Source organism: Herbaspirillum sp. SJZ099, assembly GCF_007828355.1.
In the GTDB taxonomy this organism is placed as follows: Bacteria; Pseudomonadota; Gammaproteobacteria; order Burkholderiales; family Burkholderiaceae_D; genus Herbaspirillum.
On sequence record NZ_VIUO01000010.1, the window covers coordinates 57672 to 115342 of the forward strand.

46 protein-coding genes and 1 pseudogene (2 of these 47 cut by a window edge) are annotated in these 57671 nt (G+C 62.8%); 23 read left to right on the plus strand and 24 right to left on the minus strand.

Features of this window, described 5'->3' with window-relative positions:
* From FB597_RS17765 to FB597_RS17780, 4 genes are all read left to right on the plus strand, one after another.
* Positions 1 to 380 carry the end of a branched-chain amino acid ABC transporter permease gene (locus FB597_RS17765; protein WP_144770264.1) on the plus strand. The gene continues 916 nt to the left of window position 1, outside the view, so only the last 380 of its 1296 coding nucleotides appear in the window; the start codon falls outside the window, past its left edge; its stop codon occupies positions 378 to 380.
* Complete coding sequence (locus tag FB597_RS17770; RefSeq protein ID WP_144770265.1) at positions 377 to 1135, plus strand: ABC transporter ATP-binding protein; 759 nt, start codon at positions 377 to 379, stop codon at positions 1133 to 1135. The genes FB597_RS17765 and FB597_RS17770 overlap by 4 nt, the downstream gene beginning before the upstream one ends.
* The gene (locus FB597_RS17775) at positions 1128 to 1838 is read left to right on the plus strand and encodes an ABC transporter ATP-binding protein (RefSeq protein ID WP_144770266.1); all 711 of its coding nucleotides are present in this window, start codon (positions 1128 to 1130) and stop codon (positions 1836 to 1838) included. The genes FB597_RS17770 and FB597_RS17775 overlap by 8 nt, the downstream gene beginning before the upstream one ends.
* A 104-nt stretch (positions 1839 to 1942) precedes the next feature.
* The gene (locus FB597_RS17780) at positions 1943 to 2242 is read left to right on the plus strand and encodes a hypothetical protein (protein ID WP_144770267.1); all 300 of its coding nucleotides are present in this window, start codon (positions 1943 to 1945) and stop codon (positions 2240 to 2242) included.
* A gap of 8 nt (positions 2243 to 2250) precedes the next feature.
* Here the strand turns inward: FB597_RS17780 and FB597_RS17785 are convergent, their stop codons facing one another.
* Entirely contained in the window at positions 2251 to 3066 is an 816-nt protein-coding gene (locus FB597_RS17785; protein ID WP_144770268.1) for a helix-turn-helix transcriptional regulator, read from the minus strand.
* A 280-nt stretch (positions 3067 to 3346) separates the two neighbouring features.
* On the opposite strand from FB597_RS17785, the gene FB597_RS17790 reads away from it, so the two are divergent.
* Positions 3347 to 5038: a 2-isopropylmalate synthase gene (locus FB597_RS17790; protein ID WP_141915125.1), complete on the plus strand. Its 1692-nt coding sequence runs from the start codon at positions 3347 to 3349 to the stop codon at positions 5036 to 5038.
* Between the two features lie 59 nt (positions 5039 to 5097).
* On the opposite strand, the gene FB597_RS17795 is transcribed toward FB597_RS17790, so the two are convergent.
* Positions 5098 to 6402 carry an MFS transporter gene (locus FB597_RS17795; protein WP_141915123.1) on the minus strand — a complete coding sequence of 435 codons (1305 nt, stop codon included), beginning with the start codon at positions 6400 to 6402 and terminating at the stop codon, positions 5098 to 5100.
* A gap of 590 nt (positions 6403 to 6992) precedes the next feature.
* Here FB597_RS17795 and FB597_RS17800 point away from each other — a divergent pair.
* Positions 6993 to 8309, plus strand: a complete 1317-nt coding sequence (locus tag FB597_RS17800) for a CitMHS family transporter (RefSeq protein ID WP_144770269.1) — start codon at positions 6993 to 6995, stop codon at positions 8307 to 8309.
* 137 nt (positions 8310 to 8446) lie between these two features.
* Here FB597_RS17800 and FB597_RS17805 read toward each other — a convergent pair whose 3' ends face one another.
* The gene (locus FB597_RS17805) at positions 8447 to 9205 is read right to left on the minus strand and encodes an SDR family oxidoreductase (protein ID WP_141915117.1); all 759 of its coding nucleotides are present in this window, start codon (positions 9203 to 9205) and stop codon (positions 8447 to 8449) included.
* Between the two features lie 59 nt (positions 9206 to 9264).
* On the minus strand, positions 9265 to 10698 hold the full coding sequence (locus FB597_RS17810; RefSeq protein WP_141915114.1) for an aldehyde dehydrogenase family protein: 1434 nt from the start codon (positions 10696 to 10698) through the stop codon (positions 9265 to 9267).
* Positions 10699 to 11046: 348 nt separating this feature from the next.
* Between FB597_RS17810 and FB597_RS17815 the strand changes: the two genes are divergently transcribed.
* Together FB597_RS17815 and FB597_RS17820 are read left to right on the plus strand one after the other, a co-directional pair.
* Entirely contained in the window at positions 11047 to 11886 is an 840-nt protein-coding gene (locus FB597_RS17815) for a FadR/GntR family transcriptional regulator (protein ID WP_141915111.1), read from the plus strand.
* Positions 11887 to 11984: 98 nt separating this feature from the next.
* A complete protein-coding gene (locus tag FB597_RS17820; RefSeq protein ID WP_050466812.1) occupies positions 11985 to 12926 on the plus strand; it encodes a LysR substrate-binding domain-containing protein in 942 nt (313 codons plus the stop codon).
* On the opposite strand, the gene FB597_RS20335 is transcribed toward FB597_RS17820, so the two are convergent.
* Positions 12913 to 13077 (minus strand): hypothetical protein, encoded by a 165-nt coding sequence (locus tag FB597_RS20335; RefSeq protein ID WP_183405868.1) that lies wholly within the window; start codon positions 13075 to 13077, stop codon positions 12913 to 12915. The genes FB597_RS17820 and FB597_RS20335 overlap by 14 nt on opposite strands.
* Positions 13078 to 13300: 223 nt before the next feature.
* Between FB597_RS20335 and FB597_RS17825 the strand changes: the two genes are divergently transcribed.
* Complete coding sequence (locus FB597_RS17825) at positions 13301 to 13627, plus strand: KGG domain-containing protein (RefSeq protein WP_141915108.1); 327 nt, start codon at positions 13301 to 13303, stop codon at positions 13625 to 13627.
* Between the two features lie 84 nt (positions 13628 to 13711).
* Here the strand turns inward: FB597_RS17825 and FB597_RS17830 are convergent, their stop codons facing one another.
* The 4 genes from FB597_RS17830 to FB597_RS17845 all read right to left on the minus strand — a co-directional run bounded on the left by FB597_RS17830 (position 13712) and on the right by FB597_RS17845 (position 17318).
* Entirely contained in the window at positions 13712 to 14467 is a 756-nt protein-coding gene (locus tag FB597_RS17830; RefSeq protein WP_141915105.1) for a YoaK family protein, read from the minus strand.
* Positions 14468 to 14510: 43 nt separating this feature from the next.
* A complete protein-coding gene (locus FB597_RS17835) occupies positions 14511 to 14810 on the minus strand; it encodes a hypothetical protein (protein WP_141915103.1) in 300 nt (99 codons plus the stop codon).
* 467 nt (positions 14811 to 15277) lie between these two features.
* Positions 15278 to 15661, minus strand: a complete 384-nt coding sequence (locus FB597_RS17840) for a TetR/AcrR family transcriptional regulator (RefSeq protein ID WP_183405869.1) — start codon at positions 15659 to 15661, stop codon at positions 15278 to 15280.
* A 193-nt stretch (positions 15662 to 15854) separates the two neighbouring features.
* Entirely contained in the window at positions 15855 to 17318 is a 1464-nt protein-coding gene (locus tag FB597_RS17845; protein WP_141915099.1) for an efflux transporter outer membrane subunit, read from the minus strand.
* A 91-nt stretch (positions 17319 to 17409) separates the two neighbouring features.
* On the opposite strand from FB597_RS17845, the gene FB597_RS17850 reads away from it, so the two are divergent.
* The 4 genes from FB597_RS17850 (at position 17410) to FB597_RS17865 (ending at position 23127) form a co-directional block, all read left to right on the plus strand.
* Entirely contained in the window at positions 17410 to 18027 is a 618-nt protein-coding gene (locus tag FB597_RS17850) for a TetR/AcrR family transcriptional regulator (protein WP_141915097.1), read from the plus strand.
* 87 nt (positions 18028 to 18114) lie between these two features.
* Complete coding sequence (locus tag FB597_RS17855) at positions 18115 to 19215, plus strand: efflux RND transporter periplasmic adaptor subunit (protein WP_141915095.1); 1101 nt, start codon at positions 18115 to 18117, stop codon at positions 19213 to 19215.
* Positions 19212 to 22280, plus strand: coding sequence for an efflux RND transporter permease subunit (locus FB597_RS17860; RefSeq protein WP_144770270.1), 3069 nt, complete (start codon positions 19212 to 19214; stop codon positions 22278 to 22280). The genes FB597_RS17855 and FB597_RS17860 overlap by 4 nt, the downstream gene beginning before the upstream one ends.
* Positions 22281 to 22320: 40 nt before the next feature.
* A complete protein-coding gene (locus tag FB597_RS17865) occupies positions 22321 to 23127 on the plus strand; it encodes an oxidoreductase (protein ID WP_141915090.1) in 807 nt (268 codons plus the stop codon).
* A 166-nt stretch (positions 23128 to 23293) separates the two neighbouring features.
* Here FB597_RS17865 and FB597_RS17870 read toward each other — a convergent pair whose 3' ends face one another.
* On the minus strand, positions 23294 to 24091 hold the full coding sequence (locus FB597_RS17870) for a transporter substrate-binding domain-containing protein (protein ID WP_141915088.1): 798 nt from the start codon (positions 24089 to 24091) through the stop codon (positions 23294 to 23296).
* A gap of 312 nt (positions 24092 to 24403) precedes the next feature.
* Here FB597_RS17870 and FB597_RS17875 point away from each other — a divergent pair, with 312 nt between their 5' ends.
* The 3 genes from FB597_RS17875 to FB597_RS17885 all read left to right on the plus strand — a co-directional run bounded on the left by FB597_RS17875 (position 24404) and on the right by FB597_RS17885 (position 26860).
* Entirely contained in the window at positions 24404 to 25336 is a 933-nt protein-coding gene (locus tag FB597_RS17875; protein ID WP_144770271.1) for an HDOD domain-containing protein, read from the plus strand.
* A gap of 475 nt (positions 25337 to 25811) precedes the next feature.
* Positions 25812 to 26549 carry a transporter gene (locus FB597_RS17880; RefSeq protein ID WP_141915084.1) on the plus strand — a complete coding sequence of 246 codons (738 nt, stop codon included), beginning with the start codon at positions 25812 to 25814 and terminating at the stop codon, positions 26547 to 26549.
* Positions 26550 to 26653: 104 nt separating this feature from the next.
* Positions 26654 to 26860 (plus strand): hypothetical protein, encoded by a 207-nt coding sequence (locus FB597_RS17885; RefSeq protein WP_141915082.1) that lies wholly within the window; start codon positions 26654 to 26656, stop codon positions 26858 to 26860.
* A 90-nt stretch (positions 26861 to 26950) separates the two neighbouring features.
* On the opposite strand, the gene FB597_RS17890 is transcribed toward FB597_RS17885, so the two are convergent.
* From FB597_RS17890 to FB597_RS17920, 7 genes are all read right to left on the minus strand, one after another.
* Positions 26951 to 28858 (minus strand): peptide transporter, encoded by a 1908-nt coding sequence (locus FB597_RS17890; protein ID WP_141915080.1) that lies wholly within the window; start codon positions 28856 to 28858, stop codon positions 26951 to 26953.
* Between the two features lie 101 nt (positions 28859 to 28959).
* The gene (locus FB597_RS17895; RefSeq protein WP_141915078.1) at positions 28960 to 30501 is read right to left on the minus strand and encodes an argininosuccinate lyase; all 1542 of its coding nucleotides are present in this window, start codon (positions 30499 to 30501) and stop codon (positions 28960 to 28962) included.
* Positions 30488 to 34531 (minus strand): filamentous hemagglutinin N-terminal domain-containing protein, encoded by a 4044-nt coding sequence (locus tag FB597_RS17900; RefSeq protein WP_141915075.1) that lies wholly within the window; start codon positions 34529 to 34531, stop codon positions 30488 to 30490. The genes FB597_RS17895 and FB597_RS17900 overlap by 14 nt, the downstream gene beginning before the upstream one ends.
* Positions 34532 to 34540: 9 nt before the next feature.
* Positions 34541 to 37588 carry a ShlB/FhaC/HecB family hemolysin secretion/activation protein gene (locus FB597_RS17905; RefSeq protein WP_144770272.1) on the minus strand — a complete coding sequence of 1016 codons (3048 nt, stop codon included), beginning with the start codon at positions 37586 to 37588 and terminating at the stop codon, positions 34541 to 34543.
* A gap of 137 nt (positions 37589 to 37725) precedes the next feature.
* Entirely contained in the window at positions 37726 to 38805 is a 1080-nt protein-coding gene (locus tag FB597_RS17910; RefSeq protein WP_255517209.1) for a hypothetical protein, read from the minus strand.
* A gap of 536 nt (positions 38806 to 39341) precedes the next feature.
* The gene (locus tag FB597_RS17915; RefSeq protein ID WP_144770273.1) at positions 39342 to 41570 is read right to left on the minus strand and encodes an NADP-dependent isocitrate dehydrogenase; all 2229 of its coding nucleotides are present in this window, start codon (positions 41568 to 41570) and stop codon (positions 39342 to 39344) included.
* 377 nt (positions 41571 to 41947) lie between these two features.
* On the minus strand, positions 41948 to 43243 hold the full coding sequence (locus FB597_RS17920) for an MFS transporter (protein WP_141915067.1): 1296 nt from the start codon (positions 43241 to 43243) through the stop codon (positions 41948 to 41950).
* Positions 43244 to 43820: 577 nt separating this feature from the next.
* Here FB597_RS17920 and FB597_RS17925 point away from each other — a divergent pair.
* Positions 43821 to 44816, plus strand: a complete 996-nt coding sequence (locus FB597_RS17925; RefSeq protein ID WP_144770274.1) for a 2-hydroxyacid dehydrogenase — start codon at positions 43821 to 43823, stop codon at positions 44814 to 44816.
* Between the two features lie 93 nt (positions 44817 to 44909).
* On the opposite strand, the pseudogene FB597_RS17930 reads toward FB597_RS17925, so the two are convergent.
* From FB597_RS17930 to FB597_RS17960, 7 genes and pseudogenes are all read right to left on the minus strand, one after another.
* A pseudogene (locus FB597_RS17930) lies at positions 44910 to 45107 on the minus strand (efflux RND transporter permease subunit); the annotation flags it as partial.
* A gap of 303 nt (positions 45108 to 45410) precedes the next feature.
* The gene (locus FB597_RS17935; protein ID WP_144770275.1) at positions 45411 to 45794 is read right to left on the minus strand and encodes a hypothetical protein; all 384 of its coding nucleotides are present in this window, start codon (positions 45792 to 45794) and stop codon (positions 45411 to 45413) included.
* 120 nt (positions 45795 to 45914) lie between these two features.
* Positions 45915 to 48503, minus strand: coding sequence for an autotransporter outer membrane beta-barrel domain-containing protein (locus FB597_RS17940; protein WP_144770276.1), 2589 nt, complete (start codon positions 48501 to 48503; stop codon positions 45915 to 45917).
* Between the two features lie 176 nt (positions 48504 to 48679).
* Positions 48680 to 50188: a PepSY domain-containing protein gene (locus FB597_RS17945; protein ID WP_144770277.1), complete on the minus strand. Its 1509-nt coding sequence runs from the start codon at positions 50186 to 50188 to the stop codon at positions 48680 to 48682.
* A gap of 5 nt (positions 50189 to 50193) precedes the next feature.
* Entirely contained in the window at positions 50194 to 52362 is a 2169-nt protein-coding gene (locus FB597_RS17950) for a TonB-dependent siderophore receptor (RefSeq protein ID WP_144770278.1), read from the minus strand.
* Between the two features lie 157 nt (positions 52363 to 52519).
* Entirely contained in the window at positions 52520 to 52888 is a 369-nt protein-coding gene (locus FB597_RS17955) for a DUF2946 family protein (RefSeq protein WP_222428658.1), read from the minus strand.
* Positions 52889 to 53118: 230 nt separating this feature from the next.
* A complete protein-coding gene (locus FB597_RS17960; protein WP_221292449.1) occupies positions 53119 to 53541 on the minus strand; it encodes a helix-turn-helix domain-containing protein in 423 nt (140 codons plus the stop codon).
* A gap of 89 nt (positions 53542 to 53630) precedes the next feature.
* Between FB597_RS17960 and FB597_RS17965 the strand changes: the two genes are divergently transcribed.
* From FB597_RS17965 to FB597_RS17990, 6 genes are all read left to right on the plus strand, one after another.
* On the plus strand, positions 53631 to 54494 hold the full coding sequence (locus FB597_RS17965; protein ID WP_144770280.1) for an SDR family oxidoreductase: 864 nt from the start codon (positions 53631 to 53633) through the stop codon (positions 54492 to 54494).
* Positions 54495 to 54680: 186 nt separating this feature from the next.
* Entirely contained in the window at positions 54681 to 55082 is a 402-nt protein-coding gene (locus FB597_RS17970) for a cbb3-type cytochrome c oxidase subunit I (RefSeq protein ID WP_144770281.1), read from the plus strand.
* Between the two features lie 529 nt (positions 55083 to 55611).
* Positions 55612 to 56118: an RNA polymerase factor sigma-70 gene (locus tag FB597_RS17975; RefSeq protein WP_144770282.1), complete on the plus strand. Its 507-nt coding sequence runs from the start codon at positions 55612 to 55614 to the stop codon at positions 56116 to 56118.
* Positions 56119 to 56291: 173 nt separating this feature from the next.
* Positions 56292 to 56507 (plus strand): MbtH family protein, encoded by a 216-nt coding sequence (locus FB597_RS17980; RefSeq protein ID WP_141915043.1) that lies wholly within the window; start codon positions 56292 to 56294, stop codon positions 56505 to 56507.
* Positions 56504 to 57262, plus strand: a complete 759-nt coding sequence (locus FB597_RS17985; RefSeq protein ID WP_144770283.1) for a thioesterase II family protein — start codon at positions 56504 to 56506, stop codon at positions 57260 to 57262. Before FB597_RS17980 ends, FB597_RS17985 begins: the two co-directional genes overlap by 4 nt.
* Positions 57237 to 57671, plus strand: partial view of a 4'-phosphopantetheinyl transferase superfamily protein gene (locus FB597_RS17990; protein ID WP_186442816.1) — the 5' portion only. Its footprint extends 249 nt past the window's final position; the window shows 435 of its 684 coding nt (coding positions 1–435); its start codon is at positions 57237 to 57239; its stop codon lies beyond the right edge, outside the window. The genes FB597_RS17985 and FB597_RS17990 overlap by 26 nt, the downstream gene beginning before the upstream one ends.

Here is a 57671-nt window from a genome sequence, read left to right on the forward strand (position 1 = left end):
CCAAGCTGGTGGACAACTTCGTTCGCGTCATGCGGGCAAGGGCGCTGGATGCTGCCTTGGCGCGCTTGCTGGCGGCGCTGGCATTGTCCGGTTTGCTGGCGCTGGCGGGCATCGTCCTCGCTACCGAAATGCTTTACCAACTGAGCCTGGGCAGCCTGGCCAACATCGGCAGCGACAGTGGCAGCGGCGTGGCGCCGGTGGTGTTGTTCGGATTGCGTATCGATGTGCATGCGGTCTCGGCCTGGCTGCTGGCCGTCGTGCTGGTTGGCGTCGGCATCGGTGCGATTGCCGGCCTGCGCCGGCCGTGGTCGGCAAGCTGGAGCGCCGCGTGGAAGAAGGTGGAATTGTCCGAACAGGCGCAACGGCGGGAGGCGGCATGAGCAGCGTCCATGCGCTTGAGCTGCGCGGCGTGCGCAAGGCCTTTGACGGCACCGAAGTCATCGGCGGCGTCGACCTGCAACTGCGCGCCGGCGAACGCTGCGCGCTGATCGGCCCCAACGGCGCCGGCAAGTCCAGCCTGTTCAACCTGGTTTCGGGGCGTTACCGCGCCGATGGCGGCAGCGTCCTGCTGCATGGCTCCGACATCACGCGCCTGGCGCCGCAACAGGTCAACCGCATGGGGCTGGCGCGCAGTTTCCAGATATCGAGCCTGTTCCCGCGCCTGTCGGCCTTTGAGAACGTGCGCTGCGCCGTCTTGTGGAAACTCGGCTACCGCTACGCCTTCTGGCGCCGCATCGGCCGCCTGCGCGATGCTGCCGAGCGCGCAGGCGCGGTGCTGGAGCAGGTCGGCCTGCAGGCGCGCGCGCATGTGCCCGCCGGCGAACTCAGCTATGCCGACCAGCGCGCGCTCGAAGTGGCGGTCACCATCGCCGCCGATGCCTCGGTGATCCTGCTGGATGAACCGACCGCCGGCATGAACCGCGCCGAGGCCGAAGCGATGGTGGCGTTGATTCGCGCAGTCACCGTTGGCAAGACCTTGCTGATGGTGGAGCACGACATGGAAGTGGTGTTCAACCTGGCCGACCGCATCGCGGTCATGGACAACGGCCGCGTGATCGCCTGCGACGACGCCAGCAGCATCCGCGCCAATCCCGAGGTGCAACGCCTTTACCTGAACCGGAGCCGCCATGTCTAGCCCGTTGCTGGAAGTGCAGGATTTGCACGCCTGGTACGGCCAGAGCCATGTGCTGCAAGGCGTCAGCCTGGAGGTCGGCGCAGGCGAGATCGTCAGCGTGCTGGGGCGCAACGGCGCGGGCCGCTCGACCTTGCTCAAGGCCCTGGTCGGTCTGGTGCGCAGCGAAGGCATGGTGCGCTTTGGCGGCGCGGATATCGCCGGTTTGCCGACGTATGGCATCGCCCACCGGGGCATCGCCTACGTGCCGGAAAGCCGCGACGTCTTTCCCACCTTGACGGTGGAGCAGAACCTGCGGCTGGGCCAAAAGAGCGGCAAGCAGCCCGCCGATGGCTGGCGCTTCGATGACATGTACGCCATGTTCCCGTCGCTGCACAAGCGGCGCAAGGTGGCAGCCGGAGCCTTATCAGGCGGCGAGCAGCAGATGCTGTCGCTGGCGCGCGCGCTGATGGGCAATCCCCGGCTGATCCTGATCGACGAGCCGACCGAAGGCCTGGCGCCACAGATGGAGGAGCAGGTGGCCGGCTACCTGCGGCAGTTGCGCGAGCGCGGCGTGGCGGTGCTGCTGATCGAGCAGCGGCAAACCATCGCGCTGGATATTTCCCAGCGGCTCTACGTGATGGGGCGCGGCGCAGTGGTGTTCCATGGCACGCCGTCGCAATTGCTGGACGACGCCCGGGTGCAGCGCGACTGGCTGTCGCTCTGACATTGCGCAAATAATCGGTTTTCTCATCGGTTTTCTCGGATGCCGCCGATGGCGGGCCGGCCGGGACGTACCCACAATCGGCATTTTTTGCCGGAGCGCCATCCATGCTCAACTGGTTGCTGTTTCTTGCCGTCGGGGTTCTCGCCGTCTATGCCGCCGACCGTGCCTGGCTGCGGCATGTGGAGCGCAGCGGACAGCGGTTGCACGACCCTGAAGGCTATCTCGAACTTACCGCGCGCATGACCGAGCTATGCCACGGCGACCGCGCCCATGTCGATCGGTTGATCGGTGAGCAGAAGCGCCGGCATCCGCAAGCCACCCATGCCGACGCCGTGCGGCTGGCCATGCGCCAATTGCTGGCGCCGCAGGAAATCGATGAAAAAAAGTCCTTGAAAGGCCGTTGAACGGATTCCTACCTGTTCGCGGCAAATGCGGAAGGCGGTTGCCCGAATTGCTTGCTGAATGCCGTGGTGTAGGCGCTGTGGCTATCGTAGCCACTTGCCAGCGCCACTTGGGTGATCGGCATTCCTTGCATGAGTAGGGTAAGCGACGACATCAGCCGCAGCTGCTGGCGCCATTTGCCGAAGCTCATGCCGGTCGACTGCAGAAAGCGCCGGTGGAAGGTTTTTTCGCCCAACGCCAGCCTGGCCGCCCATTCGGCGGCGGTGGCGGTATCTCCAGGGCTGTCCAGCAGCGCCTGGCATACGCGGCGTATCGGACCGTCGGTGTCGCCAGCACTGCCGCCCGGCCACGGCAGATGGAACGGAAGAACGGGCTGGGCGTGCAGTTCCTCGGCCAACAGGGCGCCCAGCAAACGCATGCGTTCGGGGGAGGCGGCCGGGGCATCGGCCCGGGTCAGCGCCATGATCAGCTCGCGCAGCAGTCCGGATACATGCACGACGCAATCGGTCGCCGGCAGGCGGGCACAGACATCCTCGCGCGCGAACAGGCCATGCGCCTGCAGCGCCACCGGCACCACCAGCCGGTGCGCCACGCCCGGCCGCAGCCAGACCGCTGCCGTGGGCGGCACCAGCCACTGGCCGCTTGCTGCCTCCACCCGCAACAGGCCGCGATCCGCATAGATCAGATGGCCGTGCGGATGCTCGTGCATGGGCACGACATGGCCGGCCGGGTAGCGCACGGCGACACCGAATATCGGCAAGCCGCGGGCTTCCCGGGCGCTCAGGTCGAGCGCATGGCTGCCGTCTTCGGGGGAGAAAAAGCCCATGCCAGTGCAGTTTGTCCAAATCAATAAAGAATTTGTCTATTTTTATGTAGATGGACGACGCACGCAAGCCTAATAATATTCCCCGTCACTCAATCTTCCGGGTTCATTCCACGCATGTCCGCATTCACTCTTTCGCAACGGCTACTACCGCTGGCTCCCGGTCGGGGTCCGCGCGCGTCCGTTGGCGCCATGACCCACCCTGATTTCCCCTGACCCCGACCGTCGTCAGCTTGTTGCAGGCTAGGGGAATCGGGTGTCAACGATCCCCCTGGAGTTTTTCATGCTGACCGATCCTTCCCAGAAATACCGTCCCGTCTCCCCGGTCGATCTCGCCGACCGCCAATGGCCCTCACGCGTCCTGACGCAAGCCCCGGTCTGGTTGTCCACCGACTTGCGCGACGGCAACCAGGCGCTGTTCGAGCCGATGAACCGCGAGCGCAAGCTGCGCTTGTTCCATGAACTGGTGCGCATCGGTTTCAAGGAAATCGAAGTCGGTTTTCCCGCCGCCTCGCGCACCGATTTCGAGATCGTGCGCCACCTCATCGACGCCGGTCAGATCCCCGAAGATGTCACGCCCATGGTCATGACGCAATTGCGCGATGACCTGATTACCGAAACCGTGCGCAGCGTGGCCGGCGCGCGGCGCGTGATCGTGCATTTTTATAACGCCATCGCGCCGGCCTGGCGCGAGATCGTCTTCGGCATGAGCGTGCCGCAGATCATCGAGATGGTTGAACGCCATATCGCGCTCTTTAAACGGCTGACGGCGGCGCACCCGGAAACCGAGTGGATCTTGCAATACTCGCCCGAGACTTTCTGCATGGCCGAGCTGGAGGTCTCGCTGGCGGTGTGCAATGCCGCCATTCGCGCCTGGGATGCCGGGCCGCGGCGGCCGATGATCATCAACCTGCCGACCACGGTCGAAGTCTCCACGCCCAACGTTTTCGCCGACCAGATCGAATGGATGGACCGGCGGCTGGAGCGGCGCGAGCACATCGTGCTGTCAGTGCATCCGCATAACGACCGGGGCACCGGCGTGGCCTGCGCCGAGCAAGCCATGCTGGCCGGCGCGCAGCGTGTCGAAGGCTGCCTGTTCGGCAATGGCGAGCGCAGCGGCAACGTCGATGTGGTGACGCTGGCGCTGAACCTGTACACCCAGGGCATCGCGCCGGGGCTGGATTTCTCCGACATCGCGGCGGTCGCGCGCGTGGCCGAGGAGTGTACCGCCTTGCCCATTCATCCGCGCCACCCGTATGTGGGCGACCTCGTCTTCACGGCATTTTCCGGTTCGCACCAGGATGCCATCGCCAAGGGCTTCGCCGCGCAAAAGGCGAATACCCCTTGGCGCGTGCCTTACCTGCCGATCGACCCGAAAGACCTGGGCCGGACTTACGACAGCATCGTGCGCGTCAACAGCCAGTCGGGCAAGGGCGGCATTGCGTATCTGCTGCAACGCGACCACGGCATCGTCATGCCGCGCCGCATGCAGGTGGAGTTCAGCGCCATTGTCCAGGCGCTGGCCGACGCCAGCGAAACGGAACTGAGCAGCGAGCAAATCTGGGACGCGTTCGAGCGCACCTACCTGGCCCCGGTGCGGGAGCGGCCGGGCGTCATTTATCGCAGCCACCGCCTGTTCGAGCACGCCGACGGGCAAGGCATCGCGCTGGAACTGGCGCATGCGGATGGCAGCCTCAAGACCTGCCAGGGAACCGGCAACGGCCCGATCGCCGCGACGGTGGCGGCGCTGGGCCTGCCGCTGCGCATCGACAGTTATGAAGAGCGCAGCCTGGGCGCAGGCTCCGATGCCATGGCGCTGGCCATCGTAGAGGCGGCCATGCCCGGTGTGCCCGGTTCGCGCTTTGGCGTGGGCCGGCATGCGAACATCGTTACCGCGTCGATTCTGGCGGTATTGAGCGCAGCGGCCCGGTTCGCTGCGCAGGCGAGCGCAGATGAGCCAGCCATGGCGCAATGAAAAAACGGCGGCTCCCGAAAGAGCCGCCGTTTTCGCGTATGCCGCAACAGGGCAGCGTATTACTTGTTCACCAGCCTGGCCGGCAGGGCCAGGGTCAACAGGCCGCCGACCACCAGCGAGGCCGCCAGCACATACATGCCGGCATTGGTGCTCTGGGTGGTGTCCTTGAGCCAGCCCACCAGGAACGGGCTGACGAAACCGGCCAGGTTGCCCAGCGAGTTGATCAGCGCGATGCCGGCCGCCGCCGCGGTGCCCGACAGGAAGGCCGTCGGCAGGCTCCAGAACAGCGGCAGGGTGGTCAGGATGCCGACGCTGGCCAGCGTCAGCGAAGCCATCGCCATCGCGGTGTTGTGGTCGTACACGGTCGAGGCCAGCAGGCCCACGCAGCCCAGGAAGGCCGGGATCGCGACGTGCCAGCGGCGCTCGCGGCGGGCATCGGCGCTGCGGCCGATCAGCACCATGGCGACGGCGGCGAAGGCGTAGGGAATCGCCGTCAGCAAGCCGACATTGAGCGGATCGGTGACGCCGGTGGTCTTGATGATGGTCGGCAGCCAGAAGCTCACGCCATACAGGCCCATGACGAAGCAGAAGTAGATCAGCGCGCCCAGCCAGACACGGCCGTTGGCGAACATCTCCGACAGCGAGAGATGTTCTTTCTGGCTGTCTTCCTTGCGGATGTTGGTTTCCAGCAGGGTCTTTTCCTGCTCGTTGAGCCAATGCGCGTCGCGGATGCGGTCTTTCATGTAGACAATGACCAGCACGCCCAGGACCAGCGAAGGAATGGCTTCCAGGATGAACATCCATTGCCAGCCGGTATGGCCCCAGATGCCCGGCATGGAATGCATGATCCAGCCCGACAGCGGGCCGCCGATCACGCCCGACAAGGCGATGCCGGTCATGAACAGCGCGGTGATCTTGCCGCGCCGCTCGGCCGGATACCAGTAGGTCAGGTACAGGATCACGCCGGGGAAGAAGCCGGCTTCGGCCACGCCCAGCAGGAAGCGCATGATGTAGAACATGGTCGGCGTGGTGACATACGCCATCGCGCCCGAGATGATGCCCCAGGTGATCATGATGCGGGCGATCCACAGGCGGGCGCCCACCTTGTGCAGGATCATGTTGCTGGGGACTTCGAAGATGAAATAGCCGATGAAGAAGATGCCGGCGCCCAGGCCGTAGACGGTTTCGCTGAACTTGAGGTCGGACAGCATCTGCAGCTTGGCGAAGCCGACGTTGACGCGGTCCAGATAAGAGGCCACATAGCACAGGAACAGCAGCGGCAGCAGCCGCCAGGTGACTTTGGCATAGGTGGCATCTTCAAAGGTGCTGCCGGACGAGGCGCTCAGGCCTGCGTTGTAGGTCATGTCTCACTCCAAAAGGTGTGCGCGGAATATTTATAGTTGTCTGTCTGCGCCATCCAGCCACATCCGGCCATATGACTTGCGCAGCATCGCTTGGGTCAGCGGGTGCCCAGCATTGTAGTGGCGGCGGTGCGGTTGTCAATATAGATCGCCAGGTAGCCGCGATATAGAGAGATGATGCGCCAGAGCCTGATAATAATTAATATATTATTATCAGGATGCGTTGCCAATCGTTCGATGTTTTCTGAGCGGCAGCGGCGAGATGAGGGGGCTCGGATCGCTTGAATTCAAAAATGTACGAAGACACATACGAGTCAAATACAAGAGTTCGGAGATCCTTTGCGTCAGATCGTCAAAAAATACAAAGATGGGGCATTCTTTCGGCGGCAAGCATTTACGGGGAAATGACGCTGCCGCAAATAGTCGGCTTTTTCCTGTAGCGCTCAAATCCCGTTCGATTCTTTTGGAAAAGGGGCACGGCCAGTGCCTGGTCATCGGCGCCGGCCGATAAGTAGTCGCGCCGCCGATCCGGAATCGAACGCACAGGCCCAAAAACATTAACTGATGAAATATCAAAAAGACGGAGGCATACATTGATAACCCTATTAGGGCTGCTCACAATTTTCTCTGTTGTGATCTTCTTGCTGACGGGGAAAGGGGCGCCGATCATCGGCTTGATTCTTTTCCCGTTGCTGGGCGCCATATTGGCGGGTTTCGGCCCGGCCGAACTCGGGGTCTTTTTCACCCAGGGCCTGAGCAAAGTGATCCAGGTTGCGGCGATGTTCATCTTCGCGATCACTTTTTTCGGAATCATGCAGGACGTCGGCCTGTTCAGGCCGCTCATCAAATGGATGCTGACCATCACCAAGGGCAACGTGATCGCGGTGACGGTGGGCACGGCATTATTGGGCATGCTGGCGCATCTCGATGGCGCCGGTGCAACGACATTCTTGTTAACGATCCCGGCGCTGTTGCCGCTGTACAAAAAACTGAGGATGAGCCCCTATCTCATGTTGATGGTGCTGGCCCTTGGGGCCGGCATACTCAATATGCTGCCGTGGGCCGGGCCATTGGGGCGGGCGGCAGCGGTAACGGGAATCGATGTCAGTATGTTATGGCGCCCGATAATCGCCGTGCAGCTTACGGGCGTGGTTCTCCTGGTATTGCTGGCGGTTGTCCTGGGAATCAGGGAGAAACGCCGTATTTCGGCCCAGGGGCTGTCTGCCGGCCATGCAGGCAGCGAGCATATCGAGGAGCATGACCGGCTTTCCAGCGCGGAAGAAGCGCTGTTGCGTCCTAAACTCCTTTGGCTCAATGCCTTGATCTTCTTGAGCGTATTGGGTGCGCTGGTGGTAGGGATTTTGCCGTCCGCGTATATATTCATGATCGGGTTGTCGGTGGCGCTGCTGGTCAATTACCCATCGCTTCCCATGCAAATGGAGCGTTTCAAGGCGCATGCCCCCAATGCGTTGATGATGGGCGCCATTATTCTTGCCGCCGGCTCGTTCCTTGGCATGATGGATGGCACCGGCATGCTGAAATCGATTGCGGCCGATCTGGTGACGATCTTGCCAGCCAGCATGGTTCCCCATCTGCATATCATCCTCGGCATCTTCGGTCTTCCGATGGAGTTGGTGCTCAGTACCGATGCCTATTATTTCGGCTTGCTTCCGATTGTCATGCAGATTGTTTCCATGCACGGGGTTGAACCGGCCGTCACCGTCTATGCGTTAGTGATCGGCAATGTGGTCGGAACCTTCATCAGTCCATTCTCTCCCGCGCTTTGGTTAGCCCTCGGGTTGGCCAATCTGGAAATGGGCAAACATATCCGCTGTTCGCTGTTTTGGATGTGGGGGCTCTCGCTCTGCCTGCTCGGCGTCGCCGTACTGCTTGGGGTGATTCCCCTGTAGCCTTATCGCGCGTCTAGTCCTCAATGGCTGGACAGGCTTTATCGCAACAAAACAAAACGCCCGATACACCGTATCGGGCGTTTTTTCGCTTGCGGTGCAGAGATGCCCTTCGATTGTCGAAGGGCGCGGGCAGGCGCTTACACGCAACGGCCGCCGTCGACTTCCACGCACACGCCGGTGACGAACGCTGCCTCGTCCGAGCCCAGGTAGAGGCAGGCATTGGCGATGTCCTGCGGGGTCGAGAAACGGCCCATCGGGATCGTGGCCACGAACTTCTTGCGGTTTTCCGGGGTGTCGGGCACGCCCATGAACTCCGACAGCAGGCCGGTGGCCGAGATCACCGGGTTGACGCAATTCACGCGGATGTTGTCCGGCCCCAGTTCGGCGGCCATCGACTTGCTGGTGGTAATGACCGCACCCTTGCTGCCGTTGTACCAAGTCAGGCCCGGGCGCGGACGGATGCCGGCGGTAGAAGCGATGTTGATGAACACGCCGCCGCCGACCTTGCGGAAATGCGGCACGAAGGTCTTGGCCGACAGGAAGATGCTCTTGACGTTGACCGCGTAGACGCGGTCGAACTCGGCTTCCTCCACTTCCAGCATGGGCCGGTTGCGGTGCGTGGTGCCGGCATTGTTGACCATGATGTGCATGGCGCCGTAGTGCTCCAGCGCGGCGGCCAGCAGGCGGTCCATGTCGGCCGCCTTCGACACGTCGGCCTTGACGAAGACGGCGCGCCCGCCGGCTTGCCTGATTTCCTCCACCACGCGCAGGCCGCCGGCCTCGCCGATGTCGGCCACCACCACCGATGCGCCTTCGCGGGCGTAAGCCTTGGCGATGCCTTCGCCGAATCCCGAACCGCCGCCGGTCACGATGGCCACTTTGTCTTGCAAACGCATGTTGTCTCCTTGTGGGTGATTCTGTTCAATGATGAGTGATTGGCGCATCAGCCGCGGCATCAACCGTGGCGGATCGCGATGGTTTTCAGGACGGTGAAGCCGTACAGGGCTTCGAAACCTTTCTCGCGCCCGTGGCCGCTGGCCTTGACGCCGCCGAAGGGCAGCTCGACGCCGCCGCCGGCGCCGTAGTTGTTGATGAATACCTGGCCGCTGCGGATGGCGCGCGCCATGCGCAACTGGCGCGCGCCGTCATTGGTCCAGACGCTGGCCACCAGGCCGTAGTCGGTGCCGTTGGCCAGGCGGATCGCCTCGACTTCGTCGTCGAAAGGCATCGCGGCCAATACCGGCCCGAACACTTCCTCCTGCGCCAGGCGGTGCTGCGGCGGCACGTCGCGCAACAGCGTGGGCGCCTGGTAGAAGCCGGAAGCGGGCGACTTGGAATCGATGCTGCCCTGGGCGACGATGGCGATCTTGTCGCTGCGGGCGTCGGACAGGAAGCCGGCCACGCGTTCCTGCTGCGTCTTGCGGATCAGCGGGCCGCAATCCAGGTCCATCTGCGAGGAACCCACGCGCAATTTGGAAAACAGCTGGCCCAGGCGATCCAGCACTTTTTCATAAGCGCCGCGCTGCACCAGCAAGCGGCTGCCGGCGGAACAGGTCTGTCCGGCATTTTGCACGATGGCGTTGACCACCACCGGCAGCATGGCGTCGATATCGGCGTCGTCGAACACCACCTGCGGCGACTTGCCGCCCAGTTCCAGCGTCACCGGCGTATGGTGCTCGGCGGCGGCGCGCACCACCACCTTGCCGATGCTGGGCGAACCGGTGAAGGAAACGTGGTCGATGTCGGGATGCTTGACCAGCAGGTCGCCGGCCTCATGGCCATAGCCGGTGACGATGTTGAGCGCGCCTTCGGGGAAACCGACCTCGGCCGCCAGCTCGGCCACGCGCAGGATGGACAGGCAGGCGTCTTCGGCCGGCTTGACCACGCAGGTGTTGCCCGCGGCCAGCGCGCCGCCCACGCAGCGGCCGAAGATCTGCATCGGATAGTTCCAGGGCACGATATGCGCGGTCACGCCATGCGGTTCGCGCAGCGTCAGCACGGTGTAGCCGGCCTGGTAGGGGATGGTGTCGCCATGCAGCTTGTCGGCCGCGCCGGCGTAGAACTCGAAGTAGCGCACGATGGCGGCCGCATCGGCGCGCGCCTGCTTCATCGGCTTGCCGCAGTCGCGGCCTTCCAGCTGGGCCAGTTCTTCCTGGTGTTCCTGCAGCCTGATCGACAATTTCATCAGCAGGCGGCCGCGTTCGGCGGCCGACAGCTTGCCCCAGGCACCTTCGTAGGCGCGGCGCGCGGCCTTGACGGCGCGTTCGACGTCGGTCTCGTTGCCGCGCGCGATGGCCTCGAAGGCCTGGCCATCGGAGGGATCGATGACCGGAATGCTTTCGCCGGAAGCGGGAGCGACCCAGCGGTTGTCGATGAAGTGCTGTTTCATGGGCGATGCGTCCTTTCGGTTGAGTCCTGGGCAGGTGCTGAGGCAAGGCGAAACGGCAGGGCGGGCCGGCGCGATATGCTGGATATGCGCGAACCCGATGGGACGTGGTCTCCTGTCGTTCTGTGGCGTCCGCTGCAAGGCTTGGTGATGCTGGGCGATGGCGGCGCGGTTTATGGGTGCTCAATCTAAGGCAGCCCTTAAAAGCTGTCAATTTATTTTACTTATTTAATGCGCGCCAGCTTTGGCAAAAACTATCTGCATCCGCGGCAAATCCGCTACCATGCCCCTCGTGCGACAGATGAAGAAGCCGTTTCATTGTGAAACGGTTTCCAAGCGGGGAGGGACGATATGTCGAAGTCCAGCCAGCCGCGCCGCCCCGATGCGGCCAGCGGCGAGGTATCGGCCAAAGTTGTCAATTTGAAGAACGTGGCGCGCGGCGCCGGCGGTTCGCCGGAAATCCTGACGCTGGCCGCGGCCGGCCTGGGGCCGGTGCGTCCGGAGCGTTTTGCCGAACGCATCTACGAGACGCTGTTCCACGCCATCGTCGAAGGCCGTATCGCGGTCGGCAGCAAGCTGCCGGCGGAAAATGACCTGGCCACGCTGTTTGACGTGTCGCGGCCGGTGGTGCGGCAGGCGCTGGACCGCCTGCGCGAAGACCAGCTGGTCGAGTCGATCCGCGGTTCCGGCACCTACGTGAAGGAAAAGCCGGGCCTGGCGACGACGCCGCAGGATGCCGAGCCCGAGACCCGCATCGGCCACATCATGAACGGCCTGGAGCTGCGCCTGGTGATCGAGCCGGAATGCGCCTACATGGCTGCGCTGCGCCGCAATGCGCAGGACCTGGAGAAGATGGAGCGCCTGCTGGAAGGCTTCGAACAGGCCAATGCCGTGGGCGGTATCGCCCATCATTTCGATTTCGCTTTCCATGAGGCGATCGCCATGGCCACCGCCAATGTGCGTTTCGTGCAGGTGATGAAGACGCTGGAATACGATGTCAGCCACGCCGTCAACATGCTGCGCCACCTGATGCATATCCCGCCATGGAAGCGTTCGCAGGATGCGATGGACGAGCACCGCCATATCTTCAACCTGATCCGCGAGCAGGATGCCGAAGGGGCGCGGCGCGCCATGCGGGGCCATATCGAGAACGCCCGCACGCGCATGTTCAACAGCCGGCCGGGGATGTAGCGCCAGAGACTGCATTGGCCCATGTTGTCAAACAAATTGACAAATGATGCGCCGGCCGGCACAAGACAATCAATCACGAACCACTGGAATCTGCCCGAATGGAATTGCGTCAACTGCGGTATTTCGTCGCCATCGTCGACCACGGCTCCCTCTCACGCGCCGCGCGCGTGCTGCATATCGCGCAGCCGGCCCTGACCCAGCAGATCCGCCAGCTGGAAGACGAGATGGAGGCGCAATTGCTGCACCGCTCGGCCCAGGGGGTGATCGCCACCGACGCCGGCAAGGTGTTTTATGAACATGCGCTGGCGATCCTGAAGCAGATCCAGGACGCCAAGCAGGCCGTGGCGCAATCGACCGACAAGCCCTCCGGCACGGTGGCGCTGGGAATTCCGCAAAGCGTTTCCAACGCGCTGGCGCTGCCGCTGCTCAATGCGGTGCGCTCCACCTATCCCGAGATCACGTTGCAGCTGACCGAGGAGCTGACCGGCAACCTGATCACCCAGTTGAAGTCCGGCCGCATCAACCTGGCGGTGCTGTTCGACGACGGCCAGCTGTCTTCCTTCGCCACCACCCCGATGATCGAGGAAGAGATGATGTACATCACCCGCGCCAAGTCGCGTTATGGCGTTTCCGGGCGCCGCGGGGTGCAACTGGCCAAGGCGATCGAGGCGCCGCTGATCCTGCCGGGGCTGGCGCATGGCGTGCGGCCGCGCATCGAGAACCTGGTGCGCTCCAGGGGCATGGCGCTGGAGAACGTGATCGAGATCAATTCGGTGGCGATCCTGAAATCGGCCATCCTGGCCGATATCGGCGCCACCATCCTGCCGGTGGCGCCGCTGCTGGCGGACATCGAGCGCGGGGAAATGGTCGCGCATTCCATCGCCGGGGAAAAGATTTCGCGCACGCTGGCCTTGTGCGCCTCCAAGAACATCCCCCTGACCAATGCCGCCGCCGCGGTCGAGCAACTGGTGCTCGATGTGACCGACGAATTGTGCCGCTCCGGCAAATGGGGGCATACCGAGCTGCTCAAACGGGAATAAGCGCCGGCGTCGGGGCGGCCCAAAGCCTCATCGCTGCTTGTCCGGGTTTTTCCTCAACATCTCTTAAATCGCCTGCAAATCGCATCAACAGGCGTACATCGATCCCGCAACGGGCGTCAATGCTGGCTGCAACCGGCAAGCTCATCTTCATGCTTTCCTTCATCTCCTACAGCCAATGCCTACATGGCCTGATGGACTCTTCTGATAGTGGTTGCCGTGGATGCTTTTTACACTGCTGACGTGGACAGACGGTTTGCCCCATCGGCGATATCCGGCAACCGGCCTGACATCGCTGTGAGACAGGATTGCATCTCCGGCTGCCCTCTGTTTACCTCCCACTTCACTTTTGACTATTCCAGACAAAGGAGTCAGACATGGCAAATGTACAAAACCCCGGCAGCAGCCGCGGCTTTGCAGCGATGGATCCGAACAAGCAGCGCCAGATCGCCAGCATGGGCGGCAAGGCGGCCCATGCCAAAGGCGCCGCCCATGAGTTCACCTCGGCCGAGGCGCGCGAAGCGGGCCGCAAGGGCGGACTGAACAGCCATGGCCGCAAGAATGGCGCCAATGCCGCTTCCGCTGCCGCCAATTCAGGCGATGCCGGCGACGGCATGGCTGTTGCGATGCCGCAGATGGCCCAAAGTGCGTCGCAATCGCTTCAGCCGCAACAATCGGACATCAACCCGCCCCAGCAAGGCTGAGGGCGGCCCGCCGACGGCAAGCGAAAGAAAAGGCGCTGCGGCGCCTTTTCTTTTTTCCGTTTCTCTTTTGGGGCGCCGACCGTCCTAGTGCCGCGCCAGGTCATCGATCAACGGCACCAGCGCCAGCAAGAACAATGAGGCCGCCAGCGGGATGGTCGCCAGGAAGCCCACTGCCTTGAAACCCATCGCGCCCACCACACCGCCCAGGAAGAACATCAACAGCAAGGATGACAGCAACAGCAGCTTGCGGCGCGCCGGCGGTATCGGGTCGTCCGGCAACTGTTCGCCCGGTATCCCGGGAGCCATCGTCCAGTAGCACATCTTGCCGATCTCGATGCCGATGTCGGTCACCAGCCCGGTGACGTGGGTGGTGCGGATTTCGGCGCGGGAGATCTTGGTGATCATCGCATTCTGCAAACCCATCACATAGCACAGCAGCGCCACCGTGGCCGGTACGAACAGCAGCCGGTGCCCCTCCAGGTTGCTGCCCATGATGCCGAAGCACAGCAGCAATGCGGCCTCCAGTATCAGCGGCATGGCGTATTCGCTGTTGGTGCGGTGGCGGCGCCCCCAGTTGATCATCACGGCCGAAGACGCCGCGCCGGCAGTGAAGGCGAGCAGGGCGCTGGCGCCGGTTACCAGCAATATGGCCTGGCCCAGCACCAGGTCGTCGGCCAATGCCGAGACGATGCCCGACATGTGCGAGGTGTATTGGCCCACAGCCAGGAAGCCGCCGGCATTGATGGCGCCGGCGACGAACGCCAGCGAACGGCCGAGATGGCGGTTTGATAAGTCGGTACGCGCTGGACTGGTAAGCTGGCGCAGGTAATTGATCGGCATGATGGATTCAGGGTTATCGGATCGGAAGAACTGCGCCGTGGGTCTAATGCTGTTCAGTTAAGCCTTCCATCTGCAACTCGTCATCCCGACGAAGGCCGGGATCCAGTGTCTTTCGTTGTGCCTCAATGGCCGTTGAACGACGCTGGACCCTGACCTCCGTCAGGGCGACGGAGAAATTTCGGCTTAACTGAACGGCATTAGCGCCGTGGGCGAGCATTTTCCATGCCATTGCCAGTGCCCTGGCGTTAATGATTTTCTTGGCGCCGCAGATCCTCATTGGGATAAGAATACTTCCCATTGGGCTGGCGTGGCAGACATCCCGCAACAAGCAGGCCTGAATCATGGCCTCGGCGTTGCCGGCCCGCGACGCGGGGAGTCGGGAATCGGTGCCGGCCTTTTCACAGGGCGGGCCCGACAGGCAAAAAAATGGCCGCCTGGGGGAGGCGGCCTGAGGGGAGGGATATAAGACGCCGGAGATCGGGGGAATCTCCGATGAATTTCTGCTTATGAAACGACTCGTGGGAATAAACCGATTGGGGAAGGACGTTTCCATGACCAGACGGAGGGGGACGTTCCAGCCAGGAAGTTGATGTCCATCGGTTTCGAGTGCGTTGGAATGGATAGTAGCGTCGCGTCGCAAAAAAACAGATCGGACAGTATCCGATTGCTGTGTCAGAAAAACACCTACAAGGAAGGATCGGCCTCTCCAATGCGTCGACGACGAGCGGCAACTCAACAGCTTTTTGGCGCTGCCTCTATTTTTTAAAAAGAACTCAATGCCAACTCAATGCCTAGAGTTAGCTTATCCAGTCATTTCCGCTTGTCGAGAATGAGAGCTATCAGGCGGTGTCGAAAATTTAGATCACGAGCTGCGTACAAACTTGCCTCAAGCCAAAGAATAGTATTTTCTTGGTCCAGATGTTGATGCAGATATACCAAATTCAGTATGCTTTTGGGATCTTCGTCATTCAAGTCTGCCATGGATAGATTCAGTGAGACTATTTGATCTAAGTATTCGTTGCGGCGAAGCAGCTCTATAAATAGATCTTTCTTACTTGCAAAGTTTGAATAGAACGCGCCGCGCGTATAGCCAGCCTGCTCTGTGATGTTATCTATGCTGCTCCCGCTATAGCCCTTTTTAGAAATGCAAATTTTGGCGGCATCTAGTAAACGGGTTCGTGTCTGCTCTTGCATTTGAGCTCTTGTTATTCGTTTGGACTCCATTCTTGATGATCTTGCCGGTAAATTAGACCTGAAATTTTAAAAAAAACACCCCGCCAGGACGGGAGATCAAGGCAGGGTGAAATGTTTGCAGACGAGGGGGAACTCGTCGCAAACACAGCAATTGACTGGTCTGCGCCAGCGAAATCAGCAGGCGGAGCGAGGTTCAGGCTCCCTCGGAACTGGCAGGTGGTTGCCAACCGCCGCCCAGCGCCTTGAAAGTCAGCACGGCCGCGCGCGCAGCTTCGGCGCGAGCCTGGATTTGCGCGTCGGTAGAACGCAGCACGCTTTCGTCTGCCTGCAGCACATCGATCCGGCTCGCGGTGCCCCTGCGGTAGGCGGCAAACGTGGAGGCGCGCGACTGGCTCAGCGATTGCACGGCTTGCGACAGGAAGGTGGCCTGCTGCTCTCTGCGGGTCAGGGCGGAGAGGGCATTCTCCACGTCTTCTGTCGCCTTCAGCGCTGCCAGGCGATAGGCAGCCAACATTTCGGCCTCTTGTCCTTTTGCCTGTTCGATCTGCGCATTGATGCGGCCGAAGTCGAACAGGCGCCAGCGCAAGCCCAGCGCGCCGCTGGCTTGGCTGGCCCCGGAGCTGAAGAGATTGGCGCTGGAGACCGAGGTGGCGCTGCCGATCAGGCCTGACAGCGACAGCTTGGGGTAATACTCGGCGACGGCTAAGCCGATTCGGGCATTGGCGGAGGCCAGCCGACGCTCGGCGGCAATGACGTCTGGTCTGCGTCGCAGCAACTGCGCGGGAGCGCCGATATCGGTGAACTGCGGTAGTTGCGGAATGGCCTGAGCTTCTTTCAGCTCGGCGGTATAAGTGCCGGGGGGCGAAGCCAACATCACGTCCATGGCATTCATCGCGACCTCCAGCGCGGTGCTCAAGACCGGGATGGCGGCATTGAACTGGGCCAGACTGCCTTCCATCTGCTTTACCTGCATTTCCGCCAGCAGGCCGCGCTCCAGCAGCCGCCTGTTCAGGTTCAGCAGCTCCTGCTGGTTCTGCACCTGCTCGCGCGCGTTGCGCAGACGCTCCTGCAGTCCGCGGATGCTGATATAGGTGTCGGCCACCTGTGCCGCAACGGCCAGCTGCACGGCAGCTAAACCAGCTTCGGAGGCCTGGTATTCGGCCAGGGCAGCCTCTCTTCCGCGGCGCAGGCCACCGAAGATGTCCAATTCCCAGCTGGCGTTCAGGTCCGTGGCATAAGCATGGCCGTCACGGTCGAAGCCGGGGCGGGAATTGAGGACTTGTCCCAGCGGCGTCTCGACGGACTGGTAAGCCCGCGCGGCCTGGCCGCTCACGCTGGCCGAGGGTAGCAGGGCGGCGTTGGCCGCCCCCACGGCGGCCTGTGCCTGTTGCAGGCGCGCCCTGGCCTGCGCCAGATCGAGGTTTTGCTGCAGGGCCAGCGCCACCAGGCGGGTCAATTGCGGATCGTGGAAGCCGGTCCACCATTGGCTCAGGTCTGCTGCTGTGGTCGGCGCACTGCTGGAGCGGCTCTGCAACAGTGCCTGCCCCTGGTATTGGTTCGGTATCGTCGTGGCGGGGCGGACATAATCCGGGCCGACAGAGCAGGCTGACATCATGCCTGCGGCCAGCAGTGCCAAAAGAGGGCGTCTGAGCAACATGGTCCAGTATCCATAAAAGTTATTTATTGTGACCATAATACTATTTGGTCACAATTTGTTCAATCACGAATCTTGGCGTAAGCTGTCACCCATGAACAAGCCCAGCACCTACCCGGTTTCTGCCCGGGGTCCCGCGGATCATGAAGTCCGGGATCAAATCGTTACCGCAGCTACCGATCACTTCAGCCGCTATGGCTACGAAAAGACCACCGTGTCCGATCTAGCCAAAGCCATCGGTTTCTCCAAGGCCTATATCTACAAGTTCTTCGCGTCCAAGCAGGCCATCGGCGAAATGATCTGCGCCAATTGCCTGCGTGAAATAGAAGACGAGGTTTGTCGCGCCGTGGCCGAGGCCGAGCACCCGGCCGACAAGCTTCGTCGTCTCTTCAAAGCTAGTACGGAAGCCAGTTTGCGGCTGTTCTTCCGCGACCGGAAACTCTACGAAATCGCCGCCTCGGCCGCCACCGAGCGCTGGCAGGCCGTGATCGCCTATGAAGAGCGCACCAAGAAACTGCTTGTCGATGTCTTGCAGGAAGGGCGCAAATCGGGAGACTTCGAGCGCAAGACGCCTCTCGATGAGGCGGCGATGGCCACTTATCTGGTGATGCGTCCGTACATGAATCCGTTGTTATTGCAATACAGTTTCGATTCCACCGAGCAGGCCCCGGCCCTCTTGTCGAGCCTGGTGCTGCGCAGTCTGGCCCCATGAAACGCTAATCAAAACGATTGTGACCATTGACTAAATTGGTCACTTGAAACAAAATAAGAGCCCTGATCATTTACTGGAAGGGCTCCCATGCTTCGGCGCCGACTCGCAATTTCACTCGTCCTGTGCACACTGCCACTGGCGCTGGCCGCGTGCGCTGATAAGAAAACCAATGATCCGCGCACGGAAGTGCCCCGGGTACGCATCGCCGTAGTCGGAGAGGCCTCGCTGCCTGCGCGGGAGTTCACAGGAGTCGTCGCCGCGCGCGTACAGAGCGATCTTGGCTTCCGTGTTCCCGGCAAGGTGGTCGAGCGGCTGGTGGATGCCGGCCAAGCGGTCAAGCGCGGGCAGCTCCTCATGCGCATCGATCCGGTCGACCTGAACCTGGGCGCCAGCGCGCAACGCGAAGCCGTAGCGGCCGCGCGCGCCCGGGCCCGGCAAGCGGCCGACGACGAAGCGCGCTATCGCGACTTGCGCGGCACCGGTGCGATTTCCGAATCTTCCTATGACCAGATAAAAGCCGCCGCCGATGCCGCCAAGGCACAGCTCATTGCCGCCGAGGCACAGGCCGATGTAGCCCGTAACGCCAGTCGCTATGCTGAGCTCGTGGCCGACAGCGATGGCATCGTGATGGAGACCGTGGCCGAACCCGGCCAGGTCGTCAGTGCCGGCCAGGTGGTGGTGCGCCTTGCCCGCAACGGTAGCCGGGAAGCGCTGATCCAGCTCCCCGAGACGATGCGACCGAAGCTGGGCTCGATCGCTTCGGCTACGCTCTTCGGGGCCGAACAGGTCACGATGAGCGCGCATCTGCGGCAACTCTCGAACACTGCGGACCGCATGACGCGTACCTTCGAGGCGCGCTATCTGCTCGATGCCGGGCAGGCCAGCTTGCCGCTGGGGGCGACGGTGACGGTGCGCATTCCTGAGAGCGAAGAACAGCAGGCCGGCATGCAGGTACCGATCGGCGCGCTGTTCGATCAGGGCCAGGGCGCCGGTGTGTGGGTGGTGCAGGGCGAGCCCGGAAAGGCCTCCTGGCGGCCGGTCTCGGTGCTTCGTCTCAATGAGGACAGCGCCAGCGTCTCCGGTTCGCTCAAGCGGGGCGACCGCATCGTGGCCCTCGGTGCGCACCTGCTGCGCGAAGGCCAAGCGGTGCGGATTGCCGCTGCCACTACCGAGGGAGCACGTCCGTGAGCGAAGGCCGATTCAACCTTTCGGTGCTGGCGGTACGCGAGCGCTCCATCACCCTGTTTCTGATCCTGCTCATTTCGGTCGCCGGCATCATGGCGTTCTTCAAGCTGGGGCGGGCAGAGGATCCCTCCTTCACCATCAAGGTCATGACCGTCGTCACAGCATGGCCCGGCGCCACCGCCCAGGAGATGCAGGACCAGGTCGCCGAGAAGATCGAGAAGCGGATGCAGGAGCTGAGCTGGTACGATCGTACCGAAACCTACACGCGCCCCGGTCTCGCCTTCACCACCGTGACGCTGAAGGACAAGACGCCGCCCTCCGCAGTCCAGGAGGAGTTCTACCAGGCGCGCAAGAAGGTCGGCGACGAGATCCGCAACCTGCCGGCCGGCGTGATGGGGCCGTTCGTGAATGACGAATACGCCGACGTCACCTTTGCCCTTTATGCGCTCAAGGCGAAGGGCGAGCCGCAGCGGCTGCTGGTGCGCGATGCGGAGCAACTGCGCCAGCGCCTGCTGCATGTACCGGGCGTGAAGAAGGTCAACATCGTCGGAGAGCGGTCCGAGCGCATCTATGTCGAATTTTCCCATGAACGGCTCGCCACGCTGGGCGTCACTCCCCAGGATATCTTCGCTGCCCTGGGCGCCCAGAACGCCCTGACACCCGCCGGTTCGATTGAAACCAGCGGCCCCGAAGTCTTTGTCCGCCTGGACGGCGCCTTCGATCAGCTCGACAAGATCCGCAACACTCCCGTCATATCACAGGGCCGCACGCTGAAGCTTTCGGACATCGCCGTGGTCAAGCGGGGTTACGAAGATCCTGCGACGTTCCTGGTGCGTAACGGCGGCGAGCCGGCGCTGCTGCTTGGCGTGGTCATGAGCGATGGCTGGAATGGTCTGGAACTGGGCCGCGCGCTGGACACTGAGGTCGGCCAGATCAATGCGGAGCAGGCGCTGGGAATGAGCCTGACAAAGGTCACGGACCAGGCTATCAACATCAGCTCGGCCGTCGATGAATTCATGATCAAGTTCTTCGCCGCCGTGCTGGTGGTGATGCTGGTCAGCTTCCTGAGCATGGGCTGGCGGGTCGGGCTGGTGGTGGCTGCGGCCGTGCCGCTGACGCTGGCGGTGGTGTTCGTGGTGATGCTGGCCACCGGCAAGAACTTCGACCGAATCACATTGGGCTCTTTGATTCTGGCACTGGGATTGTTGGTGGACGATGCCATCATCGCCATCGAGATGATGGTGGTGAAGATGGAAGAGGGATACAGCCGGATTGCCGCATCTGCATACGCCTGGAGCCATACCGCCGCGCCGATGCTGTCGGGCACGCTGGTCACAGCCGTGGGTTTCATGCCTAATGGCTTCGCGCGCTCAACTGCAGGCGAATACACCAGCAACATGTTCTGGATCGTCGGCATTGCACTGATCGCCTCGTGGATCGTGGCAGTGGTCTTCACTCCCTACCTGGGCGTGAAAATGCTTCCGGATTTCAAGAAGGTCGAGGGTGGCCATGAGGCCATCTACGATACGCCGCGATATAACCGCTTCCGCCAGTTGCTGGCCCGGGTGATCGCGCGCAAGTGGATCGTCGCGGCATCGGTCGTGGCAATGTTCGTCCTCTCCATACTTGGAATGGGCATGGTCAAGAAGCAGTTCTTCCCGATTTCTGATCGTCCGGAAGTGCTGGTCGAAGTGCAGATGCCCTATGGCACCTCCATCACCCAGACAAGCGCAGCCACCGCCAAGGTGGAAGCCTGGCTCGCCCGCCAGGCCGAATCAAAGATCGTGACTGCCTATATCGGCCAGGGCGCACCGCGCTTCTACTTGGCCATGAGCCCAGAATTGCCCGATCCTTCATTTGCCAAGATCGTGGTTCTCACCGATAACCAGAACGAACGCGAGGATCTCAAGCTGCGCCTGCGTCAGGCTGTGGCCGATGGACTTGCCTCGGAAGCGCGGGTTCGCGTCACCAATTTGGTGTTCGGTCCGTATTCGCCTTTCCCGGTCGCCTACCGCGTCTCTGGCCCGGACCCCATGGTCTTGCGTGGGATTGCCGAGCAAGTGCATCAGGTCATGGATGCCAGCCCGATGATGCGGACCGTGAACACTGACTGGGGCGTGCGTGTCCCGACCCTGCATTTCACCTTGCAGCAGGACCGCCTGCAAGCCGTCGGACTCAGTTCCAGTTCGGCGGCGCAGCAGTTGCAGTTCCTGCTCAATGGCGTGCCCGTCACGGCAGTACGCGAAGACATCCGCAGCGTTCAGGTGACTGCGCGCTCAGCGGGGGCGACCCGAATGGATCCGGCCAGGATCGGCAATTTCACCTTGACCGGCAGTAACGGTCAGCGCATTCCGCTTTCCCAGGTGGGCAAAGTCGAGGTGCGCATGGAAGAACCGATCATGCGCCGCCGCGACCGCGTCCCGACCATCACCGTTCGCGGCGATATCGCGGACGGCCTGCAGCCGCCCGATGTCTCCACGGCAATCACCAAGCAACTGCAAACCATCATCGAGAAGCTCCCCAGTGGTTACCGTATCGTCGAAGCAGGCTCCATCGAGGAGTCAGACAAGGCAACTGTCGCGATGCTGCCGATTTTCCCGATCATGATTGCGGTGACGCTGCTGATCATCATTTTGCAAGTACGTTCGATGGCAGCCATGGTGATGGTGTTTCTCACCAGCCCGCTGGGATTGATCGGGGTCGTTCCCACGCTGCTGATATTTGGTCAGCCGTTCGGCATCAATACGCTGGTCGGGTTGATTGCACTGTCGGGCATCCTCATGCGCAACACGCTTATCCTGATCGGTCAGATCCATCATAACGAACAGGCTGGCCTCGATCCCTTCCGTGCAGTGGTGGAAGCCACGGTGCAGCGGGCGCGTCCAGTCATCCTGACGGCCCTGGCCGCGATCTTTGCATTCATTCCGCTGACGCATTCAGTATTCTGGGGAACGCTGGCTTATACCCTGATCGGCGGCACCTTCGCGGGAACAGTCCTCACGCTGGTCTTCCTGCCGGCCATGTATTCGATCTGGTTCAAGATCCGGCCAGTCACTGTGCAGCGCTAAAGACGGTACTTCACTCAACCATATCAATCGAAAGATCAGCATGTCGAACGCAAAAGTTGTCCTTGTCACTGGCGTGTCTTCTGGTATCGGCCGCGCTGCGGCGTGCGAATTCGTCGCGCTTGGTTGCCAGGTATTCGGTACTGTCCGCAATCTGACATCTGCGCACGCCATCCCTGGCGTCACGCTAATCGAAATGGACATTCGTAACGAGGCTGCCATTGAGCAGGGTGTGGTACAGCTTGTCAGCCAAGCTGGCCGGATCGATGTACTAGTGAACAGCGCTGGCCTAACGCTACTTGGCGCGGCGGAAGAGACTTCGATGGTGGAGGCCCAGCAGCTCTTCGATACCAATCTCTTCGGCGTCCTGCGCATGGTCAAGGCAGTACTTCCCTACATGCGCAGCCAGCGTTCCGGCCGCATCGTCAATATCAGTTCGGTGCTGGGATTCTTGCCGGCGCCATACATGGCGCTTTACTCGGCATCCAAGCATGCGGTAGAAGGCTTCTCAGAGACGCTGGATCATGAGGTGCGCCAGTTTGGTATCCGCGTCAGCCTGGTGGAGCCATCCTTTACCAAGACCAATCTCGATGCGAATGCACCTCAGACGGCGGAGCGGATTGCCGAGTACGGCAAGGAGTTCCAGATGGTCTCCCAAGCCATCCGGAAGAATGTGCAACAGGCTCCCGATCCCATCGGTGTGGCGCGCACGATCACCGCAGCCGCACTGGGTGCGTGGCGGATGAGGCATACGCCCAAGGGCGAGGCCTCGCTGTTGGCCAAGTTGCGCCGTTTCATGCCTGCAGGGCCGGTCGAGAAAGGTTTGCGAAAGACATTCGGTCTTGCTTGATCTATCGATTTCCAGAGGGACCTGGCTCGTTGCCAGGTTCATTCTGCTATCTGATCTTCTAGCTGGCTGGGAATAGCGTCGAAATTCTGACGGGATGGCGCCGCAAACGGCCCCGGGGACGCAGGCGCGCGCCAGCGTCCCCGGGCTTCACTGCGCATCACTGGCGTCACTGGTAAGTGGTCGCGATCTTCTGCGGCAGCGGCACGTTGAGCCATTTCTTGACGATGGCATTGAGTTCGCCGCTCTTCTTGGCGGCGGTGATGGTCCCGTTGACCTTGGCCAGCAGGGCCGGTTCGCCCTTGTTCAGGCCGACGCTGCAGCTCGATTCATGGATGATGTACTTGAGCACCGGCTTGTTGTTGGGCGCCTTCTCGCCCAGCGCATAGGCGACGAAGTCGCCGGTGCCCACCAGTTGCACCTGGCCCGAGACGTAGGCCGAGATCATGGCATTGTTGTCTTCATAGCGCTTGATGGTGGCGCTCTTGGGCGCGGTCTCGGTCAACTGGATGTCCTGGAAGGTGCCGCGAGCCACGCCCACGGTCTTGCCTGCCAGGTCGGCGGCGTTGGCGACCTGGACGGCAGCCACGCCGAACACGCTGTTGTTGTAGGGCGCATAGGCTTGCGAGAAGTCGATCACCTTTTCGCGCTCGGCGCTCTTGCCCAGGGTGGAAATGACCAGGTCGGCCTTGTGCGTCTGCAGGTAGGCGATGCGGTTGGCGCTGGCCACCGGCACCAGTTGCACTTTGACCCCCATCTTTTGTGCGATCAGCCTGGCGACGTCGATGTCCAGGCCCTGCAATTGCAGGTCGGCGTTGACCGAGCCGAACGGCGCAAAGTCCTGCGGCACGCCGATGCGCACCACGCCGGCTTTCTGGATGTCGGCCAGGGCGTCGGCGCGGGCCTGTGCGGCGGTTGCGGACAACAGTCCGAAGGCGATTGCCAGCACCGGTTTGAGGGATTTCATTACGTTGGTCTCCTTGAAGTTATGCATGCCGGGCAGGCTGCGCGGGCTTGCCCCATGGGTCCTGTGTCCGGAAGCGGATGGCCGCCGCGTTGGGCTGCATTGGCCGCAGCGGCCGCGGACGATAATACGCCTTATTCGGGCGTCGGGCACGCCGCGCGCATGCGCTTGCCGGGATGCATTTTTGCGATGGCGCATCGCAAAAAACAGGCGGATTCGGTATCCTAGGGCCAGTCCTATCGGGACGGTTGCGGATGATGGCAGTCGTCTTGAGATGATATTTCCATCCTGACAATCAACGAAGGCGATCAAAGAATGTCGACCTATATCGAGCCCCATACATTTCGTGAACTGCAGGATTCGGAAGTATTGCCCGCGCCGTCCGGCGTGCGGCTCAATATCATGCAGATGTGCCAGCAAGAGGACATATCGCTGCCCGAACTGGTAGCGCAAGTGCAGGGCGACCCGGTGCTGGCCGGGCGCCTGATCCAGATCGCCAACATCCCCAATGTCAACAAAGGGCGCATGGTGGCGTCGGTCAACATCGAACTGCTGCTGCTGATCGGCCTGCACGCCGTGCGCCAGATGGCGCTGGCGATTTCGCTGACGGAGTCGGCGCGCCGCGGCGATTGCAAGGAATTCGACTACGACGCCTTCTGGAGCCGTTCCACGGCGATGGCATGCGCCGGCCAGGCGCTGAGCGAAATGCTGCAGGTGGCGCCGCCGGCGGAGATGTTCACCAACGGCCTGTTGGCCGGCATCGGCCGTCTCGGCCTGGCCTCGGCGCGTCCCAAACGCTATGGCGAAGTGCTGCATGCCAAGCCGCAAGGGCAGCAATTGCTGGAACAGGAGCGGGCGGCTTTCGGCTTCGACCACCTCGACCTGGCGGCGGCGATGATGGAGGACTGGCATTTCCCCAAGCTGTTTTGCACCGCCGTCCTGCATCATGAAAATCCCGGGGCCTCGGGGTTGGATGAAGGCGATCGCCAGCAAATGCTGGCGCGCGTACTGGAACTGGCCGGCTGCGTGGCCGATGTCTGCGTGTCCGACGCCGCGACCCGCAGCCGCTTGCTGCCCCGGCTGCTGCAGCTGGCCGCAGGCTTCTCGCTGCCGCTGTCGAGCGTGGAATACATCTGCTCAAGGGTTTCGTGGGATTGGAGCGACTGGGGCAAGCTGCTCAAGATTCCAACCCAGGTGCTTCCCGAGATCGGCGCCGAGATCGCCGCAGCGGCGCAACCGCCGGCCTGACTCCTGTGGACATCGGCTCGCAAATGGCGGCATGCCGTTCGCGACTTGTCGGAAGATTCGTTGGAAATTGGCACAATTCCCGATTTTGTATTTGAAGCGTCAGCCTTGGGTGCTAGTATGGCGCCGGCCTGGAGGTGGATGCCGGCCGCCGTTCGCCGCAGCTTGCGATACCGGCGCCACTCGTCATCCCGGATGGTCGGCTCGCATTGAATGGCGGCCGCCGCTTGCGCTCCCGCGCATGTCACATCGTCCACTTCCGGCCCGGAATGCGGTCAGCCAGATGCCTGCGGCATCGTGTCCCATCCCTCCAAGAAACCGCGGCGCTTGCCGTCATCAATAACCAAAATAGCGTAGCGGGGAAATGCCATCGGCACCCCGCCTGTCTTGCCGGCTGCAGCGCGTGCGTTGCGGGGGAGCCGGGGGCATCCTGCCATGGATCGCCCGTTACGCTCATTGCTTTATGAACAGGTGGTTTATGAAAAAAATCCTGTGCGCCTCCTGGCTGCTCTGCGTAACGATGAATCAGGCCTTTGCCGCCCACCCGCTGGTCACCGACGACGCCGGCGTGCAAGGCGAGGGCCGCCACCAGATCGAGGTCAACACCGACTGGAGCCGCCAGGCAGGCGACGCCGGCCATGTCGGCGCGTTCACCTATACCTATGGCGTGACCGACAAGCTGGACTTGTTCGCCAACCTGCCGCTGACCTTCCAATCGCCCGGCGGCACCGGAGTGGGCGACTACTCGCTCGGCGCCAAGTGGCGCTACTACGACCGGGACGGCCTGGCGCTGGCGTTCAAGCCGGAACTGTTCCTGCCCAGCGGCAATGAGGAAAAAAGCCTGGGCAACGGCAAGAGCGGCCTGGGACTGACCGCAATCGCGTCCTACGAGCTTGGCCCCTGGACCCTGCACGGCAATGCCGGCCTGAATTACAACCGCTATCAACTCGACAGCGACGATCACGACAAGCGCAAGCTGGTATGGCGCACTTCGGCAGCGGTCTGGTATGCGCTCGACGAACAGTGGCGGCTGGTGGCCGACACCGGCGTCGCGCAGAACGCCGAACGCGCCCGGCGCACCTGGCCGGCGTATGGCCTGGTGGGCCTGATCTGGTCGCCCAACGATACGGTCGACCTCGACATCGGCGCCAAATTCGGCCTGAACAAGGCGGAAGTCACGCGCCAGTTCGGCCTCGGCGTGACCCTGCATTTCTGATCGCCGCCGGCCGGCTGTGCGGTGCAACATGCGATCGTCTGGAAAGCGCCGCCAAATCTGCTATCTTTGACCCTGGCACAGGGCCAAGCTTAAGGAGACGACATATGGATCTGGTAGAAAAATTCGATGCCAAAGGCAAGACCGGCGCGCCTTACCACGTAGAGGTGTACCAAATCCAGCTGGACGAAGCGGGCACCTCCGCCGCAGCCGGCCAGCGCACCTACCAGCTGACCGACGGACGGGCGCTGGATCCTTTGTCGAATGAGAAGTTCAGGATCGTTCAAACGGGAGAGAAGATCTACCGCGTCTGACCCCTTACTACTGGAACTGCTGGAAATGGAAAAAGCCGGCGCCGCGAGGCGGCCGGCTTTTTCTTTGGCGGCGTCCGGGACGAGCGGGGATCAAGCTGGCGCATGTCCTGCGCCAGCCCGGCGGCGGCTCAAGTCGATCAAGGCATCGCCCAGCGACTCGGGCCGTCCTTCGAACAGGCGCTGCAGGTACTGCGGATCGGCCAGGTAGCGGCATAGCGCATCGCGTTCGCCGAAATCAGTGGCCATCCTCACCGCCGCCAGGATGTAATCGTCCAGCGTGGCGGCGATCGTCCAGCCGGGCAAGCCGACGCGGCGGAACAGGCCTTCGTCGATATGCTCGAACACCTCCGGCCCGGTCTTGCATACACCCGGCAAGCCGACCGTGAAGGCATCGATGATGCCGTTGGTATTGCCGAAGGGGAATGGCGAGAGGAACATGTCGCACTGGTTGAAGATGGACAGGTATTCCTGGTAAGGCTGGTGCGGATACACGCTGGCGCCGGGCACATAACGCAGGATCAGCCGTTGCAGCTGCGGGTACAGCAGGCCTTGCGCCTGGCCGATCAGGAAGTGGAAACGCACCTGTTTCGGCGCTTGCCCGCCGGGCGGCTGCAGCGCCAGTTCGGCGATCTTCTGGCACGCCATCAGGAAGCGCGGATTGAGCTTCATCGTGGTGGCGGCGATGGCGATGTTGACGTAAGGCTTGTCGGTGCGCTCCAGCCTGGGCAGGTTGACGGGAATCGCCGAGGGGCGGTAGGGCTGGCCGTCGGCCGGCAGGCGCAGCAGCTTTTCGCTGAAGCAGGCCGGGTCGCCGACGAAGTCGTCTTCCACGCTGATGTAGTCGATGCGCCTGGAGTGCGTGGTCGCCGGGTGGCCCAGGGCGGCCACCTGCAAGGGCGCCACGCGCAGGTTGGCGGCGAACATGGTGATCGGGAACATGCCCACGCTGGGCATGTACAGCACCCGCGGCCGGCGTTCGGCAGCCAGCGCGCGCAACTGGGCCAGGCAGGACAGCATGTCGCCGGGTTTCTCGAAGGCGACGAATTCATCGAACACCGCGCGCCCCAGCGCGTCGGTATTGGCCTCATAGCCGATGGCCACCACATGGAAGTGGCGGCGCGCCGCTTCCAGCGTCTTGGAATGGGTGCGGTAGATCGAATGGCCGCCGGAAAACCACTCCAGCAACACCAGCAGTACCGGCTTCCCGGCAGCGCCGGTCGATGCGCCGGCATTGTCACCTTCGTCGAAGTTGTCGATATCGCCGATGCCGGCCTCGCGCAGCTTCTTTTCGATCAGCACGTTGATGGCGCCCTTGATGCGGTGGCGCTGCGGCAGGTCGGCGTAGCTGCAATGCATGTAGACATCGTGCAGCACGGCGATGGGCAGGCCGTCCAGGCTGTCCAGTTCCTGCAGGCGCTCGGGCAGCCAGCCGAGCAGGGCTTCGCGCTTGGAATGCGCCGCCGGCGTGCCGAGAAAGCGCGGCGACAGCAGCGCCATGAACAAGGCCGCGGCCAGCGGCTTGTTCTGGCGCCACAGCATGTCCGCATCCAGCGGCAGTTCCGACTCCGGCGAATACAGGATGCAGAATTTCACCAGGTCCAGCGGCTTGACCTGGAAGTCCTTGGCATCCGGCCCGCCCAGGTTGAGCGAGCGCAGGATGTGGTCGCAATTGATGAAAGGGCTGGCGCCGAACAGCGAGGACAGCCAGCGCTGGAAATTGATCAACTGCCCGAAACCGTCCGGGCTGATATGGAAGCTGGGGTCCGAGAACAGCGCCGAGATCGCGCTCGTGATCCGCGTGAGCACATGCTGCTCCAGCGCCGCGGCCGGCACCGCCGGCGAGACCGACAACGAGAAATTGCTGGCCAGCTTGCCGTAGTTGCGATCGATCAGCACCAGCAGGCGCACCAGCTCACGCGCGGCCGGTTCCTGCTGGCGCGAGTAGCAGAGGTATTCGAATTTTTCCAGCGAAAAAACGTCATCGGTGTTGGCCGTCATCGGATCATCCAAAGAATAAAAAAGGACGCACCCGGCATTGTGCCGCCGAAGTGCGTCCGCCGCCAGCGCCACAGCCAGGCGTCAAATCTTCCTTTTGTCTTTTATTGGCCCAGCTTGTAGAACGCCTGGTCCAGTTTCTGCGAGGCCGCGGCCAGCTTGTCGCGCTGGCCCTTCAGCCACAGTTCGTCCTGCGCCAGGCGCGCGCGCTCGGCGCCCAGCATGCGCTCGACTTCGGCGCGTTGCGGGCCGCCCAGGCCGCGGCTGGACTCGATCATGTTCTGCGCCGTCAGCGCCTGGCGGAAACGCTCTTGCGTCAACGGGAACTGCGCATGGTCGAAATCGAAGGCCTTGAGCGCATCGCCGTAGATCTTCTGCACCTGGTCGAACGGGATGTCGGCCGGCTTGATCTTGTTGGTGCGGCCATAGGTCACGAGATCCGAGGCGAAGTGGTGGCCGACGCGGAACGGCACATCCGAATCGCGCTGCAGGATGTCGGCCAGCTCGGTGGTGGTCGAGTAATCGGCATCCACCTCGGCCAGCGCGCGCGCCTTGTCGATCACCAGGTTGCTCATCAGGTCGGCCAGCTTGCCGAAGGAGTTGGCGGTCAGGTCCAGCGTCTTTTCCACCTGGTCGCGCTTGTAGTCGGGCATGCCGGGCGTGACGTTATGCGCTTCGACCTGGAAGGTCATGGCGCCGCCGACCACTTCGCTGGCCTGCAGGCGCAGCACGTTCAGGCCGTAAGGGTTGCGTTTCTGCGGCATGATGCTGGAGGTGCCGGTCAGGCGGCCTTCGCGGATCATGATCCAGGGGTAAGGGTTGTGGTACTGGGTATGCATGTCCTGCACCAGGATGCCCATGGTCAGCGCGGCATTGCTGCAGATGCCGACCAGTTCCACGCCCATGTCCAGCGCGCCCAGCTGGGCGGCGTCATAAGAGTTTTCGACCGGGCCGTCGAAACCCAGCAGCTCGGCCAGCCGGTTGCGGTCGACCGGGAAACTGGAAGTACCCAGCGCGGCCGATCCCAACGGGTTCAGGTTCAGCCGCGCATAGGCTTCCTTGACGCGCGTGGCATCGCGCCCGAAAGCGGCCGCGAAGGCCAGCAGGTAGTGCGCGTAAGTGGTCGGCTGCGCCTGCACGCCGTTGGTGTAGGCGGGCACGATGGTATCCAGGTTGTCCGCGGCCAGCTTGAGGAACACCGCCTTGGACTTGTTCATCTGCTCCATCAGGTTCAGCACGCGCTCGCGCTGCATCAGGCGCCGCGTGGTGGACAGGATGTCCTGGCGGCTGCGGCCGGAATGCATGCGCGAACCGTCCGGGCCGGCGTAGGCCAGGATCAGCGGCTCATATTGCAGGTAGTCGGCGGGACGCTTGGCGCCGGGCTGGTCGCCATCCCTGATCACCTGGTCGACGGCCTTGACGATCTTCTTGCCCAGCGCCGGCGGCACGATCTTGTTCTCGATCGTCATCACCGTCGAGGCCTTGTTCATTTCTCCCAGAAAGTAAAAGTAATCGTGCGGGCCGCCGCTGGCCTTGTCGGCGGCCAGGGCCGGCACCAGCGCCAGGGCGGCGAGGCTCAGTACAGCCAGCTGGCGCAGCTTGCCAGGGGTACGGGTCTGGATTGGGCGCAAATCATTGGTTTTCATTGTCTTGGCTCTCTGTGGGTGACTCGGAAGGGGAAAGGTTGTTGCCGGAGCGCTGGCCGGCGTCTGACGGATTGAGTTGCGCCAGGTCGATGCTGACCCGGTCGCCCTCGTTGCCGATCGGCGTCATGCGCATGGCCGCGGGCGGCGGGGCGATCCAGCCGTTGTTGAGCTGGTTGCTCTGCAGGAAGCCGGTGGCCGATGCGGTGCCGGTATCGGTCAGGATGTTGCTGGCGATGCCGTCCAGGTTGCGCACTACGACGCCTTTGCCGATGGCGGCGATGGTGGTGATGTCGCCCGACTGGCCTATCGGCTTGCCATTGGCGGCACGGGCAGTAATGGACAGGATGCCATCGGTCACGCGCAGCGTGTTGGTGCCGCCGCTGAAACGCAGGCCATAGGCGCCATTGCTGGCGGCGCTGATGTTCATGTTGCCGCTGCCGCCGGTGGCGATGGTATTGAAGCCGTTGCTGCCGGAGCCGACGAAGGAGATGCCTTCGCCCGAGCCGTTGCCGGTTCCCGACAAGCTGATATTGCCGCTGCCCGACAGGATGGACACGCCATTGGCCGCCGCAGACGAAGCCGAGCGGATCAGGATGCCTGCGACGGAAGAGCCGGCGCCGCTGGTTCCGGTCAGCGCGATGTCGCCACTTACCGTGGCGATGGTGTTGGCGCTGGCGTTGCCGGACGGATAGAGGCTGATGCCGCCGCCATAGGCCGAGCTGCCGTTGAGCGCCACCGAACCGCTGCCGGTGGCGCGGATCGTGTTGACGCCGGTCTGCATGCCGATGCCGTTGCCATAGCCGCTGCTGCCGGTGATGGAAAGTTTGCCGTTCTCCACGCTGACGGTAGCGTTGCCGTTGCCATAGAAGGCCACGCCATTGCCCTGGTCGGCGGCGTTGCCGATGAGCGTGACGTTGCCGCTGCCGGTGGTGCCGATCACGTTGGTGACGGCCAGGATGGCGATGCCGTGGTCCAGTTCGGGAACATTGGGCGAATGAAAATTGCCGTTGAGCGTGATGTTGCCGCCCTGCGAGGTGATGCGGTTGGCCGAGGCGGTGCCGTTGCCGCCCAAGGCAATTGCATCCGAGGTGCCGACCGAATCGCCGGTCAGCGTGATATTGCCCGATACGGTGGCAACGTTCACCCCGAGCGAGCCGCCGGTCGAATTGAAGAAGATGCCGTAGCCGCCGAAGCTGTTGGTGCTGTTGCCGTTGATGACGATGTCGCCACTGGTGGTGGCCAGGTTGATGGAGGCGTTGGCGCCGGAAGGGGCGATATCCACGCCGCGCCCCGAGGCGCTGGTGCCGTCCAGGCGCAACTGGCCGCTGCCGGCGCCGAGGTTGATGGCGGCATATTGGCCGCCGGCATCCAGCGAGAGGGCCTTGAAGGAGCCGCTGGTCGTGTTGACCTGCGTATTGCTGGACGTCAGCGTGACGTTGCCGGCGGTGCTGAGGACGTTGATCTGCGCGCCCGGCGCCGAGGCGGTGCCGTTGCCGGAAGCGATCAGCGCCAGGGACGGCGTGGTGCCGCCGGCACTGTTGCCGGTGATGGCGATGTTGCCGTCGGTGGCCAGGCTGATCGACGATGCCGCGCCGCTCGAATTGAGCAGGGTGCCATAGCTGCCGCCGCTATTGCCGGTGACGGAAATATTGCCGCCGGCAGAACGGATGCTGATATTGGAGCTGGCGCCGGAAGAGGCGATATCGACCCCGCGGCTGACGCTGCTGTTGCCGGTGATGGCGATATTGCCGCCGGCGGTGGCCGCCAGCGCCACCGCGCCGTTGCCCGATGCGGCCAGATAGACCCCGCGGCCGCTGCCGGAAAAGCCGTTGCCGTTGCCCTGGATGGTCAGGTTGCCGCTGCCCACGCTGATGTTTTGCGAAGAGGCGACGGCCGTGGAGCAGACCAGTACGCCATAGCCGGAAGTGGCATTGCCGCTGATGCTCACGTTGCCCGAGCCGGTGACGGCGATCGTGTTGCCGGTGCTGAAGATGCGGGTGGCGTTGCCGCTGCCCAGGTTGGTGCTGTCGATGCTGATCGAGCCGGCGCCGCTGGTGACGATCTTGCCGCCGCCGGTCAGCACAAAGGCTTCGCCCGTGCCGCTGGCGCTGGCCTGCAAGGCGACGATGGTGATGTTGCCGCCGCCGGCATCGAGGGTGCTGCCGGAGATTTGGGTGGCGTTGGCGGTGGCGCCGGCCGCCAGCGACGATGAGGTCGCCCCCCGGATGGTCATGCTGCCGCCGTTGGTGCTGATGTTGCTGCCGTTGGTGATGGCTACGCCGGCGCCATTGGAGACATTGGTGCTGGCATAGGAGCTGCCGGGCGAGACCGCGCCGCTGATGGTCAGGTTGCCGCCGTTGGTGGCGATGCTGGCGTTGTTGAGCGATACCGAACCGTTGCCGCTGTTGTTGAAGTTGGAATACAGCGAGACGTTGAGCGACTTGCCATCCGCGTTGGCGATACTGGTATTGGTCATCACGATGTTGCGGTGCGCCTGCAGCGTCAGCGTGGCATTGCCGACCGCCTTCACGTTATCCAGCACGTTGATGTCGCCGGACGTGCCGCCGGCCGACGTGGTGCAGACCAGGATATTGGCGCCTTCGCTCAGCGAGGCGTTGAGCGTGGCCGAACTCAGGTTGGAACTGGCCGAACCGGATGAGGTGAACGGGCTGGTGCCGGTGGCGCCGCCGGCATTGGCGGCGCTGGTGATATTGATGTTGTACGGGTCCAGCAGCCAGGTGCCGCCCTGGCCGGACGCCGCCGACAGGTTCACCGCGCCGAATACGTCGAGGTAGTGGCCCGAGGTTTCCACCAGCCCGCCGGCGCCGGTGCTGCCGCCCCCGGCCACGCTGATGTCGCCGTAGAAGCGGGTGCTGCCGGTCGACCACAGGATGACCTTGCCGCCGTTGCCCGAGGCGTGCGCGCTGGCGTCGATGGAGGCGTTGGCGTCCATGTAGGTGGAGGTGGCCTGGAACACGCCGTTGCCGCCCTGGTAATCGCCGCCGGCCAGCACGGTGCCGCCGCCGGCGTTGCCGGAGGCGTCGATGCGGCTGCCGTCGAACATGCCGACGTATTGGCCGAGCAGCTTCACCGTGCCGCCGGTCTGGCCGGCATCGCGCCCGGAGACATCGATCGCGCCGCCGTTGGCGACCACGCCGCTGTTGCCGCCGTCCAGCACCACCACGCCGTTGCGCTGCTGCAGGCTGGTGGCTTCGATGATGCCGCTGTTGTTGACCACTTCGGCCATCAGGGCATTGCCGGCGTGCGCCGTCATCAGCACGGTGCCGCCGCGGGCCTGCAACAGGCCGGCGTTGGATACGCTGGCGTTGACGGTGGCGTTATTGACCTCCATGTTGATCAGGCCGTCGCCATTGAAGTCGAGCGTGATCTTTTCGCCCGCGCCCAGCACCACCGAGCCGAGCCGTGCGGCGATGGCGCCTTCGTTGCGCACCTGCGCGCCCAGCAGCGCCACATAGCCGCCGTCGGCGGCCGTGATGCTGCCGAGGTTGACCACCGCGCCGCTGCCGCCATCCAGCTCGAACACATTCTTGCCGGCCATGAAGTTGGCGTCGGAGATGTTGAGCGCGCTGGCCACCAGCCCGCCCACATTGACCGAAGCGCCGGCCCCGAACAGCACGCCGGACGGATTGACCAGGTAGACCTGCCCGTTGGCGTTGAGTGCGCCCATGATCTGCGAGGCATCGCTGGACAGCACGCGGTTGAGCGCCACCGACGACGAAGCGGGCTGCTTGAAGTTGACGGTGGCGGCGCTGCCGATGTTGAAGGTATTCCAGTTGGTCACCATGCGGTCGCTGTTTTGCGTCACCGTCATGGTATTGCCCGCGGTCGCGATGGCGCCGCTGCCGGCGACGATCTGGCCATTGCCGGGCAGGGCCCCGGCATCGAGCGCCTGGGCCGACAGCGGGGCCAGGCCGAAGCAGGCGCACAGCGCCGCATGCGCGATCGGGGACAGGGCCGGCAGGCGCGGGGCCGCACGGCGCGCGCGGTGGAACGTGGAAGAAGTGTTCATCGCGTCTCCTCAAAAGGTGTAATTGATGCCCAGGCCGATGGCGCGGATGGTGGTGCCCACGCCCGAGGACAGGCCGCTGGCGCCGAGCACGCCCGCCACCGCATAGTTGTAGTTGGCCAGCGCGTTGTTCCGGAGCACCGTGTACTGCCCGAAGATGCGGGTCTGCCGGCTCCAGGCGTAGGAGAAGCCGTAGGCCTGCTGGCTGGCACCCATGCCGTCGGTGGAGCACTTCACGTTGTTGCCCGAGATCATGCTGCATTCGCCGGGCAGGGCGCGCCCGGCGTTGGCCAGCAGCGTCCAGGCCCCGATCTTGTGCGACAGGCCCAGCATGTAGGCGCGGCGGCGATAGTTGGACAGGTCGGTCGAGGTGGTGCTGGTGTTGATGACGCCGTATTCGGAGTAGGAGAGGTCGTCTGCGATCAGCGATACCTTGGTGGCGCCGAAGTCGTAGCCCAGGCCGTAGCGCAGGCTGAAGTCGGAAGACGAGGTGCCGGCGGTGACCGCGGTATTGCTGCCTACGCCGCGCGCATTGCGGCCCAGGCTGGCGATGCCGAAGTAATTGATGTGCTGTTCGGCGGCGACGATGGCGGTGAGCCCGCCATATTCCCAGCTCAGGCTGCCGCTGTACATGTAGCCGGTATTGACGTCGGCAGCGGCTTTCATGCTGTTGTCCGAGAAAGCCAGCTTGGCTTGCAAGCCATTCCACTTGGGCGTCCAGTAGGCAAACATGCCGGCCTGGCGGCGGTTGAAGGCGGCGTCGTCGTTGTTGGACGAGGAGGCGGTGCCGACCGGCCCCGAGTTCTTGGTGATGCTGGTGACAAAGCCCGGCGAACCGATCAGGTTGTAGTGCGCGGCGCTGGTGCGGCCCTGGAAAGGATCGAGCGAGGTCATGCTCTCCTTCATCGGGGTATCCCAGTTGCCGTACATCAGGGTACCGTAGGCCGGATTGTTGAGCGCTACCCCGGTATTGCGCATGTCTTGCGAGTGGCTCCAGTCGGGCACCGACGGATCGCTGCGGTTGGTGTAGTTCAGGGACAGGCCCAGTTCCAGCTGCCACAGGAATTTCCATTGCTGGTACAACTCGATGCCGCTATGCGCGCCGATGTAGGAGACATTGTCGCGCGCGCGCCAGAAGCTGTTCATGTTGCGGCCGTTGGGCGTGGCCAGCCTGCTCTGGTCGGCTGGCGCCTGCGGCGTGGCGCCGTAGCGGTTCACGTATTCGGGGATCAGGCCCAGCGAGCCGTACAGGACGAATGCGGTTTCCGGCTCTTCGAAATCCTCGCCCTTGCTTCTCAGGTCGCTGGCCAGTCCGGCGAAAGCCTGCGGCGATCCCGATACCGAGACCCATACGCGGCGCGCATTGCGCTGCTCGGTGGCCGGGTCGACGCCGGGCGACACCGCGAAGGCGGCATTCATCACGATATCCTTGTGGTACAGGTTCAGGCCCATGCCATAGCCCGAGCGCGAGAGGCGGTTGGGGCTGTTGTCCCACGGCGTCTTGTTGACGGTGACGCGACCGGCGTCGCCGAACAGCACGCCTTCGGCCACCGCGCCGCCGATCATGCCCAGCCGCTTGCGCAGTTCCAGCCGGGCCAGCACGCCTTGGTCGCCGGCCGCTTCGCCCACCGGATAGGCGCGCACGCCGTTGGGGCCGCCCAGGCTCATCTTTTCCGAGGCATCCAGGTTCTTGTCGGCCCATTGCGCCGACACCGAACCCAGCAGCGCATAGCCGTTGCCCAGTTGCTGCAGGCGCGAGAAGCCGAGGTTGACCTTCTTGTAGTTGCCGGCCGCCCTGGAGGTGATGGCATCCAGCGCGGCGTCGTTGGGCGTTTCCTTGTCCAGCGCACCGCGCCCGGCGCGGATGCTCCACAGGTTGCTGCCGCCGCCCAGGAAATTGTCGCGCCAGTCGCCCGCAAGGCTGGCGCTCCAGAAATTGGAAGACTTGTCGACCACGGTGGCCGAGGTGATGTCCTGGAAGTGGCGGTATTCGGCCGCCAGCCCGAGGTTGATGTTGGCGTTGCGGCTGCGCAGCAGCGAGCTGTTGAGGAAGAAGGTCGAGACCTTGGCCGAACCGCTGGCTTGCGCATCCTTGAGGTTCTTGCCGACGTTGTATTGCAGCTCGGCGAAATTGGCGCCGATGGAAACGCCGGTGGCGCCGATCGGCATCGCATAGCCCAGGCCGGCGATGCGCAGCCCTTCAAACGAGTTCTGGGTATTCAACGTAAAGCTCTCGCCCAGGCCCAGGGCATCGTTCAGGCCCAGCGTGGCGGACAGCCGGTTGGCGCCGGTGTAGTAGTTGCCGTAGTTGTCGAAGGCGGCGCGCGCGGTCCAGGCGGTGGTCTCGGAGAGCATCAATACGATGTCGGCCGCGCCGGCCTGGGCGGAAGGGCGCAAGACTGCGCGCACCGACACGCCATTGATGTCGGACAGGCGCAGCAGCACGCGCTCCAGATCGGCTTCGCGGATCACGCTGCCGGGCGTCAAGGCATCGATGAAGTGCTGCAGGGTGTCGCGTCCCAGCCGCGTGTGCGGGTCGGTTTGCGCGCTGACGGCGCCGATCACGCCTTCGCGCACGCCGATCTGGACCACGCCGCCGGCAATTTCCTGCGCCGGCAGGTAGGCGCGCGCCACCGGATAACCCTCGGCGCGGTACAGCGCGGTAATGCGGGCGGCAGCTTCGCGCAGGCCGCGAAAATCCAGCTCCTGGCCGACCAGGCCGGCCAGTTCGGCCTGCAGCCGGGCGTCGGGCAGTGACTGGTTGCCGGAGAGCCTGAATCCGGCCACATGCACGCGCATATCGCCGGCCGGCGCCTGGGTTTCATCGCCCGGTTCGCTTTCCTTCTCGATGCGCACGCGCGATTGCGGCATGGCTGGAGCGCGTTCCACCGGCGACAGCTGGGGGCGGTTGGCTTCGAACATGCTGCCGGCGGAGGGCGGGGCGCTTTGCGCCAGCGCCGCCGTCGGCATGAATTGGATGATGGGAGCCGCCGCCATCAGCGTGAACATGCGCCGCGCCAGCAAATGCCGGGCGGATCCGGAAAAACGGATCTTTTTCATGGTGTCTCGATTTATAGTTGCCTCAACCGGTCTGGTTTTTATTGGACGTGGACCGGTCCCTCCTCGTGGAGCGCTGTTGCGCTCCGGCCTTGCCTGCTATTGCCGGACGCTTCCTTGGCGTCCGGTCGGTTGTGCCATCACTGCTGCGGGAAAATCCTGCGCACCGTGTCTTCCGAGCGGAACAGCTTGTCGGCCTCGTGGGCCGCGCCCTTGACCTGGAATTCGGGATGCTTCACCGGGATCTGCCATTGGTCCGACAGGAAGCGCTCGTAGCGCACGAAATTAAGCTGGCGCTCGACCCGTGTCGCACCCTGCATCGCGGCGCCGCAGGCCTTGTCGAGATAGCGATGGTTGGGATTGTCGTCGCGCGCGCCGACCATGTAGGTGATGTTGCGGCCCGCATAGCGGCGGAACAGTTGTTCGCCGTCCAGGTTCTGGCGCTTGAGGTAGTCCGGCGCATTCCCGATGCCGTAGCGGTAATTGTCATAGCCTGGGCAGATGATCGACTTCGGCAGGGAAAATCCGTCGCCGTCGGGCCGGCTGGCCTCGAAATAGAGGTAGGACGAGGGGCTGGAGATCACATAGCGCACCGCGATCCCGGCCTGCTGCAGCGGACCGTCGAGTTCGTTCACCACCGCATAGCGCTGCATCAGCTGGGCGCCGGCGGAGTGGCCGATCATCACGATCTCCTTAAGGTCGGGAAAGCGCTGGCGGTCGGCCAGGTAATGCACGATGTCGTCCAGGGCCTGGAAGGAGGTCACGCCATCGACCCCGCGCTCGGAGGCTTCGCCTTGCATCCAGGTCCTGCCGCTCCACAGCGGCATGGCCGATGAGGAGCCCCGGTCGGCCTGGACCATGAAATTGGGCGCGACCAGCAGGGTGTCGGCGGCGCTGAATTGCGCCGTTTTCAGCAGGTGCAGCCCGATCTGGAAGTAGTCGTCCGCATTGCGCTTGACGCCATGCACGAACACCACCGCCCGGACGACATGGGACGGCAACTGCTGCAGGTTATAGTTGGCGTAGACGGCGAAGGAATAGGGCTGGCCGGCGCCGATCCGGATGACCTGGGGGGCGCCGTCGATGGCGTCCGTCCCGGCGGCGCGGGCATGCAGCATCGGCAGCATGAGGGCGAGAATGGCAAAGACTAGGGCGGCGATGCCGGGCGCGAAACAGGCGAAATTTTCCAGCCGGCGCGCCAGTTTGCTGCGCACTTTCACCGTGTATTCAGGCTCGTCAGGTCGGTCAAGCCGTTTAAGCCATTTAAGCGCCAGTGTCTTGCCCTTACCGGAGTGTCTTTGTGCCGCCATATTCCTGAGCCTGCCGTCGTCGGTTGCGTGAGATGGGCAGGATGTGGGCGGCAGGAAGGCGTGCTACTGGGCGTCTCCCTCCGCATGCAGGCATCCTGCTGCGAATTGTTGTTGTCGTTGCGACGGATTATAGGAGCGCGTTTTCACTATGTAAAATATCTTGAATGCCATAGCAGGATACTTTAAAAGTATTAAAAAATGCCGGAAATTATTCTAGAATCTTTCGAGAAAAACCTCTTAACCTGATGAATTGAAATGATTTTTAATGAATTCCTGCGCTATTGAAACATGCCGGCAAGTAGGAGCGGGAAAGAATGGGAAGAATGGGAAGAATGAAAAAAGAGCCGCAATTTGCATTGCGGCTCTTTTCATTTGCACTGGCGCTGCGCATCGTCACGTCACATCACGTTACACGAGGCGCGGCACGCATTCACATCGGTGTGGAATCAGATCGCTTCCAGCGCCTTGTTGAATGTTTCGCTCGGACGCATGACGGCGAAGGTCTTGGCGCGATCCGGCATGTAGTAGCCGCCGATGTCGACCTGCTTGCCTTGCACGCCGTTGAGTTCGGCCACGATCTTCTGCTCGTTCTCGGCCAGGGTCTTGGCCAGCGGCGCGAAGTGCTTGGCCAGTTCGGCGTCGTCCTTCTGCGCGGCCAGTTCCTGGGCCCAGTACAGGGACAGGTAGAAGTGGCTGCCGCGGTTGTCCAGCTCGCCGGTCTTGGGCGAGGGCGACTTGTTGTTGTCCAGCAGCTTGCCGGTGGCGGCGTCCAGCGTCTTGGCCAGGATCTTGGCGCGGGCGTTGCCGGTCTTGATGCCGACATCTTCGATGGACACGGCCAGCGCCAGGAATTCACCCAGCGAGTCCCAGCGCAGGTGGTTTTCGCCGACCAGTTGCTGCACGTGCTTGGGGGCCGAACCGCCGGCGCCGGTTTCGAACATGCCGCCGCCGGCCATCAGCGGGACGATCGACAGCATCTTGGCCGAGGTGCCCAGTTCCATGATCGGGAACAGGTCGGTCAGGTAGTCGCGCAGGATGTTGCCGGTCACCGAGATGGTGTCCATGCCGCGGATCACGCGTTCCAGGGTGTAACGCATGGCGCGCACTTGCGACATGATCTGGATGTCCAGGCCGTTGGTGTCGTGTTCCTTCAGGTAGGTGCGCACCTTCTTGATCAGTTCGGCTTCGTGCGGGCGGTACGGGTCCAGCCAGAACACGGCCGGCATGCCCGACAGGCGCGCGCGGGTAACCGCCAGCTTGACCCAGTCGCGCACCGCAGCGTCCTTGACCTGGCACATGCGCCAGATATCGCCGGCTTCGACGTTTTCTTCCAGCAGCACTTCGCCGTCCAGGGTGACGATGCGCGCCACGCCGTCCTGGGCGATTTCGAAGGTCTTGTCGTGCGAACCGTATTCCTCGGCCTTCTGGGCCATCAGGCCGACGTTGGGCACGGTGCCCATGGTGGTCGGGTCGAAGGCGCCGTTGGTCTTGCAGAAGTTGATGATTTCCTGGTAGATGCGGGCGAAGGTCGACTCAGGCAGCAGGGCCTTGGTGTCTTCGGTCTTGCCTTCGGCGTTCCACATCTTGCCGCCGGCGCGGATCATGGCAGGCATGGAAGCGTCGACGATCACGTCGTTGGGGGCGTGCAGGTTGGTGATGCCCTTGGCGGAGTCGACCATGGCCAGGCGCGGGCGCTTGGCTTCGTCGGCCTTCAGGTCGGCCAGCACTTCGGCCTTCTTGGCTTCAGGCAAGGTGTTGATCTTCTCGTAGACGCCCGACATGCCGTTGTTCGGGTTCACGCCGATCTCGGCAAACAGCTTGGCGTGCTTTTCGAAGGTGTTCTTGTAGTAGGTGCGCACGGCGTGGCCGAACACGATCGGGTGCGAGACCTTCATCATGGTCGCCTTGACGTGCACCGACAGCAGCAGGTCGGTCTCGAAGGCGTCCTGCATCTGCTCTTCGTAGTACTTGCACAGCGCCTTCTTGCTCATGAACATGCTGTCGATGATCTCGCCGGCCTGCAGCGAAACCTTCGGTTTCAGGACGATGGTTTCGCCGGACTTGGTGACCAGGTCCATCTTGACGTCCACCGCGCGGTCCATGGTCATGCTCTTTTCGCCGGCGTAGAAGTCGCCGCCGTGCATGTGCGCCACGTGGGTGCGCGAAGCCATGCTCCACTTGGACATCGAATGCGGATGCTTGCGGGCGTAGTTCTTGACGGCGTTGGGCGCGCGGCGGTCGGAATTGCCTTCGCGCAGGACCGGGTTCACGGCGCTGCCAGAAACCTTGGCGTAACGCTTCTGGATCGCCTTTTCTTCGTCGGTGGTCGGGTTTTCCGGATAGTCGGGGAGTTTGTAGCCGCGGCCCTGCAGTTCGCGGATGGCGGCCTGCAGCTGCAGGATAGAGGCGCTGATGTTGGGCAGCTTGATGATGTTGGCTTCCGGCTTCTGGGTCAGTGCGCCCAGTTCGCCCAGCGTATCGGGCACTTTCTGCTCATCGGTCAGGAACTCGGAGAATTCCGCCAGGATACGCGCTGCCACCGAGATGTCGCTCTCGACGACGTCAATACCGGCTTGCGCAGTGAACTTCTTGACGATAGGCAGAAGCGAGTGGGTCGCCAGATAGGGGGCCTCGTCGGTCAGCGTATAGATGATGGTCGGGTTACCTGTAGTCACGATGATGTCCTTGCTGTTGGTGTGTTGATGTGCTGTGCTGCATGTGCCGTCCCGTCGTCGGCAGGCGGATGCATCGTGTGCTTGTGGCTGAGGCATCCGCATGCCCTTGGCTGGATCGGCAATCTCCTGCCGGCGAACCGTCATTTCCATCGGGAAACGGTTTCCCCCAGCAGCCTCTCGTCTTTCCCTCAGATGCCGCGGCAAAAAACAGACGGTAGTTTACTCCTAAGCGAGCCGAAATGCTTCAACTCTTATATAAGACTTGCAGAATTTTTGCATGGATGTCGAGGCGAATGTTGTCGCAATGTCATCAAGGCCAAAAAAAGGGCCGCAGATGCGGCCCGATTCAATCTTCAATAGTGACTTGCAGGGTTGGCTCAGGCCGGCACCGCTTTGCCCGGCGCCTGCTTGCCCTGGTTGCGGTAGAGGACGAAGGTGGCGATCAGGCCGCACACGGCCGCCGCGCTCATCCAGATGCCGGGCGCGGCCTTGTCGCCGGTGTACTGGATCAGGCCGGTGGCGATGGCCGGGGTGAAACCGCCGAACAAGGCCGTGGCCAGGCTATAGGCCAGCGAGAAGCCGACCGTGCGCACCTCGACCGGCATCACTTCGGTCAGCGCCACCACCATCGCGCCGTTGTAGCTGGCGTAGAGGAAGGACAGCCACAGCTCGACGATCAGCATCTTGCCGAAGGTGGCGTCATGCACCAGCCAGTTCACGGCCGGGTAGGCGGTCAGGATGGTCAGCACGGTAAAGGCCACCAGGATGGGGCGGCGACCGATGCGATCCGACAGGGCGCCCATGATCGGCAGCCAGATGAAGTTGGACAGGCCCACGCACAAAGTCACGATCAGGCTGGCCTCGGTCGACAGCTTCAGCACGCTCTTGCCGAAGGTCGGCGTATACACGGTGATCAGGTAGAACGAGACAGTGGTCATCGAGACCAGCATCATGCCGGCGATCACCAGTTTCCAGTTCTCAAGCATCGAACGGAAGATCTGGCCGGTGGTGGGACGGTGCTTGCGGCGCAGGAACTCTTCGGTTTCCTGCAGCGAGCGGCGGATCACAAACAGCACCGGCACGATCAGGCAGCCGATGAAGAAGGGAATGCGCCAGCCCCATTCGCCCACTTGCGCCGGCGTCAGGGTGGTCGACAGCAGGTAGCCGATGGCGGCGGCCACGATGATGGCGACCTGCTGGCTGCCGGACTGCCAGCTGACATAGAAGCCCTTGTTGCCCGGAGTGGCCATCTCGGCCAGGTAAACCGACACCCCGCCCAGTTCCACGCCGGCGGAGAAGCCCTGCAGCAGGCGCCCGATCAGCACCAGAATTGGCGCCAGCGCGCCGATGGCGGCGTAACCGGGGACGAAGGCGATCAGCATGGTGCCTAGCGCCATGAGCGCCAGTGTCACGATCAAGCCCTGGCGGCGGCCGACGCGGTCGACGTAGGCGCCCAGGATGATGGCGCCCAGCGGACGCATCAGGAAACCGGCGCCGAAGGTCATGAAGGTCAGCATCAGCGAGGCGAACTCGTTATCGCTGGGGAAAAACGCTTTCGAGATGTGGGTCGCGTAGAAGCCGAACAGGAAGAAATCGAACATTTCCATGAAATTGCCGCTGGTCACGCGCAGCACCGTGGAAAGCTTCGAGTGCGAAGATGTGGATGTACTCATGATGTGTGCCTCAATTGTGTGTTTGGCGGACCGTGTATCCGGTCTTGTGCCTGTCTCGGCCGGAGTGGAACCGGTTGTAGTCAGGATCTTTTTAGGTATGTCAGCTATTGCGCCGCCGATTCTATCCCCGAAAACCGGCGCGTGGATGGTACGGCCGGGGCTGCCATGCAGATTTCGGTTTTTTCGATGGCTGGATGAAAGGTTCGGGGGCGGAAAAGGGCCAGGAAAGGGCCTGATGCCGTTCAGTTAAGCCTTCCATCTGCAACTCGTCATCCCGGCGAAGGCCGGGATCCAGTGTCTTTCGTTGCGCCTCAATGGCCGTTGAATGACGAATGACGCGACGCTGGACCCTGACCTTCGTCAGGGCGACGGGGAAATTTCGGCTTAACTGGACGGCATGACGGGAAAGGGCCACTTTCCGCCACCATCCACACAACAAGGCCGGGTTGCGTCAAGGCACGCTTGCCGCATCTGTGATGCAATGGGGCATCTGTTGACGAACGGAAAGCGCGTGACAGCTTGCCCGCATCGTTTCAGAATCCAATGCCCATGTGAGCCATGTGATGAAAGCCCCGCCATGAAGACCGCCGTATTCAGCGCCCGCCGCTACGACCAGACCCTGCTGACCCGCGCCAACGCCGCCGGGCGGCACCAGTTGCTGTTCCTGCAGGACCGCCTGAGCCCGCAGACCGCGGCGCTGGCTGCGGGCTGCGACGCTGTCAGCGTCTTCGTCAACGACGACGTCGGCGCCGAAGTGCTGGCGCAGCTGGGCCGCCAGGGCACGCGTTTGGTGACCACGCGCTCGACCGGCTTCAACCACATCGATGCCCGGGCCGCGTCCAGCCTGGGCATTGCGGTGGCGCGCGTGGCCGATTACTCGCCGCATTCGGTGGCTGAATTCGCGGTCGGCCTGTTGCTGGCGGTCAACCGCAAGATCGCGCGCGCCAGTATGCGCACGCGGGAAGGCAATTTCGAACTGGACGGGCTGATGGGGTTCGACCTGCACGACAAGACCGTGGGCGTGATCGGCACCGGCAAGATCGGCGTCATCTTCGCGCGCATCATGGCCGGTTTCGGCTGCACGGTGCTGGGCAGCGACGTGCACCGCAATCCCGAGTTCGAGGCGCTGGGCGGGCGCTATGTCGACGTCGCCGGACTGTTCGCCGCCAGCGACGCGGTCTCGCTGCATTGCCCGCTGACCGAGGACACGCACTACCTCGTCAACGCGCAATCGCTGGCCGCGGCCAAGCCCGGCTGCATCCTGGTCAACACCAGTCGCGGCGGCCTGGTCGATACCGAAGCGGCGATCGCTGCCCTCAAGAGCGGACGCCTGCGCGGGCTGGCGATCGACGTGTATGAACAGGAAGCCAATCTGTTCTTCCAGGACCTGTCCGCCACCGTGATCACCGACGATGTGATCCAGCGCCTGGTGTCTTTTCCCAATGTCATCGTCACCGGCCACCAGGCTTTCTTTACCGAAGAAGCCATCGGCCAGATCATGGACACCACCATCGGCAACCTCAGCGATTTCGAAGACGGCCTGGATCTGGGGGCGCGTCGCGTCACCGGCTGAGTCATCGGTTGAGTCACAGGCTGAAGGCGCCATGCAAAACGCCCGGCGCATGGCCGGGCGTCGGTATGGCGAAATGAGGCGAGGCGCGCCGCGTCAGCTTGCGGGCTGGCGATCCTCGGCCGATGCGGGACGTATCGATGCGTCTTGCTCATCCTCACGGCGATAGGCCAACTGATACAGCAGCGGCAAGACCAGCAGGGTCAGCATGGTGGACGACAGGATGCCGCCGATCACCACCGTCGCCAACGGCCGCTGCACCTCGGCGCCGGTGCCGGTGGCCCGCGCCATCGGTGGCGGCCAGCTCATGCCTTGCGGCCGACAGCGTGGGGTTATTGTCGTGCGCCAGGCGCTGGGCATCGGCCAGCGTCAGCGGCGGTTGGCTGGCCGGGCAGGCGGCGCCGGCCAGTACCGCATTGGCGTGCGCCAGGATGGGCGCGGCCTGCAATAGCAGGGCCGTGGCCAGTCCCGGCACGAGGGCGTGCTTGAACATCGAATTCTCCAGGATCAAGGGAAGGATTCGGCGTGCGGACAAGCTCTTGCCGCCGACGGCATTGCCATCGGGCGCAAGTCTTCAGGGAAGAGGGAAAGGGAGGCTCAGAGCCGGGCCGCAACGCCGCGCGGATGCGCGGCCAGCCAGCCGGGCTCTTCGGGATGGTCCGGGATGTGGGAAGAAAACGCGATGGTGAAACCGGCTGGCGCCGGCGATGCCGCGCGCAGCAAGCGCCGGTCGGCGGCGGCCGGATAACCCAGGCTGCCGGCCTGCATTTCGCAGCTGCTGCAAAAACCTGCGGCATCCTTGGCGCCGGTGTTCTTACCGGCTTGCACGGCATCGTCCAGGCCGTCCGCCTGCGGCTGCAACTGGTGGTGGCCAGCATGCCGCGCCAGCGTCGCCGCATGTTCGTTGTACGGCCCGACCGCCGCCCAGCACAGCTGGATCAGCGTAATCGAAAGCAACAGGGCCGTAAGCAGCTTTTTCATGCGGGCGAAGGAAAGGGGCAGCGGGAGAAAACGAAGACCGCAGCGATTCTACCTGCGATTGTGCGGCGCTTCAATTTTCCCTGCGCGAGCTGGCGCCGGCATTAGGTATTCAAACCGGATCTAGAACCGCATCCTGAGGCCGGTCGTGGCAGATACGTAGTAGCTGCCCTTGAAATCGCTGTCGGCGGTCACTTCTCCGTAGACGCTGTAACGCTTGCCCCACGCATAGTTCCCGCCGACGCCCAGCCCGCCCCAGGTGCGTCCTTGACGCGTCTCGAGCGGCGTCCCCGCCACGATCACCCGAGTGCCATCGAGGAGCTCGCGCTTGAGATTGATCAAGCCATAGAAATTGAGCTGACGCAGTTCTCCGGCCGCGTCCGCGTCACCGCGCTGGTAATCGAAGGCGAGGCCAAACCGCCCCTGCAGGCTTTCGCCCTTGTCGCTGTCGACCTGCGCATTGAACCGGTCCTTGAAGCCAAAACTAGTCGAGGCATAGCTTAGCTGCGCCTGTGGGATGACAGAGAATCCATCCTTGAGCGGAAGCGCGATGCCGGCTTCGATGCTCGCGGCATAGCCGCGCCCGGGCTGGCCATTGACCAGGGAGCCGGCGAGCCTGGAGCCCAGATCGCTGCTGGACCAGGTGGCCTGGAGCTGCGTATCGACATACGCGCCTTGCTGGCCGTACCAGGTGAGGGTAGTGCCCACGCCATAGTATTTGGTGTCGATGCTGCCGTCGCCGTAGATCGAGGCTACCCGGGTGTCGGCGGTGCCGTAGCGGGCGGTCAAGCCACCCACCACGCGCGCGCCGTCTTTTTCGCCGGACAAGATGCGATCCACGCCGAACTGGGCCTGCCAGCTATCGATGTCTTGATGGCTGACGCTGGTGGATACCGATGGTTCAAGGTGGCTTGTCTTGCCTTCGATGCGCCCCCAGACGCCATCCCGGTCGCGGTCCGTTGGATCATAGCGCCGATTGCCGACGCGCTGGCGCAAAGTCGGGACGTTGCTCAAGCCCAGCAGTGTCGTGGCGTATGACTCATAGACAGGGGCGCCGGGTTGGTAGAGCGGGCCGTTATCGGCAATACCGCCGGCAATGCCGGCTGCCAGCAGCGATGAGCGCAGATACCAATCGCCGTCGGCCGCATCTTTCTGCAGCACGTAACCATATGCGCCGGCGACCAAGGCGGATTGACCGTTGATGACGTAGTTTCCATTGGCCAGGTTGAATTGGCCGTTTGAAGCGCCGTTGACTCGCACTACCTGAATCCCTTGTTGCGTCTGGGCGCCCAGGCCGCCGACATTGATTACCGTGACTGGCGTTGCACCCGCGGTGCTTCCGGTGACTACCAGGCGATCGGTCGGGGAACTGTCATCTCCCAGTTGGGTTTTGATCTCAAGGCCGCCGCCCGCAGGCAGGTAGTTGCCGGCGATAGTCAATGTTCCGAAGCTGTTGCTGTGGCCAGGCGCGATCACGCCGCTGTTGGTGGTCGGCCCGACTTGGCCTATACCTGTGAGCCGGCCGGCGGATGCGATGTTGGTCGGGCCGCCTAGCACGCCATCAACCTGCAGCGTCCCGGCCTGGACCTCGGTGTTGCCTGTGAAGCTGGCGCTGTTGCCCGTGAGGGTCAGTGTTCCAAGGCCTAATTTGTTAAAAGTGGAGGTCCCGGTAAAGACAGTACCGATATCAATATTATGCGTGTTGGTATCGAACCAGGCGCCTTCGGCGCCCACGGTCAGTGCACTGAAGCCATTGAGGAAATTGGTTTCATTTCGTGTCGCACGCAAAATACCGCCATTGAGATTGAGAATGGCGGCGGCGCCGGTTCCCTTGATCACCGAGCCGGTCTCCAGAATGCCGCGCCCACTCGCATCGCCGAGCAGATTCAGCGTTCCGCTGGAGGTACTCAAGCGGGCGACATAGGTGTCGCTGCCGACCTGGATCAGGCCGCCTTTGTCGATGGTTACTGTGCCCAAGCCTTCGTAACCGACAGAAAGGAAGTCGCGGATCGTCCATGTCGAGAGGTTGCCGGTGCTACTTGAAATATTGACGATGCCCGTACTGCCGGCGACGTAACCGACATAGCCGGCTGCATTGCCGCCGCCTGGCAGACTGGTCGTTACCGCGGCGCCATCGAGAATGTTCAATGTGCCACTGCTAGTACCCGAGAAACCTAGATAGATATTATTCCCGGCGGCCCAGGTCGAGGCTCTGCCGCTGCCATCACGGCCTGTAACGGTAACGGTGCCGGTACCAGGGCCAGAGCCGTTGTCAAAGCCAATCAATCCCTGGTCGCTACGCACCAGGCCGCCGTTCTGGATAAGCAGGATACCCGTGCCGGAGCCGCCGACTACAATCGGAGAGGAACTGGTCCAGGTAGAGGGATTGCCAAGGGCATCGCCACCAGTGACAGTCACCGTACCGGTACCGCCATCCATCCCGATCATGCCGAATCCGTTGCTCACGGTACCGCCGCCGGTAAGCGTCAGCGTGCCGGCGGCGCCATCTCCGACAATGAGGTCACCGCCGACAACCCAGTCCGGCGTCACAGTGGGGCCAGGAGTCACGGCGCCGGTGCTGCTCACCGATTGCGCATACGCTGGCGGTATGTCCGCAGTCGCGGCGACCAGCGTGACGATCGCGGTGGTCAAAAACAAGGGCCGGCGGAAACCGGCGGCATGGGCGCCGTCCTTTACCGTGCCAGGCGTCATGGTATCCCCCCTTTTTTTATTTATCCGTTCAACGCGCGTATTGCAGCGCGGCTGCGCCGTCCAAGAGTGATGCATACGCTTGCGTCAAATGATAGTCGGCTGGGATTTATTGTAAATAGTTAATAATTAACGTCAATCTTTATCAAGAAATGGCTGCCGTCCTTCTGACAGCGCGATCAAGATTGCCGAAGATGCCAATGAGACATCTTCCTTTTCAATCGCCGGCATCCAATGACGATTCCGGTCAGCGACAAGCAGAAGCCGCCAAGGCTCAGGACGATCAGCGTCGCCTCCCGCAGCCAGCCGGCGGCGAGCATGAAGCGCAGGTCCCAGCTGTGCAGGAAGCTGAACAACCAGCGGCCGATACGCTGGGCGCGGTCTGCGCTCAGTGCGACCTGTCCGCTGGCGACATCGATGTAGACCCGGGTGGCGCCGACGTCGCCGAAACTGAGCTTGAGCACCGGCAGCTTGCGCTCCGAGCCGCCCATCATGGCTTCCGGATCGCGGCGGTAGTAGTAGGCATCGTAGACATGCATCAACCCGGCGCCCGAGACTGGCGCCGGCAGCAGCACGGAGGCAGCCTGCTCCAGTCTCGCCAGAGGCCATTGGCGCATTACCGACAGCCTTGCGCGCTCGGCCGTGACAATGCGAGTACGGTCGTTGGCGTCCCGCGCCAGCACGAACGGTTCGCCGGCCAGATTCTTCCATTCCAGCTCCACCGCATGGAAATCGTCCTGTTCCAATGCGAGCAGCAGGTCGCGCGGACTTGCATCGAGATGGCGCTCGCCCGGCGATGCCCCGGCATATCCGGCCAGATCGGGGCGCTGGGAGGGGGAAAAGGCGTTCAGCGGGTTCATCGACATCAGGCCGCTGAAGATCCAGGTCAGCGTGATCGCGGCGAAGCCCAGGCCGAGAATGTGATGCCAGCGCATCCACCCCGGCAAGAAGGGCGAGTGCGAACCGGATTTGTAGGGACGGGCAAAGCGCCAGCGCCATAGGCCGACCACAATGCCGCTGCAGGCGACCAGTACGCAGCCGGCCGACAATACGATGACCGTCCAGGTCCAGAGCGGGTCGCTGGAGCGGTTCTTGAACAGGTACAGCCAGTGCAGCCAGGCGCCGGCGAAATTCCACAGCCGCTGCAGGCGCGGCGCCTGCATGACGACCTCGCCCGTATGCGAGGAGACGTACAACAGCGTTCCTGCGGGATCGTCCATCTGCACCATATGGAGCGGACGATGGGCGTTGAGGCCGCCGGAGTGCGTCCATCGATCCTCGTTGACCGTGCCGAGATAATCCGATCCGGCTGCCGGCATGAACAAGCCGGCGGCGCGGCGGGCGGCCTGCGCATCGAAACTGTCCAGGCGCTGGCCGCTGACCGCATCCACGCTGGAAAGCGTTCCGTCGCGCAGGTACAGGATGTATCGCGCCTGTCCGGAAGCGGCATTGAGCACCAGCCGCGAGACATCGCGACCGGCCAGCGCCTGCGATGGCCGCAGGGCGTCCGCGCCGGTCAGCGGCGGCAGCGCCTTGAGCCGGTCCCAAGGCGTGAGCTTGGGATAGCCGACAAACAGCATCACCACGCCGCTGGCAAACCACAGCGCCATCAGCAGGCAGCCGGCGACGCCGCACCAGCGGTGCGTCAGATAGGTCCAGCGTCGCAGGTGTGACGAGATCGTGCTCATCGCATTCAGAAACGATGATTCATCGTCAACTGCACTTCACGTCCGGGACCGTACAACCACTGGGTATTCGTGTAGTACGCGGTGGTGAAGTAGTGCTTGTCGAACACGTTGTTGGCGCGCAGCGTGAGCGTGGTGGCTTGGGTGGCCTGCCACTGCAGGGCCAGGTCGGTGCTGGTGTAGGCCGGCAGCTTCAACGTGTTGGCATTGTCGGCATAGCGCTGCCCCACGTATTGCAAGCCGCCGCTGGCGGTCCAGGCGGGAATGAAGTTCCAGCTCAGCCAGACGTTGGCCAGGCGCTCGGGCACATTGGGCGGGACATTGCCGCTGCGCGAGACCGCGGCGCCGCCCACCGACTCGGCGAAGTCGTCGAAGCGCGCCCGCAGCACGGTGGCGTTGGCGTCCAGCTTCCAGTTTTCCGCGAACGCCAGCGCCAGGCTGGCCTCGATGCCGCGCGAGGATTGCTGGCCGACTTGTACGCTCAGGCTGGGATTGGACGGATCGCGGGTCAGCAGATTGTTCTTGCGGATGTCGTAGACCGCCAGCGTCCATTCGCCGCGCTTGTCCCAGAACACCTGTTTGACGCCGGCTTCGATCTGCCGGCCGGTGGATAAACTGAATTTGCTGTTGGCCTGGGTCATGAACAACATGCTGCTCACAGGGGCGGCCGCCTTCGAATACTGCCCATAAATACTCAGATCGGGCGTAATGGCGTAAACCGAGCCCAGGCGCCAGCCGAGATTGGAAAAGCTCTGGTCGAAGCCGCCAGTGCCGTTAACCAGATCGGCGCGTGAGATATCGGAATGGTCATAGCGCAGGCCGGCCAGCACGGTCAGCTTGTCGGTCAGGTCCAGCTTGTCTTCGGAAAACACCGAGTACTGGGACGCCCGGGTGCGAAAGCGCGGGAGGAACGCGGGTACGCCGACGCCGCTGGCATAGGCGCCGGGATCGAAACTGTAGGGATTGACCGAACTGAAGCTGCCGGCATAGGTGTTGTTGGTGTGCGTGAACGAAGCGGAGTTGATGTCGAAGCCGACCGACACCTGGTTCTTCAGGCCGAACACATGGCCTTTGAACGTGGCATCGGTAGTATTGCCCGTCTGCGACTGGTCGTGGCGGATTTCGGTCGCATCGCCGCGGTCGACCAGGCCGGTCGATGCGTTGTAGACATAGCGCTCGGCATTGCGCCAGTAGCGGTTGCTGTTGATCTGGTACAGCCGCGTGCGGATGGTGGTGTCCGGGTTCGGCGTCCATTGCGCCTCCAGCTGGGCCCAGCGATCCTTGTAGTCGATGGTGCCGTCGCCGACGTTGTAATTGCGCTCACGTATGGCGTCGAGAGGCTGGCCGTTGACCAGCGGCGTACCGAAGTAGGCCATGGGCCGCTGATGCCCCTGGGCATAGCTGAACTGTACGAAGAAATCCGGATTGACGTCCAGGCGCAGCGCGCCGGAGAAGCTCAGGTTGTTGGAGTTGCCGCGGTCTACCCAGCCGTCCGAGCGGTCGCCGCTGATGTCGAAGCGATAGGAGAGCATGTCGTTGATTGCGCCGCCGCTGCCCAATCCCAGTCGCTGCGTGTTGCGGGTGCCGACGGTGGCCTGCACCTCGTTTTCGATCTTGCCGCGCGTCGGCTTTTTCGGCACCACGTTGACCACGCCGCCGATGGCGCCATCGCCGTAGATCACCGAGGCCGGGCCGCGCAGCACTTCGATGCGATCGATGCTCCAGGTGTCGAACGGATAGGTGACGCCCACGCCGCCGTACTGACGCACGCCGTCATACAGGCGCATGACCGACGTGGCGTCGGTAAAGCCGCGCGCCGACAGTGCGCTGCCGCTGTTGCCGGGGTGTCCCATGCTGCTGTAGCCGGGCGCGCGGGTGATGGCATCGGTGATGCTGGCGTCGCCGCGTTCTTCCAGCTGTTTGCGCGTGATGATGCTGACGCTGGCCGGTGTTTGCATAGGCGTCAGATCCAGGTTGGAACCGACTGCGACCGGATTTTGCAATTGCGCCGGGCTTTGGGCGGATACCGTGATTTCCGGCAATGCGGCGCCGACATCCTGTGCCTGGGCGGTGCCTGCCAGGCACAGCAAAGGCAGCGCGCAGGGAGCGCAGGCCAGGGTGCGGCGCAGCTGAAGATGGAGGAGGGCGAGGGTTCGTTGTTTTTGTATGGCGTTCATGTCGATGTCAAAGCAGGGGAGGCCGTCTTCGGGCAGGCCGATGGACGGCACGGAGGCCGGGCGCGATGCGCAGCATCGGCATCGGCGTTCATATGGCGTATGACGCATGGCGGCGTGACCGGGGAAATGGCACAAATGACACGCCGGAAATGCATGCTCAGGACATGCTGGCGGGCGGTCCGCGGGAGTGCCGGCTCAGCCAAGGTGGCGGCGAGCGATGAGTGAAGCTGCTTGGTGATTGCACGCGCAATGGGCGTGCGGATGGCTGCGGCAGGTCGAAGCGCGCGGGTATTGCATGAGCGATGTCCTGCTTGCTGCAGAAGGCGCAGTGCGTGACATGGGCGTTCGCATCGTTCTTTCCGGGCGAGCCTTGGTCGGCAAGGGCCGCCGTCCCGGAGACCGAGCAGATGTCGATCCACGCCTGCATGCCCGGCGCGGCGCCGGCGCGCGCATGCATCGTCCCGGACCACAGCATTGCCAGGATGGAGGCAATGGTGATCCAGGCGATAAGGCGCAGCTTCGGCAAGGACATTTGCATGGCCGCAGATTCTAACGCCGGCGGCAGCGGAGTCGTGGAATCCGGCTTGACCGGAAAATCGAAGAAATTCGAGCCAAAACCCTTGCTGCCAAAGGTTTTGCAAGGATTTACAAGTTCCGAGGGAGGGCGCCTGATGCGACAATTTGCCGCGGCCCGGGGATGGTCACGGGCAGGTTAAGCCTCCCGGCGGCCCTTTGCCAGGCGCAGGCCTGATGGCATCAGAGGAGTTGGCGTGTCTGGGCGAGGGGCGATGAACGCTGCCCATCCAAAATGTCGGGAAGAATGGTCTCGATACAGTCGGCCAACGCCTCAACTCTTTCGCCCACGGTTCTTCCCAGCGGGGTCAAGGAATATTCCACGTGGGGCGGCACAGTCTCATAAGACTTCCGATGAACCAACCCGTGTGCTTCCAGGCGCTTCAAGGTTTGCGACAACATTTTTTCGCTTACGCCACCGACCATTCTGCGCAGCTCGCTGAAACGTCGAACGTCGCCCATCAGAACGATGAGTAGCAATGTGCCCCAAGGACTTGTAACGTCTTTGAGTACCTCGCGACAAGGGCAATCGGTTGATGTGAGCCCCCCGCGTCGGACTTGCGCGGAAAAAGACTCAGAGGCGATCGGTTTGGGTTGCATTGCCATCTCGACACTAACCTTTCGGTGCGTACTTACGGAATGTAAGGTAATGAATTATTGTAAGTGCCCTACGCAACCACACCAAGGAATTTGCCATGATAGTTGTTACAGGAGCCACAGGGCAGCTCGGTCGTCTGGTCATTGAAAACCTTTTACGCACAGAACCCGCATCAAGCATCATCGCAGCAGTTCGCAACCCAACGAAGGCGACCGATTTATCGGATCGCGGCGTCCAAGTCCGCCAGGCTGATTACACGCAGCCTGCGTCGCTTAGGACAGCGCTTGCCGGCGCGGATAAGCTATTACTTATATCTTCGAACGAACTTGCGCCCGGACAACGCGCCTCTCACCACCAGGCTGTAATCGACGCGGCGATTGATTGTGAAATCAAGCTGATCGGATACACGAGCGTACTGCACGCCAATACATCCCCGCTGGGATTGGCGGCCGATCACGTCCAAACCGAGACGATGCTTAAAGCGTCAGCCATCCCATTCGTTGTCTTGCGCAATGGCTGGTACACCGAAAATTACACGATTTCAATTCCAACGGCGCTGGCGCACGGCGCGTTGATGGGCAGTGCCGGCGACGGACGAATTGCATCGGCTGCGCGGGCTGACTATGCCGCCGCAGCTGCGCTGGCGATGACGCTTCCCGATCAGGCCGGACGGGTCTATGAACTGGCGGGGGACACGGCCTATACCTTGTCGGAGTTCGCGGCCGAAGTCTCGCGCCAGTCAGGCAAGACAGTCAATTACATCAACCTGCCGCGTGCCGAATACAAATCGGCGCTTGCCGGCTTTGGCCTACCAGAACCAATCGCGGATCTGCTTGCAGATTCTGACAGCGGCGCTTCGCAAGGCGGCCTTTTCGACGATACGCGCCAGCTCAGTACATTGATCGGACGACCAACAACACCGATGGCGGAGACGATTGCCGCGGAACTGACGCATAAATAACTGCTGGCATCACTGCTGGCACATTGTCGCCAAGTCAACGCCTTGCCCACCAGCGTGATGCGCCGCATTGCGCTGATCTGTTGGTTGCACTCAGCCTCTGCCGCGTCGCGGCTTGGCTGATTGCCACTTGATTGATTTAGCTGACGGTATCGACGATCGGTTGTTTGTTTCTTACAGGAAGTTTCAATGGGTATTCGATTTCTCAAGATCGCGGCGATCTATCTCTTCGTCGGCGCGTTACTTGGCGGCTATATGGGGGCCACCGAAAACTTTGCCTTGGCCCCAGTCCATGCACATCTCGCCTTGCTAGGCTGGGCTTCGCTCGCGCTTGCAGGGTTGATCTATCACCTTTACCCGGCGGCGGCGCTGACGCCGCTCGCGCGAATTCATTTCTGGCTGCACAACATCGGCCTGCCATTCTTCATGCTCGCTCTCGGCTTGGTGCTTACCGGTCATACGGCGGCAGTTCCAATCGTATCCATCTCTGCCGCTAGCGTCATTATTGGCCTGGCAGCGTTCACCGCGAACGTTTTGATGAATGTGAAAGCCAATAACCAAGAAGAAGTAGGGCGGCGAACGCCGCTTTGAATCGCCTCGGAATTTGAGGGGGCTCCAACTCTTGAGAATCAAGATTTTTGATCCTCGCGGCGTGTCGCTACCCGTGTCGACCAGAGCAGAATGTGAAAGTCCAATTCTAAAAACCGCAGCGTCTTTATGTCTCCCATGAAATAAAGACGGCGTGCTTAAGGACTTTCAGCTTGATGTGCCATTTCCGGCCTTATTCCTGCCTTATCCCGGCATGGCCTCATGTAGGCATACCCCTTCCAATTGATAATGGTTCTTGTTACTATTAAAGCGTAATTAAAACTCTAAGTTACGGCGTACACATTTTTAAGAAATAACCGCCAAACAGACAGCCATAGCCTCGCTCCGGCCTTGCCGCGCCCGACGGTCTTTAGCCATCCAAACAATCCGACCACGCTCCGTGCCGCCCCTATCGTGTCGCGCAGGATAGGTAGCTGAGTAAAAGCCTCGCCGCTTCACTCCCGCTACTCCTGGGTACAACCAGGCGCGCCCAGAGGGCGCACACGCGTGTGTTTGCAAAGGGAGAAGCGCTATGTCCGAGCATACCGAGCCTATGGAGTTGAGCCTTCAGTTTATGGCTTGCCGTGCGCAGCTGCGCGATGCAGCCGCACGCATTTTGGGATGTCGCCAGCGTGCAGAAGATGTGGTGCAGGACGCCTGGTTCAAGATCGCCGAATTGCCTGAGGATTTCTCCGTTCGCCATCCGAAGGCCTTCCTGCTCCAGGTCGTACGCAACCTGGCGATCGATCGCCAGCGCCGCATGGCGATCGAGTCCTTCATGTTCGCCGAGGAAGAGGAGGGCATGGACGTCATCTGCCATCAGGCAACGCCTGAGGGCACAAGCATTTCGCGCCAGGCCCTCGTGAGCGTGGCCCGCGCCTTGTCGACTCTGCCCGAGCGCACGCTGCGGGCCTTCGAACTGCATCGCCTGGATGGCTATACCCAGCGCGAAGTGGCTGAACACCTAGGCGTTTCCACCACCCTGGTCAACTTCATGATCCGGGATGCGATGCAATGCTGTCGCAAGCAAGTCGCCTGAGGCGCCAAGGCATCCGTGCCGGCCCAAATCCAAGAAACTATAAATTTATGCCGTCGTGGTTCGTCAGAATAAACAAGAGTGATTCGCATTTGCATGTTGCAATGTGAATAATTCGCAAACCTGGTGAACGGCCTGAGCACGTTCGCCGCGAATCAAGAAAGATGAGGCGAACGATGAGCTTTGATCGTGAAGACGGCGTATTCCGCGTGCTGGTCAATGAGGAAGAGCAGTATTCCCTGTGGCCCGACTACAAGAGCATCCCCGGCGGCTGGCGTGATACCGGCGTGAGCGGCAGCAAGCAGACCTGCCTGCAGCATATCGAAACGGTGTGGACCGACATGCGTCCGCGCAGCCTGCGCGAATTCATGCAAGGCCAGGGTCAGGCATGATCACGCTGTTCTGCCTGCCGTGCGCCGGCGGCAGTGCCAGCATGTACTTCCCCTGGCAGGCCGTGTTGCAAGGCGTGGCGCGACTGCAGGCCATCGAGCTGCCCGGCCGTGGCCGTCGCGTCCGCGAGGCGCTGCTGCAAGACTATGGCGTGCTGGTGAATCGGCTGGCCGATGAGCTTGCCGGTGCCGCAGCGCCATCCTCCGGCTATGTGCTGTTCGGCCACAGCATGGGCGGCCTGCTGGCGCAGGGATTGGCGCGGGCGCTTCCGCAGCGCGGCTGGCCCGCGCCCCATGCGCTGATGATATCGGCCTGCGCCGCGCCGCCGGCGCGTGAGTGGATCGCCCCGGATGACTCCGATGCCGCCCTCATCGCGGCCATGCGCCGCCAGGGCGGCACCCGCGACGAAGTCTTCGACTGCCCCGAACTGCTGGAGCTGGCGCTGCCGGTGCTGCGCGCCGATTACCGCGTATGCGCCAGTTTCCAGGCGCAGCGTCCGGCCGGTGAAATGGCTGCCTTGCTCGACCTGCCCGTGCATGTCTATGGCGGCGTCAGCGACCCGGTGGGCGCCGCGCCGCTGCAGGCCTGGCAGCGCGAAACCCGCGGCCCCGTCACGCTGGACTGGTTCGATGGCGGCCATTTCTATCTGCAAGCCCGGCAGGACGAGCTGCTGGCCCGCCTGCGGCGCCATCTTCAGACGCATGCCAATAATTCCACCCCCGACGCCGATCATGCCGCAGCGCTTGCCCACGCCTGACGGCATTCCCGCGCAGATCGAACTGTGGCAGGTCGCCTTCGACCTGGACCATGGCGATGACGCAGAGGATGAGCTGGTGCTGAGCGCGCAGGAGCAGGCCCATGCGCGCCGCTACCGCCGCAGCGACGATGCCCGGCGCTTTCGCTGCATGCGTGCGTTGCTGCGCCGCCTGCTGGGCGAACGCCTGGGCTGCGCTGCGCAAGCGGTGCCGCTGGTGCGCAACGCCCATGGCAAGCCACAGCTGGACGGGCCTGGCGGCCTGTCCTTCAATGTCTCGCATGCCGGCGGCATCGGGCTGATCGCCATCGCGCCCGGTCTGGCGCTGGGCATCGATGTCGAATGCGGCATCGCTGCCGGGCCCGAAGAGTTGCTCGGCATGGCCAGGCAGGTGCTGAGTCCGCATGAATGG

Bases quoted from the DNA above. Each gene is read 5' to 3' on its own strand.
- FB597_RS17875 (WP_144770271.1), top strand. From the start codon at position 24,404: ATGTCGACCTATATCGAGCCCCATACATTTCGTGAACTGCAGGATTCG.
- FB597_RS17845 (WP_141915099.1), bottom strand. From the start codon at position 17,318: ATGTTGCTCAGACGCCCTCTTTTGGCACTGCTGGCCGCAGGCATGATG.
- FB597_RS17820 (WP_050466812.1), top strand. From the start codon at position 11,985: ATGGAATTGCGTCAACTGCGGTATTTCGTCGCCATCGTCGACCACGGC.
- FB597_RS17940 (WP_144770276.1), bottom strand. From the start codon at position 48,503: ATGACGCCTGGCACGGTAAAGGACGGCGCCCATGCCGCCGGTTTCCGC.
- FB597_RS17790 (WP_141915125.1), top strand. From the start codon at position 3,347: ATGCTGACCGATCCTTCCCAGAAATACCGTCCCGTCTCCCCGGTCGAT.
- FB597_RS17885 (WP_141915082.1), top strand. From the start codon at position 26,654: ATGGATCTGGTAGAAAAATTCGATGCCAAAGGCAAGACCGGCGCGCCT.
- FB597_RS17840 (WP_183405869.1), bottom strand. From the start codon at position 15,661: ATGCAAGAGCAGACACGAACCCGTTTACTAGATGCCGCCAAAATTTGC.
- FB597_RS17825 (WP_141915108.1), top strand. From the start codon at position 13,301: ATGGCAAATGTACAAAACCCCGGCAGCAGCCGCGGCTTTGCAGCGATG.
- FB597_RS17780 (WP_144770267.1), top strand. From the start codon at position 1,943: ATGCTCAACTGGTTGCTGTTTCTTGCCGTCGGGGTTCTCGCCGTCTAT.
- FB597_RS17920 (WP_141915067.1), bottom strand. From the start codon at position 43,243: ATGAGTACATCCACATCTTCGCACTCGAAGCTTTCCACGGTGCTGCGC.
- FB597_RS17890 (WP_141915080.1), bottom strand. From the start codon at position 28,858: ATGACGGCCAACACCGATGACGTTTTTTCGCTGGAAAAATTCGAATAC.
- FB597_RS17855 (WP_141915095.1), top strand. From the start codon at position 18,115: ATGCTTCGGCGCCGACTCGCAATTTCACTCGTCCTGTGCACACTGCCA.
- FB597_RS17900 (WP_141915075.1), bottom strand. From the start codon at position 34,531: ATGAACACTTCTTCCACGTTCCACCGCGCGCGCCGTGCGGCCCCGCGC.
- FB597_RS17805 (WP_141915117.1), bottom strand. From the start codon at position 9,205: ATGCGTTTGCAAGACAAAGTGGCCATCGTGACCGGCGGCGGTTCGGGA.
- FB597_RS17770 (WP_144770265.1), top strand. From the start codon at position 377: ATGAGCAGCGTCCATGCGCTTGAGCTGCGCGGCGTGCGCAAGGCCTTT.
- FB597_RS17960 (WP_221292449.1), bottom strand. From the start codon at position 53,541: ATGGCAATGCAACCCAAACCGATCGCCTCTGAGTCTTTTTCCGCGCAA.
- FB597_RS17880 (WP_141915084.1), top strand. From the start codon at position 25,812: ATGAAAAAAATCCTGTGCGCCTCCTGGCTGCTCTGCGTAACGATGAAT.
- FB597_RS17810 (WP_141915114.1), bottom strand. From the start codon at position 10,698: ATGAAACAGCACTTCATCGACAACCGCTGGGTCGCTCCCGCTTCCGGC.
- FB597_RS17775 (WP_144770266.1), top strand. From the start codon at position 1,128: ATGTCTAGCCCGTTGCTGGAAGTGCAGGATTTGCACGCCTGGTACGGC.
- FB597_RS17980 (WP_141915043.1), top strand. From the start codon at position 56,292: ATGAGCTTTGATCGTGAAGACGGCGTATTCCGCGTGCTGGTCAATGAG.
- FB597_RS20335 (WP_183405868.1), bottom strand. From the start codon at position 13,077: ATGAAGATGAGCTTGCCGGTTGCAGCCAGCATTGACGCCCGTTGCGGG.
- FB597_RS17815 (WP_141915111.1), top strand. From the start codon at position 11,047: ATGTCGAAGTCCAGCCAGCCGCGCCGCCCCGATGCGGCCAGCGGCGAG.
- FB597_RS17975 (WP_144770282.1), top strand. From the start codon at position 55,612: ATGTCCGAGCATACCGAGCCTATGGAGTTGAGCCTTCAGTTTATGGCT.
- FB597_RS17850 (WP_141915097.1), top strand. From the start codon at position 17,410: ATGAACAAGCCCAGCACCTACCCGGTTTCTGCCCGGGGTCCCGCGGAT.
- FB597_RS17935 (WP_144770275.1), bottom strand. From the start codon at position 45,794: ATGAAAAAGCTGCTTACGGCCCTGTTGCTTTCGATTACGCTGATCCAG.
- FB597_RS17985 (WP_144770283.1), top strand. From the start codon at position 56,504: ATGATCACGCTGTTCTGCCTGCCGTGCGCCGGCGGCAGTGCCAGCATG.
- FB597_RS17965 (WP_144770280.1), top strand. From the start codon at position 53,631: ATGATAGTTGTTACAGGAGCCACAGGGCAGCTCGGTCGTCTGGTCATT.
- FB597_RS17835 (WP_141915103.1), bottom strand. From the start codon at position 14,810: ATGATTCAGGCCTGCTTGTTGCGGGATGTCTGCCACGCCAGCCCAATG.
- FB597_RS17925 (WP_144770274.1), top strand. From the start codon at position 43,821: ATGAAGACCGCCGTATTCAGCGCCCGCCGCTACGACCAGACCCTGCTG.
- FB597_RS17970 (WP_144770281.1), top strand. From the start codon at position 54,681: ATGGGTATTCGATTTCTCAAGATCGCGGCGATCTATCTCTTCGTCGGC.
- FB597_RS17905 (WP_144770272.1), bottom strand. From the start codon at position 37,588: ATGAAAAAGATCCGTTTTTCCGGATCCGCCCGGCATTTGCTGGCGCGG.
- FB597_RS17945 (WP_144770277.1), bottom strand. From the start codon at position 50,188: ATGAGCACGATCTCGTCACACCTGCGACGCTGGACCTATCTGACGCAC.
- FB597_RS17865 (WP_141915090.1), top strand. From the start codon at position 22,321: ATGTCGAACGCAAAAGTTGTCCTTGTCACTGGCGTGTCTTCTGGTATC.
- FB597_RS17950 (WP_144770278.1), bottom strand. From the start codon at position 52,362: ATGAACGCCATACAAAAACAACGAACCCTCGCCCTCCTCCATCTTCAG.
- FB597_RS17895 (WP_141915078.1), bottom strand. From the start codon at position 30,501: ATGAAAACCAATGATTTGCGCCCAATCCAGACCCGTACCCCTGGCAAG.
- FB597_RS17870 (WP_141915088.1), bottom strand. From the start codon at position 24,091: ATGAAATCCCTCAAACCGGTGCTGGCAATCGCCTTCGGACTGTTGTCC.
- FB597_RS17830 (WP_141915105.1), bottom strand. From the start codon at position 14,467: ATGCCGATCAATTACCTGCGCCAGCTTACCAGTCCAGCGCGTACCGAC.
- FB597_RS17795 (WP_141915123.1), bottom strand. From the start codon at position 6,402: ATGACCTACAACGCAGGCCTGAGCGCCTCGTCCGGCAGCACCTTTGAA.
- FB597_RS17785 (WP_144770268.1), bottom strand. From the start codon at position 3,066: ATGGGCTTTTTCTCCCCCGAAGACGGCAGCCATGCGCTCGACCTGAGC.